This window comes from Mycobacterium sp. SA01 (genome assembly GCF_041287105.1).
Classification (GTDB): domain Bacteria; phylum Actinomycetota; class Actinomycetes; order Mycobacteriales; family Mycobacteriaceae; genus Mycobacterium.
This window is the reverse complement of sequence record NZ_JBGGNO010000014.1, coordinates 343537-399972: the sequence shown is the minus strand read 5'-3', so window position 1 is coordinate 399972 and position 56436 is coordinate 343537. Positions and strand designations below refer to the sequence as shown.

The window sequence follows — 56436 nt, the reverse complement described above, 5'->3', positions numbered from 1 at the left end:
CCCGCAGGGCACAGATCGGTCTTGGCGAAGTTGATCGCCGCATCCGCCTGGGCGTGGCTGATTTGACCTGAGTTCTTGAAGTAGGTCTGCGACAGCTCGTTCGGGTCTGCACCCTGCGCGAGCGCCGAGCAGATGGTGTGACCATCGGCGATCAGCGCCGCCTGGTCGCCGGCGATACCGGCGCTGGTCAGATCCTTGATGTAGTCGGCCTCGGCGTTGGTGATCGCCCAGGCAGACGGCGCGCCGGCCAGCGCGATAGCCCCGGCGGCAGCAGCCGCCGTCAACAAACCTTTGATCATTGTCATGTCCCTTGTGTGCATCGGAGTTACTGCTGCGGCAGAAGTTACTACGTTGCCAGCACATATGCAGGAAAAGGACAAGAATTTCCGGCATGGCAATAAAAGCCGAAAACTCGGCTATTCAAACAATGAATTCAAGTTGTGGGCCGTACGCCCCCCATTTAACCAATTCTCACCAGATTCTTGGCGCAACCTTGGCTGATTCGGGAACCGTGTCGTCTGCGCGGTCCGTTGGACAGTCATGAACACCGTGATCGGCGCCGAGGTCATCGAGGGCTACGTGAACAGCCGCCAATTGCGGCATTTCTGCGGTCACCACGACGATGAGGTTTTCTTTTTCGTGAACGCCTACCATGGCCGCCTTCATGTGCACTTGCAGCCGAGCGGTTCCGCGGTTCAGATCACCATCACCGCCGAACGCTATTACCCGGCCGATCACCGGGCCGGGGTCGCGGCGTTGGTGCAGCAATGGAACGGAGCCGGCACTTGCGCCACCGCCACGGTGTTCCCGTCCTCCGACCCCCGATTGGTCGGTGTGGTCGCCGAGCGACGATATCGCGCGACAGATGGCGAATTCGGCCCCTTCGCCGATCAGACGGTTCAGTCAGCGATCGATTTGTTCGGCCGACTCGGCGCCGTGGTGCCGTTGTCGTCCGACGGCACGCGTCTACTCGATGCCGGCTGACCTACGATAGTCGACGTACGAAATCCGTTGTCGCCGAGTCGGTTCAATCCGGTTCCGTCGCCTCGCGCCGACTTCCGAAGGTCATCCGGCTCAGCATCCGGTCGCGCAGCGTGAGCGTGTGCAACAGCACCGCCGAGACGTGCGCGGCAATCGCGGCCACCAGCAGGTAGGCGAGGACGGAGTGGGTCTGGCGCAGCAGGAAGAACAAGTCGGCGTCGAACGGCGCGATCCGCGGCAGCGGCACGAAACCGAACAGCACCACCGGTCGTCCGCTTGCCGACACCATCGCCCACCCCACCAGCGGCTGAGCCAGAAGCAGGATGTACAGCCCGATTTCGGAGCCGACGACCAGCAGCTGCTCGACGGACCCCACGGTGGCCGGCAGCGGCGGGGTGCGGTGGGTGAAACGGTTGGCCGCCCGGAACGCCACGACGATCAGGATGAGCGCCCCGAGCGTCACGTGCACACCCACCAGAGCGCCGTAGCCGCCCAGCGAATTGACCATCACGAACCCGATGAGCAGTGCGGCGAACACCAGGGCGGCGGTGAGCCAGTGCAGGATTCGGGTGCGGACCGGGTACCGCTCGACCGCCGTCATGCGCCGACCTCGTTCACCTGAACCGCCGACGGCGACGTCGGTTCGCCGGTGCGCTGGCGGTAGGACGCCGCATAGACATCGCTGCGGGCGGACAGCAGGGGATCCTCGGACGGTTCGATACCGTCCGGCAAGACCAGCGGATCGAAGTTGATGTCGCGGGCGTTGCCCGGCGCCTCGGTCGCCGCCGAGGTGAGGGTGAGCGTGCCCACCTCGATGCTGCGCCGGTCGTCGGGCCACGGCAGGGTGGGGTCGGTCAGCGGGTCGCCCGGCTCGGCGACGGTGACGAGTAGACGCCATCGCAGCGGCCCGTCGCGCAGCTGGCGCACCACCGCGTCGAACAATCCGTTGGCGTCGCCGGATCGTGGTGCGGGTGCGCCCTGCTGCGGTATGAGCGACCACCGCACCGCCGATCGGACGCCTGCATCGTTGACGAAATAGAAAGTGTTCAGGCCGCGAAAGGTGCTGTCACCGAAGCCGGCCGACGGCGGGTGGGCCTTGATGATCGCCATGGCGGCCGCGGTCTCCGGGTGAGCTGTCAGGAACGCTTTCATCGCGGCGGGGTCGGGCTGCTTGGTACCGGGGACGACCTTGGATGCGAGCAACCGGTCATAAAACCCGCGCGCGGAATTGTCCGGGAACACCGGCACGTTCAGCATCGCCGTGCGCCACTGCCCGCTATCGGGAAACCCGAATGCCAGCCCCAGGCCGCGGGCAGCGCCTGGGGTGTCGGCGACGTGGGGGTCACCGCCGGCGAGGGAGAACCGGCCGACGACGGGCACCTGTCCCTGTCGGAAAACGGTGGCGCGGCTGAGCTGTGTGCCGTTGCCGTTGCTCTCGAAATACCCGGTGACGACGACGCCTTTGGCGTGGTTCTTGCGGAACCCGAGGTGGCGTCCGTAGACGCTGAGGAACCCGTCGAGGAACGTTTTACGGGGGGACTCGGACCCGATCCACTTGTTGGCGTAGGCGACCGCGCCGAGGTCGACGGCCAAGAACGCGCCGACGGCCCCGAGCCCGACGAGAACCGATCGGCGGTTGACGGCGGTGTTCACTCCCCAGCGTGGACGGTTGGTCACTTAACCTGGGACGCGCCGTAGCAGGGATCGGTTCACTGTCGTGACGCAGCTCACGACCTGAAGTCTAGATCGCCATCGCCGCGCGGACGTCGGACTCCGACGCCGACCCGCCGGTGCCGTTGGACGTCACCCGCCCGGCCTCCAGGATGTAGTACCGCTGAGCCGATTCCAGCGCGAAACCGATGTGCTGTTCGACCAGCAGCACGCCGAGGTCGCCGCGGCGGGTGAGCGCGGTGATCGCCGCCTCGATCTCGGCGACCACCGACGGCTGAATGCCCTCGGTGGGTTCGTCGAGGATGAGGATCTTCGGGCTGGTGATCAACGCCCGTGCGATCGCCAGCTGCTGGCGCTGGCCGCCGGAGAGCAGACCGGCGCGGCGGGTCAGCAATTCCTTGAGCGCGGGGAACAGGTCGAGCTGTTCGTCGATCAGCTGCTTCCCTCCTTTGCGGCCGTCGGCGACGACCTGAAGGTTTTCGGCGGTGGTCAGCTGACCGAAGGACTGCTGGCCTTGCGGCACATAGGCCAGTCCGCGGGCCACTCGGGCGTTGGGACGCAGTTTGGTCACGTCCTCGCCGTTCAGCAGCACCTGGCCCGCGCTGCATTTCAGGAGGCCGACCGCCGCGCGAAGCAACGTCGTCTTGCCTGCCCCGTTGTGGCCCATCACGGCGGCCACGCCGTCGGACGGCACCTCGATGCTGACGGAGTGGATGACCTGAGAGCGTCCGTATCCGGTCCGGACATCGATGAGCTGCAACACTATTCGCTAGCCTCCAAGTCTCCGGCCGCGGCGGTGCCCAGGTAGACCTCTTGCACCTTCGGGTTGGCCTGCACCTCGGTGACCGACCCTTCGGCAATCACCTGGCCGCGGGCCAGCACCGTCACCGATGTCGCGAATGCCCGCATGAAGTCCATGTCGTGCTCGACGACCACGACGGTGCGCGAGGACCCGATGCGCCGCAACAGGTTTCCGGTTTCCTCGCGTTCCTCACCGCTCATTCCGGCGACGGGTTCGTCGAGCAGCAGCACGTCGGCGTTCTGCACCAGGAGCATGCCGATCTCCAGCCACTGCTTCTGTCCGTGGGCTAGCACGCCGGCGGGCCGGTCGGCCAGATCCGACAGACCGATGGTCTCCAGCGCCTCCTCGATGGCGGGCAGTACTCCGTGCCGCCTGCGCAGCAGTGTCCACCACGACCGGTCGGCACCCGCGGCGATGTCGAGGTTCTGCAGCACGGTCAGCTGCTCGAACACGCTGGCAGTTTGGAAGGTTCGTCCGACCCCGCGTCGGGCGATCTGATGGACCTTCTTGCCCAGCAGATCCACGCCCGACTTGTTGATCGACCCGGTGGCCGGCACCAGGCCGGTGATCGCGTCTATGACGGTGGTCTTGCCTGCCCCGTTGGGGCCGATCAAGAATCTCAGGTCGCCTTGGAACAGGGTGAGATCGACGTCGTTGACCGCCTTGAACCCGTCGAAGTCGACAGTGAGACCGCGCACTTCGAGGTATTCGGTCCCCATGCCGACATTGCCGCCGGCCACCGGTTCGGCGAGTTCGGTCATGTTGCCGCTCCTACGGTCTCGGCTTCCGCGTGTTGGGCGTCGCCCGCGGACGGGGCGCCCGGGGTGCGGCGGCGCCGGCGCAGCAGCGCTCCGACTCCGGCCAGGCCGGCGGGGAAGAAGCCGACGACGACGATGAACAGCAGTCCCTGTGCGTAGGTCCATCCGGACGGGAACCGTTCGGAGAAGGCGGTTTGCGCCCAGGCCACACCGATGGCGCCGAGGATCGGTCCGAGCAGCGTGGTGCGCCCGCCGATCGCGACGCCGATCAGGAATGCGATGGACGGCACGACGCCGACCTGAGCGGGCGTGATGAATCCGATGATCGGCGCGAACAGGGCACCGGCGACGCTGGTGAACAGCGCGGCCGCGGTGTAGGCGACGACTTTGATGGTGGCCGGGTCGTAGCCGAGGAAGCGGACCCGTTCCTCGCCGTCACGTACCGCGACCAGGAGTTCGCCGTAGCGGCTCTGCATCAGCTGGCGCACCACCGCCACCACCACCAGCAGCGTGCCGGCGGCGATGAAGTACAGCATCTGCCGGTTCACCGGGTCGGAGAGCCGGAACCCGAAGAACGTCCGGAAGCCGTTGAGCCCGTTGCTGCCACCCAGGGTGGCCTGTCCGACGAGCAGGATCGCCAATGCCGCGGCCAGCGCCTGGGACAGGATCGCGAAGTAGGCGCCCTTGACCCGGCGCTTGAAGACGCCGAGTCCGAGCAGCGCGGCGATGCCGGTCGGGATCACCACGATCGCCGCCATGGTGAAGGCGGCAGACGAGAACGGTTCCCAATACGACGGCAGCGCAGGGATTCCTGCGATCTGCATGAAGTCCGGCACCGGCTGTTTACGGATCTCGGCGTCGGCGATCTTGAGATGCATACCCATCATGTAGGCACCGAGGCCGAAGAACACACCCTGCCCCAGCGTGAGCATTCCGCCGCGGCCCCAGGCCAACCCGATGCCGGCGGCCACGATCGCGTAGCACAGGTACTGGCCCAGCAGGCCCAGCCGGAAGCTGGTGAGCATCGCCGGTGCGACGCCGAACAGAATGACGGCCGCGACCGCGAAGCCCGCCCAGGTCTGCCACCTGCCGACAAGGGTCCTCATACCAAACTCCTTGTCCGCACGGTGAACAGGCCTTGCGGGCGCGCCTGCAGGAAGATCACGATGACCACGAACACGATGACCTTGGCCAGCGACGCGGTGGTGCTGTACTCGATGAACGAGTTCATCAGGCCGAGTGCGAACGCGGCGATCACCGTGCCCTTGATCTGGCCGAGTCCGCCGACGACAACCACCAGGAAGGCGTCGATCAGATAGCTCTGGCCGATGGTCGAACTCGTCGACCCGATGAGCGTCAGCGCGACGCCGGCCACGCTGGCCAAGCCCGACCCGATGAAGAACGTGGTGATATCGGTTCGGCGGCTGGAAATGCCGCTTGTCTCAGCCAGATCGCGGTTCTGTACGACAGCCCGGATGCGGCGGCCCATCGGGCTGAGCTTGAGCACCGCGGCCAGCACGGCGACACAGACCACCGCAAGAACCAGGATGAAGATGCGGGTCTTGGGCACCACCGCGCCGAGGACCTCCACGCCGCCGGACAGCCATGCCGGTGCGGTGACGTTCACCGCGGGCGCGCCGAAGATGCTGCGCGCCGCCTGCTGCAAAATCAGCCCGACGCCGAATGTCACCAGCAAGGTGTCCAGCGGACGGTCGTACATCCGCTGGATCAGCGTGACTTCCAGGAGCACCCCGAGCAGGCCGCCGACCACGAATCCGACGATCAGCGAAAACAGCAGTGATGCCCCGGCATTCGAGATCACCTTCTGCACCACAAAAGCTGTGTAACAGCCGACCATGATGAATTCGCCGTGCGCCATGTTGATGACGCCCATCTGGCCGAACGTCAGCGACAGCCCCAGTGCGGCCAGCAACAGGATCGAGCCGAGGCTCAATCCCGTCGCCAGCTGTCCGACAAGGACTTCCATACTGTCTTAGCTTCCCGTCGCTCCGCTCGCCTCGGCTAACCCGACAGGCCCTTGGCCCAGGGGTAGGACTTCAGGTACGGATCGGGAGTGATCGGGCCGGGGGATTCCCAGATCGTGTAGATCAGCCCGTCGGGATGGATCTCGCCGATCCGTGCGGTCTTGGTGATGTGATGGTTCTCGCCATCGATGGTGACCAGACCCTCCGGGGCGTCGAACGTCACGCCGGCGCAGTTGTCCTGAATCGCCTTGACGTCGAACGACTTCCCCTTCTCAACGGTGTTCTTCCACAAGTAGACCGAAACGTAGGCGGCCTCCATCGGATCCGAGGTCACCCGGTTCTGGCCGTACTTGTCCTTGAACGCCTTGACGAACGCCTTGTTCACCGGGTTGTCCAGGGTCTCGTAATAGTTCCACGCGGTCAGCTGCCCGGCGATGTTCTGCGCGCCGATGCCCTGGACTTCCTCCTCGGCGATCGACACCGAGACCACCGGCATCTTCTGCGGCGTGAGTCCGGCGTTGGTGTACTCCTTGAAGAACGCCACATTGGAGTCGCCGTTGAGGGTGTTGAACACCGCACCGGCATTCGACGAGCGAACCTTGTTCACGATCGTGGAGAAATCCGTCGAGCCGAGCGGGGTGTAGTCCTCGCCCTTGATCTCGATGCCGTTGGCCGCGGCGTACGCCTTGATGATGCGGTTCGCGGTCTGCGGGAACACGTAGTCGCTACCCACCAGGTAGAGCGAGGTGATGCCCTTTTCCTTGAGGAAGTCGAGCGCAGGGACGATCTGCTGGTTGGTGGTGGCGCCGGTGTAGAAGATGTTCTTCGACGACTCCAGGCCCTCGTACTGCACGGGGTAGTAGAGCAGCGCGTTGTTGCTCTCGAAGACCGGCAACATGGCCTTGCGGCTCGAGGAGGTCCAGCCGCCGAACACCGCGGCTACGCAGTCGTTCTTGATCAGCTTCTCGGCCTTCTGCGCGAACACCGCGGGGTCGGACGCCCCGTCTTCACCGACGATCTGGACCTGCTTGCCCAGCACTCCGCCCTTGGCGTTGATCTCGTCGACCGCGAGCTTGATCGAGTCACGCACCGTGACCTCGGAGATGGCCATCGTGCCCGACAGCGAGTTCAGCGAACCCACCTTGATAGTGGGCCCGGACGTGTCAACGCATGAATCCGACTTTGCTGTGTCGGTGTCGGTGGCCTTGCTGCCGCAGCCGGACAGGATCAGGCCTGCCGTCACCGCCACGCCTGTCGCCGCCAAGAACGATCGATTCAATGCGGAGCGCCGGAGATGCATAAATGCCCTTTCATGTTGGGAAAGACAAGCATTGGGGCGCCGACAGACCTGCTGGCCCCCGAACCCACGGTTGGTGTCGACCCGGACGTTAGGACCATTAAGTTTCTGTGACATATCTGTGTGTGACGAACTTGTTAACCTGCTAGTCATTCGCTGGATGCCGCGGCAGGCCGACACGGGTAACGATGTCGGTAGCGTGGTCGATATGGCCGATATGCGAAATGTGACAGCAAGAGTCGGGGCGGCGCTGGTCCTGGCGGCCGCCGGTGTTGCAGCCACGCACGCCACGTCGAGCGCTGAGCCGGCGCCCGGACATCAGGTGACCTACACGCTTGCGACCGGCGGTACGTACGACTTCACGATCAGCTATCTGACGGCGCAGCCGCCCAGCAAGGACGCTTTCAACACGGACTCGACCGCGTTCATGAAGCGCGAGACCATCACGGTGTCGCCGGACGCGCCGTGGGTCTTCCAGACCACCCTCGATGACCCGCAGTGGGCATTCCTGCAGGTGTCGAGCACTACGCACGGCGGGCAGGGCGCCCCGAACGCGCACTGCGAGGTGTCCATCGACGGCCAGATCGCCGTCGCCCAGGACGCGCCCTACAGCCCGCAGTGCTACCTGGCCAAGTGGACGTCCTAGCTCACAGGCGCTTGCTGAAGAAGACCCGCCGAAAGCCGTCCTGGCCGGCGCGGTGGGTTTCCACGTAACCGAAACGCGGATACATCGCGATGTTCTCCGTCATCGCGGCATTGGTGTAGAGCCTGACCTCGGTCAGGCCGGCCGCGCGGGCGTCATCCTCGGCGCGGCGCAGTAGCACCGCCCCGTATCCACGGCCCTGGGCCTGTGGCGCCACAGCGATGGATTCCAGCAGCAGGTGGTCGTCCAGCACACAGGTGACCAGGCTGCCGGCCAGCTGGTCGGCGTCGGTCAGCACCCACACGGTGGCGTCGCTGATGAGTGCGGCGTAGTCGGCGTCCATTGGCGCCGGCCGACGGCCGATGCGCTCGACGTACTTCTCATATGCCCGTTCGGCGAGCTCAGCGATGGACGCGGCATCGGACGGTATCGCCCGGCGTAACGACGGTTCGGCCACTCAGCCACCGTAAGTATGTTGGGAGCGGTGGGCACCTCGATAGCACTCGTCGGTCCCGGCGCGATCGGTTCTACCGTCGCCGCGGTGTTGCATGCAGCCGGGCATGCGGTCACGGTGTGCGGGCATACCCGGCGCGATCAGATCGAGGTCCGGCCGGATGACAAGCAACCGATCGTGGTGCCCGGCCCGGTGCTGACCGACCCGGACGGCATCGACGCTCCGGTGGACCTGGTGTTCCTGGCGGTCAAGGATTCCCAGAACGAGCAGGCGGCCGGCTGGTTGCGGCGCCTGTGCGACGACCACACGATTGTCTGCGTACTGCAGAACGGTGTCGAACAGATCGAGCGCGTCGGCCGGTTCTGCCCGTCGGCGCATATCGTGCCCGCCGTCGTATGGTTTTCCGCGGAGCGGCAGCCGGACGAGTGGGTGCGGCTGCGCACCGAGGCGCGTCTGGTGTTGCCCGACAGTGCTGATGCGAAAAGCATTGCGGCGGTGTTCCGGTCGTCGGAAATGGTCGTCGAGATCGACCCCGACTTCACCACTGCGGCGTGGCGCAAGCTGTTGTTCAACGCACTCGCCGGCTTCATGGTGTTGGCCCGCCGGCGCTCAGGGATGTTCCGCCGCCCCGACATCGCGGCACTTGCGCGGCGCTACCTCGCCGAGTGCCTGGCCGTGGCCCGTGCGGAGGGTGCCCGACTGCCAGACACGGTCATCGACGAGGTGACCGACATGTTCGCCGCCGCACCCGAGGATCTGACCACGTCGATGCTCACCGACGCCGAAGCGCGCCGCCGGCTGGAATGGGACATCCGCAACAACGTCATCGTGCGCAAGGCCGCCGCGCACGGGTTGAGCACGCCGGTCGGCGACGTGTTGGTTCCGCTGCTGGCGGCCGCCAGCGACGGGCCCGGCTGACAAAGTGGCATCCTGGCCAGGTGGGGCTGATTTTCCGGTTGGTCGAGTTGCTGCTCGTGATCGTGCCGCTGGCCGGTGCGATTTACGCCGCGGTCAAGGGCGTTTCCGCGATCCGGCGGCAGAACGAGCCGGCGACCGAACCACCTACCGCGGCGCGGGACAACGCGAAAAGTCAAGCGGTGCAATGGCGCACGATCACCCGGGTGATCGACGAGCACAACCGGACCGACGCTCGCTGGCTGGAGTACGAACTCGATGCGGCCAAGCTGCTCGACTTCCCGGCGATGACCGACATGCGAGATCCGCTGACGGTGGCCTTCCACCGGGCCAAGTTACGTGCCGACCTGGTGCGCCCCGGCAAGGCCGAAGACCTGCTCGACGACGGCGATGCGGCGCGGCAGTATCTCGACGCCGTCGAGGCTTATGTGACCGCGTTCGAGGCCGCCGAGAACGAGGCACGACGGCGCCGCCGCGGTGACTTCTCCCGCCAGGATCAGCAGCGGCTGACCCGGGCGCAAAGCCTGCTGCGGGTGGCAGCCGATCGCGGCGCCACCCCGCAGGAGCGTGAACGTGCCTACGACCTGGCCTGCGGTGAGCTCGACGGCCTTCTCGTGCTGCCGGACCGGACCACCGCGGCCCTGGAACGGGGGATCGCCGGGGAGCTCGACGACTAGTCGAATTCGCTTACGCGGATTGGGCTTATCCCCAGTTCCGCATTCATCCATAGGTCGGTTTGGCGTCGGTCTTTTTGTCGGTGGGCGGGCGTAGTGTTTCGAACATGAGTTCGATAGCCGAGGCGTTGGATGCGCTGGACGCTGCGGTCGAACTCCTCGGTGCCGCCGATATCGAGGAACTGCCTGCGCCGCAACGCTTCGCGGCCATCGAGCGGCTGGAAAGTGCGGTGCGTCGCCAGGTCGCGGTCTCGCATGATCAGATCACCCATCTGGAGCGCTACGAGGGGTGCCCGCCGATCCCGATCGTGGTGGCCGATGTGTTGCGGATCAGCCGCGGCGCCGCCAAACGCCGACTGCGTGATGCCGAGCAGTTGATGCCGCGGACCACGTTGACCGGGCAGCCGTTGGCGCCACTGTTGCCGGAGACCGGGAAGGCCTGGGACGCCGGGCTTCTCGACGGTGAGCATGTGCGGGTGATTCAGAAGTTCTTCCGCGATCTGCCCGATCATGTCGGGCCGGTGGAGATCGAGAAGGCCGAACGCACCCTGGCCGAACACGCCCACACCATGCGGCCCGATCAGCTCGAGAAGATCGCCGACCGCCTCGCCACCCACCTCAACCCCGACGGCAGATTCTCCGAAGAAGACCGGGCCCGCAAGCGCGGCTTCCAATGGTGTGGCGGTCAACGCCCCGACGGCATGAGCGTCGCGAAGTTGGTAGCCGATCCAGAACTGCGGGCGATGCTGGATGCCTGGCTGGCGAAATTCGCCGCACCCGAACCCGACGACCCGCGCAACCACGCCCAGCGCCAACACGATGCGCTGGCCGAGTTGGTGCGCGGCCGCCTCGGTGCCCCCAAACTCGGCCAGCACAATGGTCTTCCCGTCACCGTGATCGTGTCGACGACCCTGCAGGAGTTGCAGGCCGGTGCCGGGCACGCCGTCACCGCGGGCGGCACCCTGCTCCCGATCACCGACCTGATCCGGATGGCCACCCCCGCCAACCACTACCTCGCCGTCTTCGACAGCGTCACCGGCCAATCACTGTGGCTGGGCCGCAGCAAGCGACTAGCGTCGGCTGACCAGCGCATCATGTTGCTGGCCAAATATCGCGGCTGCACTGCACCCGGCTGCACCGTCAACGGCTACAACACCCAGGTCCACCACGCCACCACAGACTGGAAACACGGCGGCAGCACCGACATCGACGACCTCACCCTGGCCTGCAAATGCGACAACCTCCTCGTCGAAAACGACGGCTGGACCACCCGCCAACTCGCCAACGGTCACACCGAATGGACCCCACCACCCGACGTACCCATGCGCGGCGGCACCAACGACTACCACCACCCCGAACGCCTCCTCGGGGAGTGGGAAGATCCGTGAACAGGTCCGCCGCGCCATTGACAGATCATCGAACGTGCGTTCGAATAGAGCGATGCGGTGGAGCGGCCAGGGGATAGCGGTCGACGACGGCGCGCTGCCCGGTCTTCAGCGCATCGGGTTCGTGCGCAGCGTCCGGACGCCGCAATTCGAGGGCATCACCTTCCATGAGGTGCTGTGCAAGTCGGCGTTGAACAAGATTCCGGCCGCCTCGATGTTGCCGTTCACGTACACGGTCAACGGCTACCGCGGCTGCGCGCACGCCTGCCGGTACTGCTTCGCCCGGCCCACGCACGAGTACCTCGAGTTCGGTCCCGGCGACGACTTCGACAGCGAGATCGTGGTGAAGACCAACCTCGTCGAGGTGCTGCGGCGGGAAGTGGGCCGGCGGTCCTGGCGCCGGGAGACCGTGGCGTTGGGCACCAACACCGATCCGTATCAGCGGGCCGAGGGGCGCTACGCGCTGATGCCGGGCGTCATCGGCGCGCTCGCGGACTCGGGCACGCCGATGTCGATCTTGACCAAGGGGACCCTGCTGCGCCGCGATCTGGACCTGATAGCGGATGTGGCGCAACGGGTTCCGGTGTCGGTGGCGATCTCACTGGCCGTCGGCGACCCCGATCTGCATCGCGACGTCGAACCGGGAACACCGTCCCCGCAGGCGCGGCTCGGACTGATAGCCGCTGTGCGTGATGCTGGGCTGGACTGCCACGTGATGGTCGCGCCCGTGCTGCCGTATCTGACGGACTCGGCCGAGCACCTCGACAGCCTGCTGGCCCAGATCGCTGCCGCCGGTGCCACCGGCGTGACGGTGTTCGGTCTGCACCTGCGCAGCTCGACGCGCGGCGTGTTCATGAGTTGGCTCGCGCGCTCGCATCCCGAACTCGTCGCGCCGTACCGTCAGCTGTACCGGCGCGGGGCTTATCTGCCTGCCGACTACCGAGACATGTTGCGGCAGCGGGCTGCACCGCTGGTCGCCAAGTACAAGCTCGGCGGTGATCGACGGTTGTTCACTCCGGTCACCCCGCCCGAACCGATCGCCCCGCCCGAACCGCAGCCGACGCTGTTCTAGGTCCGGCCGCGCTTGACCTGATTGAACGGCACACCCTTGTCAGCGGCCAGTTCTCGGGGGAACCCGAGGATGCGTTCGGCGATCACGTTGCGAGCCATCTCGCTGCTTCCGCCGCCCAGTGAGCCGGTCTGCCGCGACAGATACCGCACCCCGATATCGGCCAGGTCGGAGGACTCCCCGCCTTCGTCGATGACACCGGCGGTACCGGCGAGCGCCAGCGCGGTGTCGACCTCGAGTTCGGTGGTCTCAGCGTGGAACAGCCGAATCAGTGTGCCGGCGTTGGGCGGTAGCGTTCCGTTACCGATGCCTTGCCCGACATGGTCGATCAGCTGCTCCTTGACCATCCGGCGGACCAGCGCTCGCCCGGCACGCTCTTGAGCGGCCGGGTTGTCAGCCTGCCCGGTGCGCTCGATCAGGCCGACGTGGTCTGGCGGCATTTCGCTGGCGTTCTCCGCGCCGATGCCGCTGGCGAACTCTGATCCGCCGCCTACCGCCCGGCGTTCATGAAACAGCTGGCGGGAGGCCACTTCCCAGCCCTTGTTGACCTCGCCGACCACGGCGTCGTCGCTCAACACCAAGCCGTCGAAGAACTCTTCGCAGAATTCCTCGTTACCGTTGACCTCTTTGATCCGGCGCATCGTGATGCCGGGGGAGTTCAGCGGGACCAGGAACATGGTCAGGCCCTCGTGTTTGGGCACCGTCCAGTCGGTCCGGGCCAGCATCAGGCCGTAGTCGGCGGCGAATGCGCTGGTGCTCCAGGTCTTGGCGCCGTTGACCACCCAGGTGTCGCCATGGCGATCGGCACGCGTGATCACGCCGGCCAGATCGGAGCCGCCGCTGGGTTCGCTCAGCAGCTGGCACAGGATCTCGTCACCGCGGATCGCCGCCGAAATACGTTCCCGTTTCTGGGCTTCGGTCCCCATGTCCAGGATGGTGGCCGCGCAGATCGTGAACGTCGGCACATTGAGGATCAGCGGCATCTCGTAGCCGCGGCACTCGGCGTCGAACGCCTTCTGGTACGCGTGATCCAGCCCCAGGCCGCCGTATTCGCGGGGAAAGCAGATGCCGGCGAAACCGCCCGCATACAACCGCTTCTGGAGGTCCTTGGCGTGATCCCAGGATGCTTGCTCGGCGCGTACCGAGAAGGGCGGATGGTCGGGATCGATGGTGGGCATGTTCTCGGCCAGCCAGGCGCGCGCTCGGGCAGCGAAATCGGCGACCGATTCGGTGGCTGTGGAGATCGCGGTTTCGGTCATGCCGAAGCTTCCTTCCGGTCGGCGCTCAACGCGTACACCGCGCGGTGGTGCTCCTCCGGCGAGCCGTACAGCGCGCGGTACAACGCGGTGCGGCGCAGAAACAGGTGCAGGTCATGTTCCCAGGTGACGCCGATGCCGCCGTGCAACTGCACGCAATCCTGCAGCATCACCGGGGCTCGTTCGGCCACATAGGCTTTGGCCACGCTGACCAGTAGGGCGGCGTCATCCGAGCGCTGCGACACCGCGGCCACCGCCCCCGCCGTCGTCGCCCGGCACGCTTCGTACCACATCTTCATGTCGGCGAGCCGATGCTTGAGCGCCTGATAGGACGCCAGCGGCCTGCCGAAACTGTGGCGATCGAACATCCACTGCGTCGTCATCGCCAGCACGGTGTCCAGAATGCCGACGATCTCGGCGCACTGCAGCATCAACGCGACCTGCCGCTGTCGCTCGATGATCGCCGGCGTCTGTGCGGCGTCGCCGACCACGGCGGAGTCGTCGACCTCGACACCGTCGAATTGCACACGGGCATAACGTTTCACCATGTCCACGGACCGTTGCTCGGTGATCTCCGTGCGGTCGGCGGGGACCAGGAACTGCCGGGGGCTGCCGTCGAGATCGGCGACCACCAGGAATACGCCGGCGTCGGTGCCTGCCTCGACACGGTCCTTCACTCCGTCGATGCGGTAGCCGGATTCGGTGCGTGTCGCGGTGACACCGGGCTGCAGCGGGAGCAGCGGCAGGCCTGGTTCGTATACCGCCCACGACGCCACCAGATCACCGGAGACCAGCCCGTCGATGGTGTCGCCGTGTCCCTCCGGCGCCTCGACCAGACCCGCCAGTACGACGCTGACCGGATGCAGTGGGCCGGGCGCCACGCTGTGGCCGATCTGCTCGGCCACCAAGGCCAGGTCGGCCACGCCGTCGCCCGAAACACTGCCGCCGCCAAGATCTTCGGGGACCAGCAGGCTGGCCCAGCCGAGTTCGGCCGCCCGCTGCCACCATTGCCCGTCGAACGAGGTGTCCGCGGCGTGCAGTTCCCGCACCCGGGTCAGCGACGCCTCTTTTTCCAGGAAGGCCTGCGTCGTCGACGCAAACAACATCTGTTCGGGATTGGCGACGTCTGTCATGCGATGACGAGCGCAGGTACGTCGGGCTTGTGGACCGACATGTTGGGCACCTTGAACAGGTCGACCAGGTTGCCGCCCATCACCTTTCGCTGCTCCTCCTCATCAAGGCCCTGAGCTTGCAGGTCGTCGACGAGGTTGATCGGGTCGGCAAGTCCTTCGGGATGTGGCCAGTCCGAACCGAAGATGATGCGGTCGACACCGCACAGCTCCGACATCTTCTTGAAATCGTCCTCCCAGAACGGAGCCACGTACACCCCGCGCCGGAATGCCTGGATCGGATCTTCGGGGAATTCCTGCGGCATCTTCGAATACACGTCTTTGAATTGGTAGAACAGGTAGGGCACCCAGGACGCGCCGTTCTCGATCGACAGGATGCGCAGGTCCGGGTTGCGGGTCAGCGCGCCGTGGCACACCAGCGCGGCCATGGTGTCCTCGATGGGGCGCTTGCCCATCGCGACCATCCGGAACGACGTCGGCTTGAACGGTAGGAACTCGTCGGCGGGCTCCCAGTCGTTGAGGTACTCGGCATAGCCGCTGTCGGAGGCGTGCATGCACACCGGGATGCCGGCCTTGACGCAGGCGTCCCAGAACGGATCGAACTCGGGCAGGCCCATCGAGCGGGACCCGCGGAAACCCGCGACGGGGGCCGGGCGGACCAGCACGGTCTTGGCGCCGCGCTCGATGCACCATTCGAGTTCCTCGAGCGCTCGGTCGACGATGCTCAAGTTGATGACCGGGGTGGAGAAGATCCGGCCCTCGTAGTTGAACTGCCAGGTCTCATACATCCACTGATTCAGCGCGTGAACGATGTCGAGGATCAGCTCGGGATCGTCTTTGAGCCGCTCCTCGACCAGGCTGGCCAGCGTCGGGAACATGATCGTGTAGTCCAGGCCCAGACCGTCGAGCACCTCGAGGCGTGCCTCGGGGTTGCGGAAGGCGGGGATGGCCTTCATCGGCTTGCCCATGACCTCGCGGTAGCTCTTGCCTCCGCTGCCGTGCCGGAAGTACTCCTCCTGCGCGCCGGGGCGGGCGACGACCTCGAAGGTCGGGTTGGGGATGTAGTCACTGATCGTGTTGCGCACCACGATCTTGGTGCGCCCGTGAACGTCGATGTAGTCGATGACGCCCTTGCGGCTGTCCGGCAGGAATTGCGTCAGCGCTTCCTTCGGCTCGTAAAAGTGATTGTCGGCGTCGAATACGGGATAGGGAAGCTCGCGCGAGGGCATGTCCGCCTCCAGAGAGTCTGATTGGTCGATAACGGTAATGACGTTACCACGACGGTACGCGGGCCGACAGACTGGTTGAAAAACAGTGTTCTAGCAGCGAAGACGAGTCAGGGCAGCAGGCCGCGGACACAGAATTCGTAGATGTGCTCGCCATCGATGGGCACCCCGTTGAGTTCGGCGCCCAGGCTTCGCAGCCGCATGGCTCCGAGCACCGCCTGCATGATCAACGCCGCGGTGGTCTCGACTTCGAGGCCGGGCCGGAAGCTGCCCTCATCGATGCCGCGGTTCAGGATTTCGCCGATCAGCTCGTGCAGCGGCGACAGCACTCGGGCGTACTCCCGCGGCAGCGACTCGGCGAGGTGATCGTTGTAGTAGGTCAGCCCGCGGTTGATGCTGTCCTGCTTGGTGGATTCGGCAGGGGTGCAGATGCGGTCGATCAGCACGCGCATCGCCTCGGCGGCCGGCAGTGCGTCGGTCTCGGTGCGCCAGTGCTTGGTCGACTCGGCCATGATCGTGTCGATCAACGCCAGCAGCAGCTCGTCCTTGGTGGAAAAGTGCTGGTAGAACGACCGCAATGACGTCTTTGAGCGCTCCACGACCTCGAGGACGGTGAAGTCGGTGCGGCCCGTTTCGGCCAGGATCGACAGCGCTGAGCGCATGAACCGGCCCTCCCGGGAGTCCGGATCGGCGCGCACCGCCTCGGGCGTTCGTTCGTTGGCCTTGGCCATCGGGTCAGCTTATCGGTCGGGTTACAGTGACGAGAATGACGTTACCGTCTTGGAATGCGACAAGGTGAGGAACACATGACTGCGAATTCCGGGGAAGCCGCTGCGAACCCGTGGACAGTGGCGCGGCTGCTCGAATTGTTCGACGTCGAGGCTGACGGTCAGGATCGCTACATCGCCCCGACCGGTATCGCAGACGCCGACGAACGGCAGGTCGTCGAGGGCACCCAGGTGCTCGCGCAGGTGATCGTTGCCGCCGCAAAACGCTTCGGCGGCAAGTCGATACGCTCCGTGCACAGTGTCTTCGCCCGGGCGGTCCTGGTCGGGCCGCCGGTCATCCTCGACATCGACGTCGTCTCCGAGGGTCGCTCGACGGCCTCGGCGATCGTCACCGCGTCGCAGAACGACAAGCGGTGCATGACGTTCACTGTGCTGGCCGATGTGCCCACCCCCGACGTGATCCGCCACCACCTGCCGCGCCCCAAGGTCGCCGGGCCGGCTGAGGCCAACGTGTGCGAAATGCCCATGGGCGGAAGGCAAGTCAAGCTCGTCGACGTCATCGACATCAACAGCCCTGACGAGGTCGGACCGCCGGAGGTCTACGCCTGGCTGCATTATGACCCGATTCCGTCGCGCGACGATCTGGCCAAGGCGCTGATCGCCTACTTCACCGGGCACCTCGGTATCTCGACGACCATGCGCGCCCACGAGGGCATCGGCACCGCCCAGTCGCATTTCACGGTGTCGACCGCACCGATGACGGTCACGGTCAGCTTCCACGAGCCGGTCAGCTGGACCGGCTGGCTGCTCTACACCCACGAGAGCACCCAGGTCGGTGCCGGCATGTCCTACATCCGCGGCGCGGTGCACACCGAGGACGGTGAGCTGATCGCGTCCTTCACCCAGGACGCGTTGATCCGGCCGCTGCGGACCACCGACAACGCGATCGCCGCTGAAGCCCGGATCTAACACTCCGATGAGTCTGGTCGCCGGACGCGGCCCGCTCGGTCCGGACCGGGCCGGCTGGTTCTCCGCGCCGGTGGCCACTCCGATCGTGTACGTCGAACCGCACCCACGGCGGGTGCAGGCGGTGCGCGACGGGCAGAGCGTCATCGACACCGAGAACGCGCTGCTGGTCCACCGCGCCGGAGCGCCGCTGAGCTACGCCTTCCCCATGGGTGAAACAGCCGATCTGCCAACCGAACCCGAGCCCGAGGCGCCCGGCTATGTGCGGGTGCCGTGGGACGCCGTCGACACCTGGGTGGAGGAGGGTCGACCGCTGGTGCACTATCCGCCCAACCCGTACCACCGGGTGGACTGTCGGCCCACGCGGCGGCGGCTACGGGTGCTGGTCGCCGGAGAGGTGCTGGTAGACACCGACGACACTGTGATCGTGTTCGAAACCGCACTGGCACCACGGCTTTACGTTGCCCCGGAGCATGTGCGCACCGGTCTGCTGCGGCGAACGGACACCTCGAGTTACTGCAACTACAAGGGTTATGCGACCTACTGGGCCGCCGGTGACATCGACGACGTCGCGTGGAGCTACGACGAGCCGCTGCCCGAAACCCGACCGATTGCAGGCTACTTCAGCTTCGACGGCGAGCGGGCCGAGGTCAGCGCCGAACTGCCTAGCCCAGATCGCCGGCCTTGAACGTGTCGCACTGTTTAGGGTCACCGGTCTGATAGCCGGTGGTGAACCACTTCTGTCGTTCGGCCGACGAACCGTGGGTCCACTGTTCGGGATTCACCCGGCCGGTGGCCTGCTTCTGGATGCGGTCGTCGCCGACCGAGGCCGCAGCCGACAGTGCATCGGCGATGTCCTTGTCGGTCAACGGTTCCAGATAGGTGACATCGGTGCCGGGCTGCTTGGTGATGGCCGCGTAGTGCGCCCACACGCCGGCGTAGCAGTCCGCCTGTAACTCGGTGCGCACACTGCCGCCGGTGGCGCCCTGAGCTCCCTGCTGGGCGCGGCCGAGCACGCCGAGCAGGTCCTGTACGTGGTGGCCGTACTCATGGGCCACCACGTACTCCTGCGCCAATGGTCCACCGCTGGAACCGAATCGGGTCTTGAGAACGTCGAAGAAGTCGGTGTCGAAGTACGCGGTCTTGTCCACCGGGCAGTAGAACGGCCCGACATCGCTGGTCGCGGGGCCGCACCCGGTCTGCACCTGGTTCTTGAACAGCATCATCCTCGGCCGGGTGTAGCCCTTGAGCAGGTCGCTCCACACGCCGTCGACGGAGTTGCCGGTGGCGACCACGCGGCATTCGACGTACTGGTTGGCATCGGCGCCCGTCTTGCACTTGCTCAGGTCGTAACCCGACTGCTCGGCACCGGGCGGCAGGCTCTGCTGCGGAGTGGTGACCTGGCTGGGATCGATACCGAGGAACACCGCGAGCAGCACCACCACCAGGCCGCCGAGACCACCGCCGATCGCGATGCCCCGACCGCCGCCGCCACCGGTCGAGGTGGTGCTGGTGTCGATCTGCATTCCCTCGTTAAAGGTCATCAGCACTCCCCGGTACTTGAGGTGCGGCTACCCACCGCGTTCACCTTGCCACACTACGATTTCGTCGTGACCGTCGTCGCGGATCCGTCGACCGTCGCTCACACCACCCTGGGTGCGTTGCGCGGAACCACCGAAAGCGGTGTGCGCGTCTGGCGCGGCATTCCCTATGCCCAACAACCCATCGGGGAGCGCCGTTTTCGTGCGCCCGCCCCCGTGCAACCGTGGGCCGGGGTGCGTGACGCCGTCGAGCACGGGCCTGTGCCGCCACAGGGTCGCTCGTTCGTCGGCGGGGGCCGCGACGACCCGAAGATCCGCGACGAGGCCTGCCTGACCCTGACGGTCTGGGCCCCCGAAACAACGACCCCGTTGCCAGTCATGGTGTGGATCCCCGGCGGCGCCTTCGTCTACGGCGCGGGGCAGCTGCAGCTCTACAACGGGTCCCGGCTGGCCGCCAACGGCGACGTCGTGGTGGTCAACGTGACCTATCGGCTCGGGGTGTTCGGCGGCTTCGAACTCGGCGACCTCGGCGCCGGATTCGCCGACAACCTCTGCCTGCGTGACCAGATCGCGGCGCTGCGCTGGGTGCAAGACAACATCGCTGCCTTCGGCGGAGACCCGCGCCGGGTGACGATCTTCGGCGAGTCGGCCGGTGCGACGTCGGTGCTGGCACTGTTGGCCTCCCCGGCCGGCGAGGGGTTGTTCGCCCGTGCGATCGCGCAGAGTCCGGCGCTGCCGCTCATCGCCGACCGGGCTACCCGGGCCGAGCGCGCCCACGAATTCGTCGACCTCGTCGGCGCCGATCCCGCCGCGTTCCCGGTGCTGCCGCAGCGGGTGCTGCGTCGCGCAGCGGGGGAGATGCAGCGCCGCAGCGCCGAGGCCACCCCGACGCTGGCCTACGGGCTCACCTACGGCGTGGAGCTGTTGCCCCGGCATCCGATCGACGCGGCGCGCGCCGGTGAGGTCAATCCGGTGCCGCTCATCGTCGGGACCAACAGCCATGAGGCGTCGATGTTCGCGTGGTCCAAGCCGCCGATGCTGCCGACCACCGCCGACGGGATCGACGCCTACTTCGACCGGGTCGCGCCGGACGCCCGGACCCGGGTGCTGGCCGGTTATCCGGACTATCCGCGCCGAAGGGCGCAGATCGCCGTCGGATCCGACGTCATGTTCGGCGCGCCCACGTGGGCCTTCGCCGACGCCTACAGCTCGCACGCCACCACCCACGTGTACCGGTTCGACCACACCACGTGGACCCTGCGGATGCTCGGGCTCGGCGCCACCCACGGCAGCGAGATCGTGCACATCCAGCACAGCTACGGCTCATATCTGGGCCGCAAAATCCATCCGCTCGGCCGTCGCGTGCAACCCGCGGTGGGGCGCCGGATGCAGCGCACCTGGCTGAACTTCGCCACCCACGGCGAATTGGAAGACTGGCCCCGTTACGACTCCGCGCGACGGGCCACCCGCGTCATCCGGTCGGCCCGCGACGTCTCCGTCGACGACCCCGACGCGCTGCGCAGACAGGCCTGGGCCGGGCTGTACTAGTGGAATCGCTTGTCGGTGTAGCGGCGCAGATTGGCCAGGAACCACCGGAACGACAGGTTCATCAGCGGTCCGCCCAGGATCAGCCCGAACCGGGCCGGGCCGTTTGCTTTCTGCGCCACCGTCCAGGTCAGCCGACAGCCGCCCGGGGTTTCCTGCACGCGGTACTCCTCGGCGAAGGCGGCCACCACCTTGTTCGAGCAGGTGTTGAACCGAAACGCCAGATAGGTGTTGGGCTCCCAGGCCAGGAACTCCTCGTCGCCGACCAGCCCGCCGAGCATGTTCACCGTGCGGGTGGTGCCGATGCCGTACGGCTTGGGGCTGGTCCAGGTGACCCCGGTGATGACCTTGGCCCACTGCGGCCACGAGTCGGCGTCGGAGAGGACCTCGAACAGCTGCTCGGGTGTGATGCCGAGGTCGACGCTGTTGGAGAAGCGGAACTTCGCGTCGCGAATGAACGTCAGATCGACGCGCTCGCAGGGATACATCGTGGTCATCGGGGCTACCTCCGTGGGAGACCATACATCGAGGTGACGTATGTCCGGTCGGGCGCACCTCATAGACTGAACCCTCGATTTCTTTCCATCAGTCTCTCGATTTTCAGGAGTTTCAGTGCTGCGCAGTCACGCCGCCGGTTCGTTGCGGGCCTCCGACGCCGGACAGACGGTCACGCTGGCCGGCTGGGTGTCCACCCGGCGCGACCACGGCGGCGTCATCTTCATCGATCTGCGTGACGCGTCGGGTGTCTCGCAGGTGGTGTTCCACGACGCCGACGTGCTCGCGCAGGCGCACCGGCTACGCGCCGAGTTCTGCGTCGCCGTCGAGGGCGTGGTGGGCATCCGCCCCGAGGGCAACGCCAACGCCGAAATCCCCACCGGCGAGATCGAAGTCAATGCGACCGCGCTGACGGTGCTGGGGGAGAGCGCCCCGCTGCCCTTCCAGCTCGACGAGCAGCCGGGCGAGGAAGCCCGGCTCAAATACCGCTACCTCGACATGCGCAGGCACGGCGGTCCCGGCGACGCAATCCGGTTGCGCTCCAAGGTGAATGCGGCCGCGCGCTCGGTGCTGTCCGCCCACGACTTCGTCGAGATCGAAACCCCGACGCTGACCCGGTCGACACCGGAGGGGGCGCGCGACTTCCTGGTGCCGGCCCGGTTGCAGCCCGGTTCGTTCTACGCGCTGCCGCAGAGCCCGCAGTTGTTCAAGCAGCTGCTGATGGTCGCGGGCATGGAGCGCTACTACCAGATCGCGCGGTGCTATCGCGATGAGGATTTCCGCGCCGACCGCCAGCCGGAGTTCACCCAGCTCGACATGGAGATGAGCTTCGTCGACGCCGACGACGTCATCGCGGTCTCCGAAGAAGTGCTGCGCGCCGTGTGGTCCACGATCGGCTACGACCTCCCGACGCCGATCCCGCGGATGTGTTACGACGAGGCGATGGGCCGCTTCGGTACCGACAAGCCGGATCTGCGGTTCGCCGTCGAACTCGTCGAGTGCACCGAGTACTTCAAGGACACGCCCTTCCGGGTGTTCCAGGCGCCCTACGTCGGTGCCGTGGTCATGGCCGGCGGTGCGTCGCAGCCGCGCCGCACGCTGGACGGCTGGCAGGAGTTCGCCAAACAGCGCGGGCACAAGGGCTTGGCGTACGTCCTGGTCGGTGCGGACGGCGAGCTGAGCGGCCCGGTCGCCAAGAACCTGTCCGAGACCGAGCGCGCGGGGTTGGCCGCTCACGTCGGGGCCGCACCGGGTGACTGTGTGTTCTTCGCGGCGGGGACCCCCAAGGGTGCGCGTGCCCTGCTCGGGGCGACGCGCATCGAGATCGCCAAGCGCCTCGACCTCATCGATCCGAACGCGTGGGCGTTCACCTGGATCGTGAAGTGGCCGCTGTTCGAACCGGCCGACGACGCGACGGCAGCCGGCGACGTCGCGGTGGGGTCGGGCAACTGGACCGCGGTGCACCACGCTTTCACCTCACCGATGCCGGAGTCGGAGGCGACCTTCGACACCGATCCGGGCTCGGCGCTGGCCAACGCTTACGACATCGTCTGCAACGGCAACGAGATCGGCGGCGGGTCGATCCGTATCCACCGCCGCGACGTGCAGGAGCGGGTGTTCGCGATGATGGGCATCGACCACGACGAAGCCCGGGAGAAGTTCGGATTCCTGTTGGACGCGTTCACCTTTGGCGCCCCGCCGCACGGCGGCATCGCGTTCGGCTGGGACCGTATCGTGGCGCTGCTGGCCGGCGTCGATTCGATCCGCGAGGTGATCGCGTTCCCGAAGTCCGGCGGTGGCGTCGACCCGCTGACCGATGCGCCTGCACCGATCACCGCCCAACAGCGCAAGGAATCCGGAATAGATTTCAAGCCGGAGAAGCTGGACAAGCCATGACCGAAACCCCTGACTTTGCGTCGCTGAACGACTTCAACAAGAACATCGTCGAGGAATTCCGGGCCAACGCCGGAGTCGTCGGCGGACCGTTCGAAGGCCGCCCGCTGCTGCTGCTGCACACTACCGGTGCGAAGTCCGGCGAGCCGCGGCTGGCTCCGCTGGCCTACTTCCATGTCGACGGGAAGCTGATCATCATCGGCTCGAAGGCGGGCGCCGACACCAACCCGGACTGGGTGCACAACCTGCGCGCCAACCCGCGGGCGCACATCGAGATCGGCACCGATGCCTATGACGTGGTCGCGCGTGAATTCTCGCGCGAGGAGCGCGACGAGGCCTACCCGAAAGTCGTGGCCGAGGCGCCCGGGTTCGGCGAATATCAGTCCAAGACCAGCCGGGTCATCCCGCTGTTCGAGCTCACCCGCGCCTGATCGCGTGAGTACATCGGCGATTGCGCGACTGATGTATGGGCGGCGGTCGTCGGGGTAATCCACTGTCGGTGGTCGGTCGTGCCCGGTGTCGGCCCAGCAGACCCAGGGTCGCGATCAGACGCGGCACAGACGGAGGAGGGCGAAGTGGGACCGGATCCGCAGGAACGGCAGCAGCGGCAGGCCGAATCAGAAGCAGCCGAGGAAGCAGCCGCTCACAGCAATTGGGCGTATCCATGGCCTCCGGCCGGCGATGATTCGTCGCCGCCGGTGCAGGGTGGCGATGGCCTCCGCGGTGCGCCCCTCGATGGCGGCGGGCAGCCGATCGCTTCGTCTAGCCAGGAGTCCCGTGCCGCTCGACCGGGTCGACCGGAAGGCGAGGTTTCAGCGCATGTGTCGACCCGCAGCGGCAAACAGACACCGTGGCAGGGTGTCGCGGCTTCGGCGGCGGTTGTCGTAGTCCTGGCGCTGCTGTGGAAACGGCGTCGTCGATCCACGGCGAACCGACCGGCATAGCCGGCGGGCCCGCCATCCGCATCGAACCGGGATTCAGCGGTCAGTAGGGCTTGCGCACGTAACCTTCGCGGCCAAGTCCGCCAACTTGTTGTCGAGCGCCTCGGCGGCGCTGAGCAGCTCCGGATTCGGCTCGACGACCATCAATGACGACGGCTTGATGTAGGTCAGGCTGCTGCCGGCGTCCTCGTCGAGGATCAGCAACTCGACCGGGGCGAACAAGCCCGCCGTCACGTCATGGCGAAGCATGGTGATCGCGATCAACGGGTTGCCGAGGATGACCCGCAACACCCTGCGTGCGATGCCGGCTTTGGTGATCCAGGCACCATGGTCGAGCAGTGCGAACAGCATGAATCCGCTTGGCCCGACGTACTTTTCGACCCGCTCCCGATACGACGGCCAATCACCGCCGGCGGCTCCGATGTCGCCGATCGGCACCGGCTGCTCGCCGATGTCGGCGAGCAGCGCGGCAACCAGGTCGTCGTAACTCTTGGCGCTGTCGTAGCGCACCCGGACCCCGTTGAACTGGGTCTCGGTCGCCATGTCAGAGCCGCTCGATGATCGTGGCGTTGGCCATGCCGCCGCCCTCACACATGGTCTGCAGGCCGTAGCGCCCGCCGCGCTGTTCGAGCGCGTTGACCAGCGTGGTCATGATCCGCGCGCCGCTGGCACCCAGCGGGTGGCCGATCGCTATCGCGCCGCCGTTGACGTTGGTCTTCCCCAAGTCGGCTCCGGTGTCGCGGGCCCAGCTCAACACCACCGGGGCGAACGCCTCGTTCACCTCGAAGAGGTCGATGTCGGCCAATGTCAGACCCGCCTTGGTCAGCACCTTCTCCGTCGCGGGGATGACGCCGGTCAACATGTACAGCGGATCCGAGCCCACCACGGTGGTGGTGTGGATGCGCGCCAACGGCGTCCAGCCGTGCTTGCGCGCCACCTCCGATGAGGTGATCAACACCGCGGCACTGCCGTCGGACAGCGGTGAGGAGTTGCCCGGCGTGATCTCCCAGTTGATCTGCGGAAAGCGCGCAGCGTACGCCTCGCTGTAGAACGCCGGCTTCAGTCCGGCCAGCGTCTCGACCGTCGTTCCCGGGCGGATGATCTCGTCGGTCTGCAGGCCCGCGATCGGCGCCAGCTCGGAGTCGAAAAGCCCGTCCTTGGTGGCTTGGGCTGCCTTCTCGTGGCTGGCGGCGGAGAACTCGTCGAGTTCGGCGCGTGAGAGCCTCCAGCGCGCGGCGATCAGCTCGGCGCTGATGCCCTGCGGCACCAGGCCGTCCGAATAGCGCGCGGCGAACCTGGTGCCGAACGGGTCGCTGCCCGGCAGCACCGACGACCCCATCGGTACCCGGCTCATCGACTCCACGCCGCCGGCGATCACCACGTCGTAGGCGCCCGCGATGACGCCCTGCGCGGCGAACGAGATCGCCTGCTGGCTCGAACCGCACTGCCGGTCGATGGTGGTCCCCGGCACCGACTCCGGGAAGCCGGCCCCCAGCAGCGCGTTTCGGGCGATGTTGACCGCCTGGTCACCGGCCTGAGTCACCGCGCCCGCGATGACGTCGTCGATCTCGGCCGGGTCGACACCGGTGCGTGCGACCAGCTCGGCGAGGCTGTGCGCCAGCAGATCCGCGGGAAGCACGCCGTGCAGCGCGCCGCCGGGCTTGCCCTTGCCGATCGGCGTGCGGACCGCTCCCACGATCACGGCGTCGCGCCCTGAGTAACCGGCCATGTTGTCCTCCTGAACTCCTCGCTGAGTACTGCTCTCTATACCCAGCTATAACACCTAGGTATAGTGAAAACAACTCAGAAATGGAGTGACTTACGTGACACTGCTGCAGGGCCCCCTGGTCGACCGCGACACCTGGTCGGCGGTCGGGAAATGCCCGATCGAGAAGACCATGGCGGTCATCGGAACCAAGTCGGCGATGCTGATCCTCCGGGAGGCCTATTACGGCACCACCCGATTCGACGATTTCGCCCGGCGGGTGGGTATCACCAAAGCCGCCACGTCGGCACGGCTGACCGAACTCGTCGACGCCGGCCTGCTGACCAGGCGGCCCTACCGCGAGCCGGGGCAGCGGGTGCGCGACGAGTATGTGCTCACCGACGCCGGCACCGAACTGATGCCGGTGGTGTTTGCGATGTTCGAATGGGGGCGGCGCCATCTTGCCCAGGACACCCGGCTTCGGCTGACCCACCTGGACTGTGGCGCCGACGCGACCGTCGAAATCCGGTGCACACAAGGGCATCTCGTGCCGCCCGACGAACTGGGTGTGGAGCTCAAAAGCAAAGGCGCCGCGCCTAAGCCGCGGTGACACCGCCCCCGCCTACGATGGCCGGTGTGGATTCCACGCTGGCGTACATCGATCAAGGATCATTCCTCGGACTGCGGGCGCTCGGTCGCGGACCGCTGGCCCAGTACGCCTGGATCTACGAGCGCCCGGTCGACCTCGACGGGCTGCGGCGCTTCCACCACAACCTCGGCCGCGGCCTGTTGGGGCGCCGCATCGAGCGCTCGCCGCTGCCGTTCGGCCGCGACCACTGGGTGGCCTGGACCGGCCCGGCTGACATCGACGTCGCGGCCGTCGCCCGCCCACGCGCCGAGGCGCTGGAGTGGCTCGACGAGCAGATTCGCGTCCCGATCGATCCCGAGGGCGGACCGTCCTGGCGGCTGGCCGTTCAGCCGTTCACCGAGGGCGGGGCAGTGGTCACCCTGATCGCCTCGCATTCGATCTGCGACGGGCTCGCCATCACCCTGGCCATCAACCAGGCGTCCCGCGGTGAGACCTGGGACCTCGGCTATCCCCAACCCCACGCCCGTACCCGGGGGCAGGCCCTGCGCGAAGACGCCGCGGCCCTGGTGCGTGCGGTGCCCGACTTCGCCAAGGCGATCGGCGCGGCGGTGACACTGGCCCGCAACAGCCGGGATGAACTCACCTCATCGGCCGGACGTTCAGCGCCGGCGCCTGCCAAGATCGACGAAACCCGGCTTGTCACCGTGCCTGCGCTGGTCGCGTACATCGACGAGACGCACTGGCAGCAGCGCATGGAAAGCCTTGGCGGAACCAGCAATTCGTTGTTCGCCGGAATCGCAGCGAAGCTCGGTCAGGAGCAGGGGCGGGTCGACGACAACGGACGGGTCCGGCTGCAGTTCCCGGTCAGCGAACGTACCGAGGGTGACACCCGAGCCAACGCCCTGACCGGGATGACGGTGAGCATCGACCCCGCCAACGTCACGCAGACGCTGCGCGATGTGCGTGCCGAGCTGAAGAAGAACCTGGCCGCGCTGTCGGAGAGCCGCTTCGAGCTGCTGGGCCCGGTGGCGCTGGCGCCGCTGATCCCGCCCGGGCTGGCCCGTCGGCTGGAGGGGATGGCGCTCGGCGCGGGCGCGCCGATCGGCTGTTCCAATCTCGGGAAGCTGGACCCGGCGGTGAACCGGCCGGACGGCACCGACGCCGACCACATCGTCGTGCGTCAGCTCGAGTCGCGGATCACCGCGGACATCCTCGACCGGCTGGGAGGCACCCTGTTCCTGGCGGCGGGTCAGGTCAACGGTCAGGTGTCCCTCTCGGTCTCGGCGTGGCGTCCCGGTGGACCGAACAGCAAAGACCTGCTGAAGGCCTCGGTGGGTAAGGTCCTTGACGAATTCGGGCTCACCGCCACGATCGAGTAACCGGATCGTGTGACACCCGTCAGAAATTCGGGTGGCCCATGAGGCTGATCACACGGGTTATGCTGACAAGATCCGTTAGTCCTACTATGTAGCGGTGCTAAATGAGGCCGCGGTGAATCGACAGGCTGATCTGCGAGGCCAGAAGGGGGTCCGGTCGTGACGCTGGAAAGCCAGACCTACACCGCCTCGGGCGCGCCAACCGACGACGCTCCGGCCGGCCAGGAGAAGCAACACGCTCAACCCGCAGGTCACGGCACCAAGCGTCGTGGACCGCTGCAGCTCCTGCGCAAGATATGGCTGCCGATCGTGATCGTTCTGGTGATCGCGATCGCCGCGTTCGGCGTCTTCCGCCTGCACGGGGTGTTCGGAAAGACCGAGACGACCCGGCCCGGTAGCGGCCTGGCCAATGACACCAAGCCGTTCAACCCGAAGACCGTGGTGTACGAGATCTACGGCCCGCCCGGTGCCGTCGCCACCATCAACTACCTCGACCTGGACGCCCAGCCGCAGATCGTGCGGGACGTCACCCTGCCGTGGTCGCTGACCTTGACGACCACCGCGCCCGCCGCCTCGGCCAACATCGTCGCCCAGGGCGACAGCGACACCATCGGGTGCCGGATCACCGTCAACGGTGAGCTCAAGGACGAGAAGACCAACACCGGGGTGAACGCGCAGACCTTCTGCCTGGTCAAGTCCGCATGATCCTGCTCAACAAAGACGAAAAGCCCGAGGCGGCGCCCGGTAAGCGGCCCCACATCGCGCAGTGGGTCCGCTGGTTGTCGGTTCCGATCATCCTGGGCTGGCTGGCGCTGACCATCGTCACCAACATCGTGGTGCCGCAGATCGAGGTCGTCGGTCAGATGCAGTCGGTGCCGATGACCGCGATGGATGCGCCGTCGTCGGTAGCGATGAGCACGATCGGCACGACGTTCCAAGAGTTCAAGTCGAACACCTCGGTGATGATCGTGCTGGAAGGCGATCAGCCGCTCGGCGACTCCGCACACCAGTACTACAACGAGATCGTCAAGAAACTCGAAGCGGACAAGGCGCACGTCGAGCACATCCAGGACTTCTGGAGTGACCCGCTGACTGCCGCCGGCTCGCAGAGCGCTGACGGAAAATCTGCCTACGTGCAGGCCTACCTGGTCGGCAACATGGGCGAGGGTATCGCCAACGAGTCGGTCGAGGCCGTCAAGAAAATCGTCGAAAGCGTGCCCGCGCCGCCGGGGATCAAGGCCTACGTGGCCGGGTCGTCGGCGCTGATCAACGACACCCACATCGCCGGTGACCGCAGCCTCAAGATCATCACCGGGCTGACGTTCGGCGTCATCACCGTGATGCTGCTGGTCGTCTACCGCTCGATCGTCACGGTGCTGATCGCCCTGGTGATGGTGTTCCTCGAACTGGGGGCGGCCCGCGGCGTGGTGGCCTTCCTGGGCTATCACCACCTGATCGGGCTGTCGACGTTCGCGGTCAACCTGCTGGTGATGGTCGCGATCGCGGCCGGCACCGACTACGTGATCTTCCTGTTCGGCCGATATCAGGAAGCCCGCAGCAAAGGCGCCGACAAAGAGTCGGCCTATTACGAGATGTATCACGGCACCGGGCACGTGATCGTCGGCTCCGGCATGACGATTGCCGGCGCGTTGTTCTGTCTGCATTTCACCCGCAGCCCGATGTTCCAGTCGATGGGTGTTCCGCTCTTCGTCGGCATGGTGGTGGTGGTTGCCGCCGCGATGACGCTCGGCCCCGCCGTGGTGACCGCGGCCAGCCGTTTCGGCCTGCTGGAGCCCAAAGCGGCGTCCCGTGAACGTTTCTGGCGACGCATCGGCACCGCCGTGGTCCGCTGGCCGGGTCCCATCCTGGTCGCGACGACTTTCGTCTGCCTGATCGGGCTGCTTGCGCTGCCCGGCTACCGAACCGACTACAACGACCGGCACTACCTGCCCGCCGACATCCCGGCCAGCGAGGGGTTCGCGGCCGCCGAGCGACACTTCCCAGAGTCTCGTCTGAGCCCCGAGCTGTTGATGCTGCAGAGCGACCATGACCTGCGCAACTCCGCCGACTTCCTGGTGATCGATCGGGTGGCGAAGGCCATCTTCCACACGCCGGGCATCGGACGGGTGCAGACCATCACCAGGCCGCTGGGTACCCCGATCGAACACAGCTCCATTCCGTTCCTGCTGGGTATGCAGGGCACCACGCAGACTCTGAACCAGTCCTACATGCAGGACCGGATGAAGGACATGCTGAAGATGGGCGACGACATGAACGTCTCCATCAACCAGATGACCAAGATGTACGACCTGCTCGGGCAGCTCAACGCCGTCACCCACAGCATGGTCGGCAAGATGGACCTGACGCTGGCCGACATCCAGACGCTGCGCAACCACATCGCCGACTTCGACGACTTCTTCCGGCCGCTCCGCAATTACTTCTACTGGGAACCGCACTGCTTCGACATCCCGGTGTGCAACTCGATCCGGTCGGTGTTCGACACCCTCGACGGCATCGACACCATGACCGACGACTTCCAGGTCCTGGTACCGGATCTGCACAAGCTGGACCTGTTGACGGCCCAGATGCGCACGCTGATGCCGCCGATGATCGACACGATGCGCTCGATGCGGACCATGCAGCTGACCCTGCAGAGCACACAGTCCGGTCAGCAGGACCAGATCGCGGCCATGCAGGACAACCAGAGCGCGATGGGCAAGGCGTTCGACGAGGCCAAGAACGACGACTCGTTCTACCTCCCGCCGGAGGCGTTCGACAATCCGGACTTCAAGCGCGGCATGAAGATGTTCTTGTCGCCGGATGGAAAAGCGGTGCGGTTCATCATCTCTCACGAGGGTGATCCGATGTCGCCGGAGGGTCTCAGCCATATCGACCCGATCAAGAACGCGGCGTTCGAGGCGATCAAGGGCACGCCGCTGGAGGGCTCCAAGATCTATCTCGCCGGCACGGCGGCCAGCTTCAAGGACATGCAGGACAGCGCCGACTACGACTTGATGATCGCCGGGTTGGCAGCCCTGTGTCTGATCTTCATCATCATGCTGATCATCACCCGGGCCGTGGTGGCCGCCGCGGTGATCGTGGGCACGGTGGCGTTGTCGCTGGGCACGTCATTCGGTCTGTCGGTGTTGATCTGGCAGGACCTGATCGGCCGTCCGCTGCACTGGATGGTGATGGTGATGGCGATCGTCATCCTGCTCGCGGTCGGCTCCGACTACAACCTGCTGCTGGTGGCGCGCCTCAAGGAGGAGATCCCGGCCGGACTCAAGACGGGCATCATCCGCGCGATGGGCGGCAGCGGTTCGGTGGTCACCTCCGCCGGCCTGGTGTTCGCGGTGACGATGGCGGCCATGGCCTTCAGCGAGCTGACGGTCATCGCGCAGGTCGGCACAACCATCGGCATGGGTCTGCTGGTCGACACGCTGGTGATTCGGTCGTTCATGACGCCGTCGATCGCGGCCCTGTTGGGCCGGTGGTTCTGGTGGCCGCAGCGGGTGCGGCCACGTCCGGTGCCGAGCCCGTGGCCCAACCCGGCGACCAGGGCGGCGAACACCGAGCCGATCCCGGCCCAATCCCAGCAGTAGCCAACCGCTTTCGGAGCGGCCCGAGTCAGTGCATGGCCCGGGTCAGTCCATGGCGTTGTGGGCGCCGTCCACGCAGCCGCGCTGGTAGTTGGCGGCGTGGTGGGCGGCTTGGCCCGCGCAGTACGCCGCGATCGACTCCTCGTGCGCCTGGTACCCGCCGGCGTCGACCCATCGCTGCCCGTCGGCGTAGCCGGCCCAGTAGGCGGTGTCCTTGCGGTCCGAGGTCAACATGAAGACCACGCCCAGGATCGCGAACAGCGCGATCACGAGCACGGCCTGCACCCAGCGGTTGCTGAGCCAAGGCCACAGACGGGCGGGTATCCAGCGCGGCTTGGGCCGATCCACACCGAAGATTCTTGCACCCCTGGGGAAGTAGTCTCGCGGTTGTGCTGCATCTGCGGGTGATCGCGCCGGTCGAGCTCCGTGACGACGTATTGGCTGTCCTGCAGCGGCAGGTCGGGGTGACGCACCTGGTGGTGCATCAGGGGGCGGCGCTGGACCCGGTGGGTGATGAGATCTCCGCCGACATCGCACGGGAATGCGCCAACGACGTCATCGACGACCTCAAGGCGCTGGACTTGCACCACCGCGGCGCCATCACCCTCGATCTGGTGGACACGGTGGTGTCCACCGCGGCCTACCGGGCCGAGAAGCAGGCCGACGGCGACCCGGGTGACGCGATCGTCTGGGAGGAGCTGTCGGCCCGCACCCGCGAGGAGTCGACCCTCAACATCACCTTCCTGTTGTTCCTGTGCCTGGCGTGCATGATCGCCGCGGTCGGCGTGGTCACCGACTCTCCCGTGACGGTGGTCGGCGCCATGGTGGTCGGCCCGGAGTTCGGCCCGCTGGCCGCCCTGGCGGTGGCGCTGGTGCGCCGCAGGCTGGACCTGGCGCGCCGGGCGTCACTCGCGCTGCTGATCGGATTCCCCGTCGCCATGGCCGCCACGGCGGCGTTCGTGCTCGGCGGCGAGGCGCTGGGCTGGATCAAGCTGGGCAGCACCCGCCAACTCACCGACGTCGACTTCATCTTTCAGGTCGGCCCGCTGTCGTTCGTCGTCGCGCTGCTGGCCGGTGCGGCAGGGATGCTGTCGCTGGTGTCGGCCAAGTCCGCGGCCTTGGTGGGGGTGTTCATCTCCGTGACCACCGTGCCGGCCGCGGGTTTTGCGGTCGTGGCCGCGTCGGTCGGAGAATGGGACGTCGCCGTCGAATCCGCTGCGCAACTTGCGATCAACCTGGTGGGCATCACCCTGGCCGGAGTGCTGGTGCTGGCCACGCGCCGCCGGCACGAGACGCGCCGCCACGGCACGGGCTGACCGTGGTGGGACCGAAGACCGGCTAGTGTCTAGCGCCTGTGGGGTGGATCATCAACATCGCAAGTCTGAAGGACCACGTATCGGCTCGCGGAATCGCGATGACGGTCTTTGCCGCCGTGGTCGCAGGTCTCGCGATCGCAACGCTGCTCCACGTGCCGACTCCGCCCGACGTGGGCCCCGGCTCGCGCGAGCCGAGTCGTACGAACGGCCCCTGGATCGAGCCTGGGACGGCGCCCGGACCTGCCGTCCAGACGCCGAGTTCTGCTGCGGACGCGCCGCCGCCGGTTCCACCACCGGCTCCGCCGCCGATCCCGGAACCCGTTCCGACGATCACGCCGACGCCGACGTACACACCGACGCCCACGTACACACCCACGTACACGCCGACTCAGACAGCGGCTCCGGCGCAGACCGAGACGGGGGCGGAGACCAGCCCGACGGCGACATCCACCACTCCCAGCGAGCAGCCCGCCTTCCCCATCCGGCCCAGCCGGGCGCCCTCGACCCTGCTTCCCAACGGCGGACGGCGTAGCTGAGAAGGTCGGGCCGCCGCACCGCGCCATGCGTTCTCGAGGGTCTTGTGATGGGATTAGCGGCCTATGGGCATCAAAGTGGCGCTCGAGCACCGCACCACCTACACCTTCGACCGATTGGTGGAGGTGCACCCCCATGTCGTCAGGCTGCGGCCCGCACCGCACTCGCGCACGCCCATCGAGGCCTACTCGCTGGAGGTCGAGCCCGCCGACCATTTCATCAACTGGCAGCAGGACGCCTTCGGTAACTTCCTGGCCCGGCTCGTGTTTCCCACGCGGACACGGAAACTCACCATCAAGGTCGGGCTGATCGCCGACCTCAAGGTCATCAACCCGTTCGACTTCTTCATCGAGGACTACGCGGAAACCTTCCCGTTCGTCTACCCGAAAGCACTCAAAGACGACCTGGAGCCCTACCTGCGCCCGGTCGACGAGGGCGACGAGGGATCGGGGCCCGGTGACCTGGTGGGGTCGTGGGTGCGGGATTTCGTCGTCGCGCCCGGCACCCGGACCATCGACTTCCTGGTGGCGCTCAACCGCGCGGTCAACGGCGACGTCGGATATAGCGTGCGGATGGAGGCCGGGGTGCAGACCCCGGATCACACCCTGCGCACCGGGATCGGATCCTGCCGCGACTCCGCGTGGCTTTTGGTGTCGATCCTTCGGGGATTGGGCTTGGCGGCCCGATTCGTGTCCGGCTATCTGGTGCAGCTGACCTCCGACGTCGAAGCGCTCGACGGTCCGTCCGGGCCGGCCGCCGATTTCACCGACCTGCACGCCTGGACCGAGGTGTACGTTCCCGGCGCAGGCTGGATCGGGCTGGACCCCACCTCCGGTCTGTTCGCCGGGGAAGGCCACATTCCGCTGGCCGCCACACCGCATCCGTCGTCGGCGGCGCCGATCACCGGTACCACCGGCATCGCGGAGGCCACCCTGGAGTTCGCGAACATCGTCACCCGCGTGCATGAGGATCCGCGTGTCACGCTGCCCTACACCGAAGCCGCCTGGGCCGCGATCAACCAACTCGGTGCCCGCATCGACGAGCGACTGGCCAATGCCGATGTCCGGCTGACCGTCGGCGGCGAGCCGACCTTCGTCTCGGTGGACAACCAGGTCGACGAGGAGTGGATCACCGCCGCCGACGGCCCGCACAAACGGGAGCGGGCCTCGGTGCTGGCCGCGCGGCTCAAGGCGGTATGGGCGCCCGGTGGCCTGGTGCAGCGCAGCCAGGGCAAGTGGTATCCGGGAGAACCGTTGCCGCGCTGGCAGATCGGCATCCACTGGCGCCGCGACGGCGAGCCGCTGTGGGCTGACGCCGCACTGCTGGCCGACCCGTGGGGCGCCCACGAAGACGTCGATCCCGAAGCGGCGCAACAGATCCTGTCGGCGATCGCCGGCGACCTGGGACTACCTGCCACCCAGGTGCGCGCGGCGTTCGAGGATCCGCTGACCCGCTTGGCGCACGCAGCTCGGCTGCCCGCCGGCGACCCCGTCGAACCCGGCGACGATCTCGAGACCGACACCGCAGCCGCGCGGGCGGCGCTGCTGGCCCGCCTGGAAGATCCGGTCACCGAACCGGCCGCCTACGTGCTGCCGTTGCACCGTCGCGAGGACGACGCAGGCTGGGCCAGTGCCGACTGGCGGCTGCGGCGGGGCCGGGTGGTGCTGCTCGAGGGGGACTCGCCGGCCGGCCTACGCCTACCGCTGGACTCGATCAGCTGGGCGCCAGCCCGGCCGTCGGCGCCGGCCGACCCGATCGCCAGCGGCGTGCGCGCGTTGCCGGTCGATCCCGGAACCGCCGACGCCGCCGTGGAGGATTCGACCACCGCGCCCACCACCGCGATGGTCGCCGAGATTCGCGACGGCTTGCTCTACATCTTCATCCCGCCCACCGAGGAGCTGGAACACTTCGTCGACCTGATATCCAGGGTGGAGGCGGCCGCCGCGAAGATCGCCTGCGCCGTGGTCGTCGAGGGCTACGGGCCGCCGCCCGACGGGCGACTGCAATCCATGTCGATCACGCCGGATCCCGGTGTCATCGAGGTCAATGTCACGCCCGCCGCCAGCTTCGCCGAGCAGCGTGAACAGTTGCGCACCTTGTACGACGAGGCCCGGCTGGCCCGGCTGTCGACCGAGTCGTTCGACGTCGACGGAACACACGGCGGAACCGGTGGCGGCAACCACATCACGCTGGGCGGCATCACACCCGCCGACTCGCCGCTGCTGCGCAGACCCGACCTGCTGGTGTCGCTGTTGACCTACTGGCAGCGTCACCCGGCGCTGTCGTATCTGTTCGCCGGCCGGTTCATCGGGACCACGTCGCAGGCCCCCCGGGTCGACGAGGGCCGCTCCGAAGCGCTCTACGAACTCGAGATCGCCTTCGCCGAGATCGCCCGGCTGACCGCCGAGGACGCCGCTCCCGATCATGGTCGCTCCGCAAGCGTCGCTCCCGATCATGGTCGCTCCGCAAGCGTCGCTCCGTGGATCGCCGACCGCGCGCTGCGCCACCTGCTCACCGACATCACCGGCAACACCCACCGCGCCGAGTTCTGCATCGACAAGCTCTACAACCCCGACAGTCCCCGCGGCCGGCTGGGCCTGCTGGAGCTGCGCGGTTTCGAGATGCCCCCGCACTTCCAGATGGCGATGGTGCAGTCGCTGCTGGTGCGCGCGCTTGTCGCACGATTCTGGGACCAGCCGCTGCGGGCGCCACTGATCCGGCACGGCCTGAACTTGCACGGTCGATACCTGTTGCCGCACTTCATCATCCACGATATCGCCGATGTCTGCGCCGACCTGCGTGCACACGGCGTCAACTTCGACACCAGCTGGCTTGACCCGTTCACCGAGTTCCGCTTCCCGCGGGTGGGCACCGCGGTGTTCGACCATGTCGAGATCGAGCTGCGCGGCGCCATCGAACCGTGGAACACCCTCGGCGAGGAATCCACCGGCACCGGCACCGCGCGCTACGTCGACTCATCGGTGGAGCGCATCCAGGTCCGCACCATCGGCGCCGACCGGCAGCGTCACATCCTCACCTGCAACGGCTACCCGATCCCGATGCTGGCCACCGACAACCCCGACGTCCTGGTCGGCGGCGTCCGCTACCGGGCCTGGCAGCCGCCGAGCGCGCTGCACCCGACCATCACCGTCGACGGCCCGCTGCGGTTCGAACTGGTCGACACGGCCACCGGGACGTCCCGCGGGGGCTGCACCTATCACGTCTCGCACCCCGGCGGCCGGGCATACGACACCCCGCCGGTCAACGCCGTGGAGGCCGAATCGCGCCGCGGACGGCGCTTCGAGGCTACCGGGTTCACCCCGGGCAAGGTCGACGTCGGCGATATCCGGGAGAAACTGGCCCGGCAATCCACGGATGTCGGCGCGCCGGGAATCCTCGACCTGCGACGGGCCCGCACAGTGCTGCAGAACTGATGGGGACCACCGACCCGAATATGCTCGGGGCGGGCCACGCGTGCGCAGGTGTCTGGAATCAGGAGGTGGGCCGTTGTCGCTGTCCGCTGCCGGTTCTGGATTGAGCCGCTCGAGCCATGATCCGGACCGTCTGCTCGCCGGATACCGCGCCGCACGCGCCCAGGACGCCCTGTTCGACGTGCACGACGGTGGGGCGGGTGCCTTCGGCGACACCGGGTACGACGAGTTCGTCGACGCCACCGGGACCATCCGCCCGTCGTGGCAGGAACTCGGTGATCTCATCGGCGAGCGCGGCCGGGCCGGGCTGGAGCGGCTGCGCGGTGTGGTGCGCGGGCTGGTCGACAACGACGGCATCACCTACATCGAGGTCGACGACTCGGGAGCCGCCCCGGGCGAGGGCATCGCGACGCCGGGCACCTGGCATCTCGACGCGATACCACTGGTGGTGTCCGCCGCCGATTGGGAAACGCTGGAAGCCGGTGTGCTGCAACGGTCCAGGCTGCTCGACGCCGTCCTGACCGATCTCTACGGCGAGCGGCGGGCGATCACCACCGGGATCCTGCCGCCGCAGTTGCTGTTCGGGCATCCCGGCTACATCCGGGCGGCCCGCGGCATCGAGAATCCCGGGCGCCATCAACTGTTCATGCTCGGCTGCGACGTCAGCCGGGCCGCCGACGGCCGGTTCGTGGTCAACGCCGACTGGGCGCAGGCACCGTCGGGGGCCGGCTACGCACTGGCCGATCGCCGGGTGGTCGCCCACGCCGTTCCCGACGTCTACGAGCGCATCGGTCCGCGCCCGGCCTCGCCGTTCGCCCAGGCGCTGCGGCTGGCGCTCATCGAGGCCGCACCCGAGGCCGCCGAGGATCCGGTGGTGGTGGTCCTCAGTCCCGGCATCCACTCCGAGACCGCCTTCGACCAGGCCTACCTGGCGTCGGTGCTCGGCTTTCCGCTCGTGGAGAGTGCGGACCTGGTGGTCCGCGACGGCAAGCTGTTGATGCGGTCGCTGGGCACCCTCAAGCGGGTGGACGTGGTGCTGCGCCGGGTCGACGCCGACTACGCCGACCCGCTGGATCTGCGACCCGATTCCCGGCTCGGCGTGGTCGGCCTGGTCGAGGTGCAGCGGCGGGGTGCCGTCACGGTGGTGAACACTCTTGGCGCCGGCATTCTGGAAAGCCCTGGGCTACAGCGTTTTCTGCCGCAGCTGGCGGAGCGGTTGCTGGGGGAGAAGCCGTTGCTCGACACCCCGCAGCTGTACTGGGGCGGATTCGACCGGGAGCGTTCACATCTGGTGGCGCGGCTGAATACTCTGCTGATCAAGTCGACGGTCGGCGGCGAGACGATCGTGGGGCCGGCACTGTCGGCGGATCAGCGTTGCGAACTGACCGCCCGCATCGAGGCACAGCCCTGGCAGTGGGTGGGCCAGGAGCTGCCGCAGTTCTCTTCCGCGCCCACCGACCGCTACCCGGGTGGGTTGTCGGCGGCCAGCGTCGGCATGCGTTTGTTCACGGTGTCCCAGCGCGGCGGATATGCGCCGATGATCGGCGGCCTCGGCTACGTGCTGGCACCCGGCAACTCCGCCTATGCACTGAAAACCATTGCTGCCAAGGATGTCTGGATCCGGCCACCGACGCGCGCCAAGGCCGACACGCTGACCGTGCCGCCGGTGGAACTGCCCAGCGGCACCCGCTCGATCAGCTCGCCGCGCGTGCTGTCGGACCTGTTCTGGATGGGCCGTTACGGCGAGCGCGCCGAGAACCTGGCCCGGCTGCTCATCGTCACCCGCGAGCGGTATCACGAGTATCGCTACCGCCAGGACATGGACGGCAGCGAATGTGTGCCGGTCCTGTTGCACGCCCTCGGCGTGATCACCGGTACAGAGACCGACGCCGCAGGTACCTACGCCGAGGCGGTGTCCGCTGCTCAGCGCACGCTGTGGTCGTTGACCGTCGACCGGCAGCGCCCCGGATCGCTGGCCCACTCCGTGGAACGGCTCGGGCTGGCGGCCCGATCGGTGCGCGACCAGATGTCCAACGACACCTGGATGGTGCTCGGCGCGGTCGAGCGGGCGCTGGCCGAGCAGGCCGGCTCGCCGCGCGGGGCGCGGATCGACGACACGCAGCTCGCGCTCGCCCAACAGCAGACCCTCGCCGGAATGCTGGCACTGTCGGGAGTGGCGGCCGAGTCGATGGTGCGCGACGCGGGATGGACCTTGATGGATATCGGCAAGCGCATCGAACGCGGGCTCGCCCTGTCGGCGTTGCTGCGTGCGACGCTGACCACCGTGCGCAGCCCGGACGCCGAACAGACCATCACCGAATCGGCATTGGTGGTGTGTGAATCGTCGGTGATCTACCGCAGGCGCAACCTGGGCAGGGTCAGCGTGGCCGCCGTCGCGGACCTGGTGTTGTTCGATCCGGAGAATCCCAGATCCCTTGTCTACCAACTGGAACGGTTGCGGTCGAACCTGCGGTTGCTGCCCGGCTCGTCGGGGTCGTCGCGGCCCGAGCGGCTGGTCGACGAGATCAGCACGCGGCTGCGCAGGCTGGACCCCGCCGAACTCGAGCACGTCGACGACGACGGCCGCCGAAGTGAGCTCGACGGGCTGCTGGGTGGAATGCACACCGCGCTGCGCGATCTGTCCGACGTCATCACCCGGACCCAGTTGTCGCTGCCCGGTGGGATGCAGCCGCTATGGGGCCCCGATCAACTGCGAGTCATGCCATGACGACAGCCGAGAGCGCACCGCGCACCTACCGGATCACGCATCGCACCGCGTACGGCTATTCCGATGTGGTGACCAGTTCCTACGGCCGCGGCCATCTCACCCCCCGCGACACCACCGGACAGCGGTGTCTGGCCTACGAACTCGACATCGATCCGATACCCGCCGACCGATCCACCAGCCTCGACGTCTACGGCAACATCAGCTCCTACTTCCACGTCACCGAACATCACCGGGCGCTGACGGTGACCAGTCGCTCCGTCGTCGAGGTCGACCCGCCCCCGGCCGAGCGCTATCACACCGGCTGGGCGCAATCGCCGTGGGAAGCCGTCCGGCCGGTCGGCCACAACGGGGCGCTGGCGTCCGAGTTCAGCCTGGACCTGCGCCCGCCGGAGATCACCGACGAAGTACGGGAGTACGCCGCGCCGAGTTTCGAGCCGGGTCGTCCGTTGGTCGAGGTGCTGCGAGATCTCAACTCACGAATATTCTCTGATTTCACCTACAAGTCCGGATCCACGACGGTGTCCACCCAGGTGAGTCAGGTTTTGCTGGCGCGAGAAGGGGTATGCCAGGACTTCGCCCGGCTGGCCATCGCCTGCCTGCGCGCCAACGGATTGGCGGCGAGTTACGTGTCGGGCTACCTTGCCACCGACCCGCCGCCCGGAAAGGAACGGATGTACGGCGTGGACGCCACCCATGCCTGGGCCGCGGTGTGGACACCGCAGAACGATTGGCTCGGGCTCGATCCCACCAACGATCAGCTGGTCGATGAGCGCTACATCACCGTGGGCTGGGGGCGGGACTATGCCGACATCCCGCCGCTGCGCGGAATCATCTACACCGACTCCGAACACAGTGTGATCGACGTCTCGGTGGACGTCGCGCCCTGCCCACCGTTTCAGGGGGATCTCCTTCATGCGTGACTTCATCTGCCCCAACTGCGGGCAGCATCTGGCGTTCGAGAACTCGGTCTGCCTGTCCTGCGGGAGCTCGGTCGGATTCTCGTTGGACGACATGGCGTTTCTGGTGATCGCCTCCGGTGAGGAAAGCGAGCACGGTGGCGCGGTCGACGCTGCCGAATTCCAGTTGTGCGCGAATCTGCATCTGGCCGAATGCAATTGGCTGGTTCATGTGGAACCGGTCCGGCGGTTGTGCGCGTCCTGCCGGCTCACCAGGACCCGGCCCAACGACAACGACGCCCCAGCGCTGGCCGCCTTCGCACTCGCCGAACGGGCCAAGCGCCGCCTCATCGCCGAGCTGCACGAACTCAAGCTGCCGATCGTCGGCCGCGACGAGGACCCGGAGTTCGGGCTGGCCTTCGACCTGTTGTCCAGCGCCAACGAGAAAGTGTTCACCGGCCACGACAACGGCCTGATCACACTGGATCTCGCCGAGGGTGACGATGTGCACCGCGAGCAGCTGCGCACCTCGATGGACGAGCCGTACCGCACGCTGCTCGGACACTTCCGGCATGAGGTCGGCCACTACTACTTCTATCGACTGGTCGGCACCTCCCCGGCGTACCTGGAGCGCTTCAACGAACTGTTCGGCGACCCGGACGCCGACTACCAGGACGCGCTGGACCGGCACTACAGCGAAGGCGCGCCCCCCGGATGGGAGGAGAACTACGTCTCCTCCTACGCCACCATGCATGCGGCCGAGGACTGGGCCGAGACGTTCGCGCACTACCTGCACATCCGCGACACCCTCGACACCGCCGCCGCGTTCGGTATCGCCCCGGCGAATGCCACCTATGAGCGACGAGTGTTGGGGCCCAGCGGATTCGACAACATCCTCGAGATGTGGCTGCCGTTGGCGTGGTCGCTGAACATGGTGAACCGGTCGATGGGCAAAGACGACCTGTATCCGTTCGTCCTCCCGGTGCCCGTGCTGGAGAAGATGCGGTTCATCCACACCGTCATCGACGACGTGACGTCGTCGCCGACCAAACTGGACGCGGCCGTCAGCGGTCAGCAACAGCAACAGAACTGAGCGCCAGCAGGCCTTCCGCGGTCGCCGTTACGGTGTCGGCGGCCGAGCGTGGGTTCCAGCCCAGCTGCGTGATGGCCTTGGTGTTGTTCACCGACTTGGGTGTGCCGAGCAGACCGGCCAATTCGCGTAGCGGTGGGAGGAACCGCGCGCCGACCCGCGCGGCCCAGTCCGGGATCTGCCGGCGCGGCACGTGTACGGCGCCGGCTCCGAGGCGGTCACGCAGCACCGCCGCGATCTCGGGCAGCGTCACCGGTTGCCCCGCCGCGGCCAGGTAACGCTGACCTGCGGCCTGCGGACTGGTCATCGCGCGGACCAACAGGTCGGCGACATCACGCACGTCGACCACCGCGAACGATGCGCGGGGCAGCAGTGGTGGTTGCCCGCGCAGCAAGGCGTCGATGATCTGCACGGAGGTCGACAGGTTCTGGTCCAGTGGCGGCCCGAACACCCCGACCGGGTTGACCACGGCGAGTTCAGGGCTACCTGGGCGTTGCGCGAAGTCCCATGCTGCGCGCTCGGCGAGCGTCTTGGACTTCACGTACGGACTGACTGCGTCGTCGGGGTTGGTCCAGTCGGTTTCGTCGTACGGCGTCCCCGCCGGTTTGGGGCTGTAGCCGATCGCCGCGAACGATGAGGTGATCACCACGCGGCGCACTCCTTCGGCGGCGGCGGCGCGCAAGACCCGCAGGGTGCCTTCGCGCGCCGGGACGATGATCTCGTCCTCGTCGGCCGGCTGGCGGGGCGGGAACGGTGAGGCCACGTGCTGGACGAACCGGCAGCCGCGCACCGCCGCTGCCCAGCCGTCGTCGGAGTTCAGGTCGGCCACCACGACGTCCAGCCGGTCGAGGTCGGCGCCGGCGGCGGCCAGGGTGTCGCGAAGTTGCTTGTCGCGGTTGCGGTTTCGGACGGTTGCCCGAACCAGGTGGCCGTCGGCGAGCAGTCGCACGATCAGATGGCCCGCGATGAATCCGGAGCCACCGGTCACCAGTACCCGAGCGGGTTCAGACATGAGTCTTCTCCTCGGATATCAGTTGTGCTCCCAGCGCGATGATGTCGGGCACAACCGCTTCTTCAGCGGCGGTGTCACCCCGTTCCCGCGCCGCCCACAGCTGGGCTTTGGCGGCCGCGTACTTCTGGCGCACCTGCAGCCGAGCGATGTCGTCGGCCAGTCGTCTGGCGTGGTCGCTGAAAAGCTGCCGCTGGTCGGCAGCGGCCTCGGTGCCGCGGCGGATGTTGTCGACATAGGCGCGCATGTTTTGCACGCTCATGCCGGTGCTACGCAGGCAGCTCAGTGATTCGATCGCGTCCACCAGTGCGGGCGGATAGCGGCGGTGACCGCTGCTGTCGTCGCGCGGTACCGGGGCGATCAGCCCGATCCGCTCGTAGTACCGCAGCGCGGACTCGGTCAGACCGCTCTGACGGGACACCTCCTGGATGGTCAGGTCCCTGGTCAACGGTGTGGTTGGCATAGAGCCACTATGGCGAACTTGAAGCGCTTCAAGTCAAGTGTGCGGCTGCTCACGTCTGCTAGGACTGGGGGCGTACGCCGAGAACATCGCGGAACACCGCCTGCCGCAACGCCAGTTCGCGTGGATCGCTGGCCAGGTGGAAGCCCAGGCGATTCATGACGTAGCCGAAGCCGACGCCGGTGTCGGGATCGGCGAAACCGAACGATCCGCCGAAACCCGGTGTGCCGAACGCCTTGTCGGAGGACCCGAACTGCACCATCGGCACCGGCTTGCAGAACCCCAGCGAGTACAGGATTTTGACGTTCATCACCCGGTCGCGGATCCCGCCACTGGGCGTCGAGGCAGGCCCGGTGAGGTCGTCCAGAACTGCGCCGGTCAGGCCGAGGTCGGCACCGCCGGCGGCGGCCGCGCCGTACAGCCGGGCCACCGCGCGGGCCGTCCCGATCCCGTTGCTCGACGGCATCTCCACCGCGCGCACCTCGTCGCGGTTGTAGTCGCCGTCCCACGGTTTGACGTCGCTGGGCACGCCGGTGGCGCGGGCGGCGAGTCCCACCGGGTTCAGCGCTGCCAGCGCGAAACCGGCCGGCATCACATTGAGGTGCAGCAGCGACTCGGCCCGTTTCCACTGATGCAGGTGCGCGACCCGGCCGCGGTCGACGTCGGCAGGAAGGCCGATGTGCAGATCCAGCCCCAACGGCGCGGCGATCTCGTCGGCCAGGAAGCGGCCCACCGTGCGGCCCGCCGGGTCGGTCCGGCGAATCAACTCGGATTGATACCAGCCCAACGTGATCGCGTGATAGCCGTGCCGGGTGCCCGGCCGCCACGCCGGCGCCTGACGGGCCAGCATGGGCGCCAGCCGCTCCGGGTCGGCGATATCGGCCAGGCTGGGCGCCGGGGTGAGTGCGCACAACCCGGCCTGATGAGCCAGCAGCTGGCGCACCGTCACCTCGCCCTTGCCGGCCTGAGCGAACTCCGGCCAGTAGTCCGCGACCTTGGCGTCGTAGGACAGCAGCCCCTTCGAGACCGCCACAGCGACGGCCATCGCGGTGACACCTTTGGTCGTGGAGAACATGTTGACCATCGTGTCGCGCTGCCACGGCGCCTTGGCTGTTCCGTCGCGGTAGCCACCCCACAGATCGACGACCTTGACACCGTCGCGATACACCGCCACGGCGGCGCCGATCTCCTTGCCGGACGCCAGATTCGCGCGAAACGCGTCGGCGACCTTGCCGTACCCCTCGTCGACGTCGCCGCCCATCATGTCCGGGGACACGGCAACTTTGAGCACCATCGGCGACTCCTTTTTTGTTGCCGAGAGGATATGCCGACGCGCCGCGCGGCAGGGCCGCATTCGCCGCGGCGGCCCCTACGATCGCCGGGTGGCTGATCGCTATGGCGCCGATGTACTCGCCAACAACCCGCACACCTCGAACCGAACCCGCTCGACCGAGCAGGCCGTCGAGCTCGGAATGGTCGTCGAGGACCCGCAGTCAGGGTTCGTCGGCGCGGTGGTCGGCGTCGAGGGGCCGCGGGTGGAACTCGAGGACCGCAACGGCAAGCGGCGGGTGTTTCCGCTCGGACCGGGCTTCTTGTTCGAGGGCAGGCCGGTGATCCTGACCGGACTGCGTCGGCAGGCACCGGCGGCGGCGCAACGCACGAAATCCGGCTCGGTGAAGGTGGCCGACACCCGTGCCAAGGTCGCGCTGGCGAGCCGAATCTACGTCGAAGGCCGACACGACGCCGAGCTCGTCGAGCAGGTGTGGGGTGAGGACCTGCGGGTCGAGGGCGTCGTCGTCGAATATCTCGGCGGCGTCGACGATCTCGCCGGCATCGTGGCCGACTTCCGGCCAGGTCCGGGTCGCCGCCTCGGTGTCCTGGTGGATCACCTGGTGACCGGGTCCAAGGAGGCTCGCATCGCCGACGCCGTCCGGCGCGGTCCCGGCGGGGACCACACGCTGGTGGTCGGCCATCCGTATGTGGACATCTGGCAGGCCGTCAAGCCTGAACGCGTGGGGTTGAGGGCGTGGCCGTCGATCCCACGCGACGTCGAATGGAAGCACGGGATCTGCGCCGCGCTGCGCTGGCCGCACCAGGATCAGGCCGACATCGCCCGGGCGTGGCAGCGGATCCGGTCGTCGGTGCGGGATTGGACCGATCTGGAGCCCGAGCTGATCGGCCGGGTCGAGGAGCTCATCGACTTCGTGACCCAACCGGCCTGATCTCGCCCGAACATGTGACGAATGTCGCAGGTCCGATCGGTTCGCGCTCGGTGTACAGTCGTTCACTGTACGAGATTTACCGCCGACTGCAGTCTGGTCGTCGTCACTTGGTGCGGCCGACGCGGTACGACTTGATCCGGAGCCTGCACAGCCATGACTTTCTCCCTTGAACTGCCAGAAGAAGTCGTCACCGTCCGCGACTGGGTGCACCAGTTCGCCGCCGAGGTGGTACGACCCGCGGCCGCCGAGTGGGACGAGCGCGAAGAAACCCCCTGGCCGCTGATCCAGGAGGCCGCCAAGGTCGGCCTCTACACCCCGGAGCTTTTCGCCGAGATGTCCGTCGAACCGTCCGGCCTCGGAATGCTCACCGTGTTCGAGGAACTGTTCTGGGGCGACGCCGGCATCGCGCTGTCGATTCTCGGCACCGGACTGGCCGCTGCGGCGCTGGCCGCCAACGGCACCCCTGAGCAGCTGGGCCACTGGCTGCCCGAGATGTTCGGCACCCCCGGCGACCCGCACCTGGCGGCGTTCTGTTCCTCGGAGCCGGGCGCCGGTTCCGACGTCGGCGCCGTGCGGACCCGCGCCCGCTACGAGCAGGCCACCGACGAGTGGGTGCTGGACGGCACCAAGACCTGGGCCACCAACGGCGGTATCGCCAACGTCCACATCGTGGTCGCGTCGGTGCATCCCGAGCTCGGGACCCGCGGTCAGGCCACGTTCATCATCCCGCCGAACACCCCCGGCTTCTCACAGGGGCAGAAGTTCAAGAAGCACGGTATCCGCGCCTCGCACACCGCCGAGGTGGTGCTCGAGAACGTCCGCCTGCCAGGCAATCTGATCCTGGGCGGGATGGAGAAGTTCGAACAGCGGGTCGCCCGCGCGCGGGAAGGCAAGCGCACCTCCGGGCAGGCGGCGATGGCCACGTTCGAGCGCACCAGGCCCGCGGTCGGCGCGATGGCGCTGGGCGTGGCCCGGGCCGCCTACGAGTACGCGCTCGAATACGCCTGCCAGCGTGAGCAATTCGGCCGCCCGATCGGCGACTTCCAGGGCACCGGCTTCAAGCTGGCGGACATGAAGAGCCGCATCGACGCCTCCCGGCTGCTGATCTGGCGGGCCGGCTGGATGATGCGCAACAACAAGCCGTTCGCGTCGGCGGAGGGGTCGATGGCCAAGCTGTTCGCCAGCGAGACCGCGGTGTACGTCACCGACGAGGCGATCCAGATCCTCGGCGGAAACGGCTACACCCGCGACTACCCGGTGGAGCGGATGCACCGCGACGCCAAGATCTTCACGATCTTCGAGGGCACCAGCGAGATTCAGCGACTGGTGATCGCGCGGGCGCTGACCGGTCTGCCGCTGCGCTAGTCGCCCAGGTCCGGCGCCCAGGCCACACCGTTGATGTGGCTGCCGCCGTCGGCGAACAGGGTGTTCCCGGTCAGGTAGCGCGAGCCCTCGCTCGCCAGAAACACTGCGACCGGCGCGATGTCGTCGTACGGGTCGCCCATCCGGCCCATCGGGTTCGCGGCGTCGGCGATCGCCGCGATCTCGGGATGCTGGGCGGCCACCGCCAGGAATGCCTGGCTTTTGGCCGCCGGGCAGATGGCGTTGACCGTCACCCCGGTCGGCGCCCATTCCCGCGCGGCGGTGCGGGTGAGGGTGCGCAGCGCCTCTTTGGCGGCGTTGTATTCCAGTGAGCCGACGTGGGCGTTGACCCCGTTGAGGCTGCACATGTTGATCACCCGGCCCCAGCCGCGCTCTTTCATGTGGCCGAACGCTTTTCGCATCGCCCAGAACGGGCCGTAGTAGCCGACGGCCAGACCGTGGGCCAGCTCGTCGTCGGTCTTGTTCTCCACCCGGCCGATACCGCCGCCGCCCCAGGCGTTGTTCACCAGGACATCGATCGACCCGTATTCGGACACCGCCGCGGCGACGGCGTTCTCCACCTGGTCGCGCTGCGACACGTCCGTCGCGACGAAGAGTCCACCGATCTCGTCGGCGACCGACGTGCCTGCCGTGGAATCGAATTCGGCCACGACAACGCGGGCGCCCTCGTCGGCGAATCTGCGCGCGATGCCCGCACCGATTCCCGCGCCTGCGCCGGTGACGAGTGCGACCCTGCCCTCCAGTGCGCCGCTCATCGGGCGAGTCCTTCCGCGATCAGGGCCATGGCCTGACCGCTGCCGTCGAGCTGGCGGGCCGTGCGACTGACGATCTCCCAGCCGTGGTCGGCGCGCTGCAGGCGGATGAGGTGCACGCCGGCCCGGGCGACGGCGAAGCCGCGGGTTTCGCGGCGCACCAGCAACATCGACTGGCAGATCGCTACCGCCTCGTCGCCGTCGACGGTGACCGCGGGCGGGCCGAAGAAATGGCAGCAGCCGCGGGCGATCAAGCCGCGGTGCTCCTGCGAGCGCACCATGGCGGCGACGTCGTCGCGGCTGGACATCTGCCAGTCGCCGGTGTCGTAGTCGCCGTCGACCGCCCACAGTGCGGCGACCGCGTCGGGGTCACCCGAGTCGACGAGCGGTCCGTAGGAGGCGATCAGACGGGCGATATCGCGTTCGTCTTCAAGGGTTTTCACGCGTCGTGCGAGGCTCTCCACGGTGTCACTCACAGGCTTCCTCCTACAGTTCGTCGGCCAGATCCCGGAGCGCGGCGAGCTGGTCGCAATAGTGCTCGGGGGAGTCGGCCCTCACCGAACAGGTGATCGCGGTGGCGCCGACGTCGCGTAACGCGATGAGGCGCTTGACCGTTCGGCCGGCATCGGCGATCGGGTCAACGGCACGGCCGGTCGACAGCACCACCTCGAAGCTTGGCGGCACGTCCGCCTTGGCCAGCATCGCTTCGATCTCGGTGGTGTTGAGGCCGAACGGCATCCACCCGTCGGCGAGGCGGACCGCGCGGCGCAACGATCGCAGGGTGCGCCCGCCGACCAGAATCGGCACCCGCTCCTGCACGGCGCAGGGCTCGACGGCGAACCCGTCGAACTCGTAGTGGCTGCCCCGGTAGGACGGCCGGGTGGTCGACAGCGATGCGCGCAGAGCGCGGATGGCGTCGTCGGCGCGTTCACCGCGGCCGTCGAAGGGTGCTCCGAGCAGGTCGAATTCCTCGGCCAGCGACCCGACGCCAACACCGAGCACCAGCCGGCCGCCGCTGAGCCGGTCCAGCGTGCCGAACCGCTTGGCAATGTCCAGCGGGTGGTGATAGCCCAGCACCACCACCGATGTCGTCAGCGAGATCCGGGCGGTGTGGGCGGACAGGAAGCCGAACGTCGAGAGCGGATCCCAGTAGGTCACGCCGCGCTGCGCGCCGTCGCCGACCGGGACGGCGACGTGTTCGGCGCAAGTGAGGTGGTCGAAGCCGAGCTCGTCAGCGGTGCGGGCGATACGGGCCAGGTCGTCGACGCCTGCGGTGGTCTCCCACGCGGAGGACACCCCGGGCAGCTGCATCACCATCGGCGTCGACAGTCCGATCCGCACAGTGCTGTTCTAACCGGCGCCACACCGGTCGAATGCTTGCGTCCCGGTGATCGAGACCGCTACGGTGCGGTAGAACGAATTCTCCCCAACCGGACAGGAGTGCTGATGACCGCGGCTCTCACCGATACCGCGCCGGCCTCGATGCTCGACCGGTTCACGGCCATCATCGACGCGTTCGACGACACGTCAGCAGGTCTCACGCTGGACCAGATCGCCGCACGGGCGCATCTGCCGCGCTCGACCACGCACCGCATCCTCGACCAGCTGGTGCGGTTGCAGTGGCTGACGCATTCGGGTCGCGGGTACCGGCTCGGAGCGCGGACCTCGGCGTGGGGCGCCGGTGACAGTGCTGATGTCCGGCTGCGGTCGGTCGCGGCGCCGGTCCTGCACGAGCTTCAGGTGCGCACCGGTGCAGTGGTGCATCTCGGTCTGCTCGACCGCGGCGAGGTCGTTCACCTGGACAAGCTGGGCGGGCCGTCGGCGCGCCAGGTGCCGACGTCGGTCGGCGTGCGAATCCCGGCCCACCGGGTGGCGTTGGGCGTCGCCGCGCTGGCGGGGTTGTCGCCCGAAGACGTGGTGGCCGAGCTGAGTTATGTCCAGGGCTGGGAGCCCGACGCGATCTGGTGGGGCGAACTGCACAAGGTCCGCCGCCGCGTCGTCGTGCGCCACGGTGACTACGCCGGCCCGATGGTGTCGGTGGCCGCCACGGTCGGGGCGCGTGCCGCGATCGGACTGGTCACCTCCGACCGGGTGCTCGCTCAACGCTGTCAGCCGCTGGTCGCCGCGTCGGCGGCACGGATCGCCCGCGCGCTGGCGGGCGCCAACAACTAGGCGGCTCCGCCTTCCTCGAGCGTGCGGGTATCAGACGGCGGGTCGCCGTCGTTGCCGAGCAGCTGCTCGGGGTGGTGATAGTCGTTGGTGCCGCCATGCAGCATGGGCAGTGCGGGTGGGGGAATCCACTCGGTGTCGCCATTGGCGAGCTTTCGAGTTCGCCAGCCTTGGTCGAGTAGCCGGTGGTCGGGTCGGCAGGCAAAAGTGAGCTTGTCGATGTTGGTCAGGCCGCCTGCGGCCCATTCGTCGACGTGGTGCACCTCGGTCAGATAGCCCGGTGCGTCACATCCGGGGCGGGTGCAGCCACGTTCCTTGCTGTGCAGCATGATTCGCTGATCGGCCGAGGCGACGCGTTTGGTGCGGCCCAGCCACAACCCGCGTCCGTCAACTTTGTCGAACAGGGCCAGATAGTGATACGCGTGGGCGCCGAGCCGGATGACCTCCGAGATTGGCAGCAGCGTGCCAGCGGCGGTGACCCCATGTCCGGTCTTGGCCTGAATGTCCTGCAGGGTCGCCGACACGATCACCGTCACGGGTAACCCGTTGTGCTGGCCGAACTTCGGATCACCCAACGACACTCGTAGCAGGGCCTTGAGCGCATCGTGCTGACGTTGGCCAAAACTGCGCGCATCCCGCTCGGCGACTTCGTCGGTCGGGGTGGTGGTCGGGCTCTCGTCGGCCGGATTGCACATCCCCGGTGCGGCGAACTTTGCCATCCAGGCGTCGACCAGCGACCGCAGCTCGGGGTCGGCGATCAATCGGCCCACACTCATGCCGTCGACCTGCTGACCGCCGCACCAGACGAATCCGCGCTTGCGGGCCCGGTCTTCGTCGGAGAATGTCCCGTCAGGATTGAGATGCAAGGCCAACCGGTGGGCCACTTTTTCGAGCTGATCGGGCCGCAACGCCGTCGCCTTGTCGGCCAATGATTTCTCGGCCTTCTCGACCTCGACCGGGGGCACGTGATCGGGCAGGTCGCGGAAAAACTTCTGGATCACCCGGAGGTGTTCGCCGTCGAGCTGCCCCTCGTGCCATGCCTTCGAGGTTTCCGGCAGCAGTGGCGGTAGCGGCTCGCCGGTCAACGCTCGGCGGGGTGCTAATTGTTGGGCATCCCGAATCCGTCGCTTGGCTTCTCGCGGGCTGATCCGCAGCACATCGGCCAGGGTGATCGGCACCGGCGGGCACCCTTCAACCTGCTCTAGCCGAGAAATCACTGCGTGAGATAGCGCGACCTGGTGGCGTAGTGCGGACTCGCAGTCCTCGAGCACCACGAACCGGTCAGCGGGGGAGAGTTCATCAAGATCGACGGTGGACAAGCACTCCAGGTATCGATCGCGCGCCTCCCGCATGACGTCGATCCCACTCATACTTCGAACATTAGTGCGACCCACCGACAAAAGGTGGTCCCGAAGGTCACGCTGGGGATCAACGCGGATCTGGGGATAACTACGTCAGGCCCATGAGCTTCTGCATCATCCGGTGCGCTCCCGCGACCACCTTCGTGCGGTCTGGATCATTGCGTCGCGCAACGTCTTCGGCGTTCCCGCCCGCGACGAACACCGGGCCGTTCGGTAACTGCTCCAACCCTTCTCGAGCGACGTCGGCCGGATCGGCCACCCGCATGCCGGGCACGTCGAAATTCAGACCGACCCGCTCCATCGCCGGTGTGCGGGTGACACCCAGCACCAGCTCCAGCACGTCGACGCCGTACTCACGCAACTCCAGCCACAGCCCCTCGGCGAAGATGCGGCCGTAGGCCTTCACCCCGCCATACACCGTGTGACGTACCGAGCCCAGATATCCCGACATCGAGCCGACCAGCAGGATGCCGCCGCGGCGCCGCTCCCGCATCAGCCGGCCGTAGTGCTGCGTCAGTGCCATCATCGTGCCGATGTTCAGGTCGATGACTTTTTGGAAGTCCGCCAGGTCGGCATCCAGAAACTCGGCGCTGCAGGTGTTCGCGCCCGCGTTGTAGATGAACAAGCCGACCTCGAGTCCGTCGGTGGCCGCGGTCAACGCGGAGAGCGCCGCGGGGGAGACGAGATCGGTTGCCACAGTGCGTACTTCGACGCCGAGCTCACGGCACTTGTCGGCCGTCACCTGGAGCGGATCCGGTTTGCGTGCCACCAGAACGAGATTCACGCCCGACTCGGCCAACAAGCGGGCGAATTCGGCGCCCACGCCTTCAGAACCGCCGGCGATCACCGCCCACGGACCGTATTTCGCATAGGACATCTACCGATCGTGACGTGCCGTGTGTGAACCCGTGACGAGGGTCTCGCTGATCGGTACCAGTGCGCGAGCGCGTAGCGGATGCCCGATACTGAGTGGCGTGCCGCGGATCGGAGAGCCCCGGGCGCCGGCCCGCCCGGCGACCGATGACCAGGAGAATCGGCGCGGCGCCATCCTCGCCGCCGCCGCCCGATTGGGTGCGACCAAAGAGATCGACCGCATCGGCGCCCAGGAGATCGCCGCCGACGCCGGAGTGGCGCTGCGCACCCTCTACCGCTACTACCCGTCCAAGCATCACGTGTTCGCCGCGGTGCTGTTCGCCCAGGTGTCCAAGTTCCGGCCGCCGCCTCCCAGTGGCGACCCGGCCGGAGACATTGCCGCGCTGATGGTGGCCGCCTGCCGAAATCTGTTGCGTCACAAGCACCTTGCGCATGCGATGATCACCTCCACGCAGATCGTCCGCGCACAGGAGGACGCTCCCGACGATCCCACGCTGCGTGAGCTCATCCTCGATATCGCCGGCGTCGACAACCCCACCGCCGAACAGCTGCGCCGCTCCCGGCTGGTGCAGCAGGCCGCCTTCGGGATCCTCACCTGGACGGTCGGCGGTGCCCTGCTTCCCGAGGACGCGCTGGCCGACGTCGACGTGGCCTGCCGGCTACTCGTCGGCGACGTTTTCTGACGTCGTGCGGCTTGCCAGCACCGAGCCCGTCAGGATCAGCATCAGCCCGGCGATGTGGAACCACGTCAAAGGTTCACTCAGCAGCAGCACCCCGGCGATCAGCGCCACCGCCGGATTGACGTAGGTGAACAGCAGTGCGCGGGTGGCTCCCACTTCTTTGATCAGCGCGAAGAACACCACGAACGCCAGTGCCGTGCAGATACCGGCCAGCGCCGCGATGGCGGCGTACGCGTGCGGAGTCAACGTGTGGCGGGGCCAGGTCAGCGCCGCCGGCGTCAGATACACCACGGCGGCCAGGCCCAGGCAGGCCGACGTCAGAGCTGGGCCCGGCACGTCAGCCAGATACCGCGCGGCGATCAGCGGCGCGATCGCATAACACGTCGCGGTCAGCAGCACCTCGATCACCGGCCAGGCGCCACCTGACGACAGACCCGGCCCGGCCAGCACCGCCACACCCGCCAGCCCCAGGCCGAGCCCGGCCAGGCGCAGCGGCCCCAGCCGCTCACCGCCGGTCAGCCGGTCCAGCACTGCCGCGATGATCGGGGCGGCGGCGATCAGCAGGCCGGTCAGTGAACTCGTCAGGTGCCGCTCGGCGTCCGACAGCAGCAGCCAGGCCGCGATCATCTCGAAGAACGCGAACGCCGCCACCGCTTTCCAGTGCCTGCGCAACAGCGTGCGAGAGCCGGCGGACACCGCCAGCGGCAACAGCAGCACCGCTCCGACCGCGCACCGGGTGAACACCAGCACCGGCACCGATACCTCGTCGACGGCCACCTTGATCAACAGATAGGGGATGCCCCAGATGACGCTCATCGCGGCGAACAGGGCCCAGCCGCGCGCAGTCACGACGACCAGATTACGAACGTGGTAAGTCTGGGGGCGTGTCCGACAGCCTGTTCGATGTGCCCGGCGACGCCGACGCCCGGGTCGGCTCGGCGGCGCCGACGTCGGCACCGCTGGCGGTCCGGATGCGCCCGGCCAGCCTGGACGAGGTCGTCGGGCAGGAGAACCTGCTGCGCCAGGGCTCGCCGCTGCGCCGCCTGGTCGAAGGCTCCGGCGCCGCATCGGTGATCCTGTATGGGCCGCCCGGCACCGGTAAGACCACGCTCGCGTCGCTGGTGTCGCAGGCCACCGGGCGACGGTTCGAGGCGCTGTCCGCGCTGAGCGCCGGCGTCAAGGAAGTGCGCGCCGTCATCGACAATGCGCGCCGCGCCGCGGCCTACGGCGAGCAGACCGTGCTGTTCATCGACGAGGTACACCGCTTCTCCAAGACCCAGCAGGATGCTCTGCTCGCGGCGGTGGAGAACCGGATCGTGCTGCTGGTGGCGGCAACCACCGAGAACCCGTCGTTCTCGGTGGTCGCGCCGCTGCTGTCGCGCTCGCTGATCCTGCAACTGCAGCCGCTGACCGCAGACAATGTGCGCACCGTGGTGCTGCGCGCCATCGAAGACCCGCGGGGGCTGGGCGGCGCGGTCACCGTCGACGACGACGCCGTCGACCTGGTGGTGCAGCTGTCGGCCGGGGATGCCCGACGGGCGCTGACCGCGCTGGAGGTCGCCGCCGAATCCGGGGAGCACGTCACCGTCGAGGTGATCGAGCAGTCGCTGGACAAGGCGGCGGTGCGCTACGACCGCGACGGCGATCAGCACTACGACGTCATCAGCGCGTTCATCAAGTCGATCCGCGGCTCGGACGTCGACGCCGCGCTGCACTATCTGGCGCGGATGCTGGTGGCAGGGGAGGACCCCCGGTTCCTGGCGCGCCGGCTGATGATCCTGGCCAGCGAGGACATCGGGATGGCCGACCCGACGGCGCTGCTGACCGCGGTCGCCGCCGCACAGACTGTCCAGCTGATCGGCATGCCCGAGGCGCAGCTGACGCTCGCGCACGCGACCGTGCACCTGGCCACCGCGCCGAAATCCAATGCCGTGACCACCGCGCTCGGTGCCGCGATGAACGACATCCGCGGCGGCAAGGCCGGTCTGGTGCCTGCGCATCTGCGGGACGGGCATTACGCGGGGGCGGCCAAGCTCGGCAACGCGGTCGGGTACAGGTATCCGCACGACGACCCCGATGGCGTTGTGCCGCAACAGTATCCGCCGGATGAGGTGGTGGGGGTCGACTACTACAAGCCGACGAACCACGGCGCCGAGCGTGAGATCGGCAGCCGGTTGGACAAACTGCGCGCGATCATCCGGCGCAAGCGCTGAGACGGTGCCGAATCCGCCGCGGTAGGTCAGTGCGGAAGCGACGCCGGTCGCGCCGGCCGCTGCGCCCGCTCCCGGATGCCGCGCAGCATCCCGCGTTCCATCAGGAAATGCACGATGTCGAAAGCTGATTGACCGACCGGAGCACCGCTGCCGCGAACCAGCAGCCGGGTCCCCGCGTTGTGCGGCCGCAGACAGAACGCCCACGACCCGAAGGCCTTCTCACCGCGCTGCACCCGGTCGTAGTCGGCCGCCGACATCAGCACGAGATGCGAGTTGGGCTCGATCTCCGCGACCAGCTGTCGGGCCCGCTCGCCGGAGCGTTGAGCCAGCCACACCGTGTCACCGACGCGGAGCTGCTGCCATTCGGGGTGTACGACGTCCGCGTTGTGAATACGGGTTCCCACCAGACGCTCGAGAACGTCGTAACTGTAGAAACCGCCGCGGTTCTCGCCCATCTGCACCAGCCACGGCCAGACGTCCGCGACGGGCGCGTCGATGGTGATCGCCCGGGTGGTGCGGGCGCTTCCCGGCTCGACCAAGCTGTCCCCGGGCAGCTCGGCGGCGACCTCCGCATCGGTGGCGCCCCACGCGTACATCGCGGGTCGCAGCACCCAGCGGTAGGCCGCGGCGATCCCGGCGGCCGCCATCCACGTGGCGAGTATCGGCCTCTGCTTGCTCATAGCCGACAACGTTGCCCCGTCCGACGGGCCGGGAGCAGGGCCTTAAGTCCCGGGGTTGTCCTCGTGCTCTAGGCCAGCTCCGGGACCCGCAGCCGGGCGATCGCCAGCTCGAACTCGCCGACGTCGAGCTGGTCGGCGCCCAGATCGCGCAGCAGTGCGGTCCGCAGCGACCGAGCCGCGTCGCGGCTGCGTTCCATCGCGTCCTGGCTGTCATACGTGGTCGACACCACGGCGCGCCCGGTGGATCGGTCGCACATCATGCTCGTGCTGCAGAACCCGTCGAGCTGCTCGATCTCCGGGAGCACCGTCGTCTTGTAGAACTCGACGGCCTGGTCGAACTGGTCGGGCCTGGCCTGCAGCCAGGTGGCCCGCACACAGGCACCCGCACCGGAGCGGTGGTCGCGATGCACCGCGGCGATCTCCCATTCATCCACCGCTGGGGTGGCGCCGAGCACCTGGGCCGCCCGGTCGCGAAACAGCCGGACCTCGTCGGCGCTGGAGTGCATGGCCGCGTCGTCATCCCAGGCGGTGGTGACGATGCAGCGGCCAGACTCGCGGTCGGTCAGAAGCGACATGCCGACGCATCCGGTCATGCCTTGAAGAGCCGGCATCACCTCGTCGCGGAAGACCGCGATTCCCGCATCGATGGATTCCGGGCGCGCGGCAAACGTGGTAGAGCGTGCGTGCACTTCTCCACCCCCTTCGACTCGGGGCGGCGCCCCGGCGGCGCCACCGGCACTGTTCACCTTCCTCCCCTCGATATGGGCTGGCAACGGTTTCGACGAGGTCGCCTAGGCTGGAAACCGTGGACACCGACGTGCTTGACATCGACAGCTCGCGGCGCCGGATCGTCGACCTGACGGACGAGGTGCGGTCGTTCTGTCGCGGCCGCGGTGACGGACTGTGCAACGTGTTCGTGCCGCACGCCACCGCCGGCGTCGCCGTCATCGAGACCGGGGCCGGGTCCGATCATGATCTGCTCGACACGTTGGATCGCCTGCTGCCGCGTGACGAC

At 67.4% G+C, this 56436-nt stretch carries 56 protein-coding genes (2 of these 56 cut by a window edge); 27 read left to right on the top strand and 29 right to left on the bottom strand.

The features are described 5' to 3' along the window. On the bottom strand, positions 1-299 hold the 5' portion of the coding sequence (locus tag AB4879_RS06430) for a DUF732 domain-containing protein (RefSeq protein ID WP_163789227.1). Its footprint begins 4 nt before the window's first position; the window shows 299 of its 303 coding nt (coding positions 1-299); the start codon lies at positions 297-299; the stop codon falls past the left edge of the window. Between the two features lie 241 nt (positions 300-540). Here AB4879_RS06430 and AB4879_RS06425 point away from each other — a divergent pair, with 241 nt between their 5' ends. Next, positions 541-984, top strand: coding sequence for a hypothetical protein (locus tag AB4879_RS06425; protein ID WP_370506912.1), 444 nt, complete (start codon positions 541-543; stop codon positions 982-984). A gap of 43 nt (positions 985-1027) precedes the next feature. Here the strand turns inward: AB4879_RS06425 and AB4879_RS06420 are convergent, their stop codons facing one another. From AB4879_RS06420 to urtA, 7 genes are all read right to left on the bottom strand, one after another. Next, entirely contained in the window at positions 1028-1582 is a 555-nt protein-coding gene (locus AB4879_RS06420) for a cytochrome b (RefSeq protein ID WP_370506911.1), read from the bottom strand. After that, positions 1579-2658 (bottom strand): catalase family peroxidase, encoded by a 1080-nt coding sequence (locus tag AB4879_RS06415; RefSeq protein ID WP_370506910.1) that lies wholly within the window; start codon positions 2656-2658, stop codon positions 1579-1581. Before AB4879_RS06415 ends, AB4879_RS06420 begins: the two co-directional genes overlap by 4 nt. A 64-nt stretch (positions 2659-2722) precedes the next feature. Then, on the bottom strand, positions 2723-3415 hold the full coding sequence (gene urtE / locus AB4879_RS06410) for an urea ABC transporter ATP-binding subunit UrtE (RefSeq protein ID WP_370506909.1): 693 nt from the start codon (positions 3413-3415) through the stop codon (positions 2723-2725). Continuing rightward, positions 3415-4215: an urea ABC transporter ATP-binding protein UrtD gene (urtD, locus tag AB4879_RS06405; RefSeq protein ID WP_370506908.1), complete on the bottom strand. Its 801-nt coding sequence runs from the start codon at positions 4213-4215 to the stop codon at positions 3415-3417. The genes urtE and urtD overlap by 1 nt, the downstream gene beginning before the upstream one ends. Next, positions 4212-5318: an urea ABC transporter permease subunit UrtC gene (urtC, locus tag AB4879_RS06400; RefSeq protein WP_370506907.1), complete on the bottom strand. Its 1107-nt coding sequence runs from the start codon at positions 5316-5318 to the stop codon at positions 4212-4214. Before urtC ends, urtD begins: the two co-directional genes overlap by 4 nt. Further along, a complete protein-coding gene (gene urtB / locus AB4879_RS06395) occupies positions 5315-6199 on the bottom strand; it encodes an urea ABC transporter permease subunit UrtB (RefSeq protein WP_370506906.1) in 885 nt (294 codons plus the stop codon). The genes urtC and urtB overlap by 4 nt, the downstream gene beginning before the upstream one ends. Positions 6200-6234: 35 nt before the next feature. Continuing rightward, positions 6235-7497 (bottom strand): urea ABC transporter substrate-binding protein, encoded by a 1263-nt coding sequence (gene urtA, locus AB4879_RS06390; protein WP_370506905.1) that lies wholly within the window; start codon positions 7495-7497, stop codon positions 6235-6237. Between the two features lie 205 nt (positions 7498-7702). Between urtA and AB4879_RS06385 the strand changes: the two genes are divergently transcribed. Continuing rightward, positions 7703-8140 (top strand): hypothetical protein, encoded by a 438-nt coding sequence (locus tag AB4879_RS06385; protein WP_233209241.1) that lies wholly within the window; start codon positions 7703-7705, stop codon positions 8138-8140. A 1-nt stretch (position 8141) separates the two neighbouring features. On the opposite strand, the gene AB4879_RS06380 is transcribed toward AB4879_RS06385, so the two are convergent. Then, the gene (locus AB4879_RS06380; protein WP_370506904.1) at positions 8142-8594 is read right to left on the bottom strand and encodes a GNAT family N-acetyltransferase; all 453 of its coding nucleotides are present in this window, start codon (positions 8592-8594) and stop codon (positions 8142-8144) included. 27 nt (positions 8595-8621) lie between these two features. On the opposite strand from AB4879_RS06380, the gene AB4879_RS06375 reads away from it, so the two are divergent. From AB4879_RS06375 to AB4879_RS06360, 4 genes are all read left to right on the top strand, one after another. Next, positions 8622-9509: an oxidoreductase gene (locus tag AB4879_RS06375; protein WP_370506903.1), complete on the top strand. Its 888-nt coding sequence runs from the start codon at positions 8622-8624 to the stop codon at positions 9507-9509. A 20-nt stretch (positions 9510-9529) separates the two neighbouring features. Next, the gene (locus tag AB4879_RS06370; RefSeq protein WP_370506902.1) at positions 9530-10183 is read left to right on the top strand and encodes a hypothetical protein; all 654 of its coding nucleotides are present in this window, start codon (positions 9530-9532) and stop codon (positions 10181-10183) included. A 104-nt stretch (positions 10184-10287) separates the two neighbouring features. Beyond that, entirely contained in the window at positions 10288-11568 is a 1281-nt protein-coding gene (locus tag AB4879_RS06365; protein ID WP_370506901.1) for an HNH endonuclease signature motif containing protein, read from the top strand. Between the two features lie 52 nt (positions 11569-11620). Continuing rightward, positions 11621-12637, top strand: coding sequence for an Rv2578c family radical SAM protein (locus tag AB4879_RS06360; protein ID WP_370506900.1), 1017 nt, complete (start codon positions 11621-11623; stop codon positions 12635-12637). On the opposite strand, the gene AB4879_RS06355 is transcribed toward AB4879_RS06360, so the two are convergent. The 4 genes from AB4879_RS06355 to AB4879_RS06340 all read right to left on the bottom strand — a co-directional run bounded on the left by AB4879_RS06355 (position 12634) and on the right by AB4879_RS06340 (position 16977). Continuing rightward, the gene (locus AB4879_RS06355; protein WP_370506899.1) at positions 12634-13893 is read right to left on the bottom strand and encodes an acyl-CoA dehydrogenase family protein; all 1260 of its coding nucleotides are present in this window, start codon (positions 13891-13893) and stop codon (positions 12634-12636) included. The genes AB4879_RS06360 and AB4879_RS06355 overlap by 4 nt on opposite strands. Continuing rightward, on the bottom strand, positions 13890-15023 hold the full coding sequence (locus AB4879_RS06350) for an acyl-CoA dehydrogenase family protein (RefSeq protein WP_370506898.1): 1134 nt from the start codon (positions 15021-15023) through the stop codon (positions 13890-13892). The genes AB4879_RS06355 and AB4879_RS06350 overlap by 4 nt, the downstream gene beginning before the upstream one ends. Next, entirely contained in the window at positions 15020-16249 is a 1230-nt protein-coding gene (locus AB4879_RS06345; RefSeq protein WP_102809985.1) for an amidohydrolase family protein, read from the bottom strand. The genes AB4879_RS06350 and AB4879_RS06345 overlap by 4 nt, the downstream gene beginning before the upstream one ends. Before the next feature lie 107 nt (positions 16250-16356). Then, positions 16357-16977 carry a TetR/AcrR family transcriptional regulator gene (locus tag AB4879_RS06340; protein ID WP_102809984.1) on the bottom strand — a complete coding sequence of 207 codons (621 nt, stop codon included), beginning with the start codon at positions 16975-16977 and terminating at the stop codon, positions 16357-16359. 75 nt (positions 16978-17052) lie between these two features. Here AB4879_RS06340 and AB4879_RS06335 point away from each other — a divergent pair, with 75 nt between their 5' ends. Together AB4879_RS06335 and AB4879_RS06330 are read left to right on the top strand one after the other, a co-directional pair. After that, a complete protein-coding gene (locus tag AB4879_RS06335; RefSeq protein WP_370506897.1) occupies positions 17053-17943 on the top strand; it encodes an acyl-CoA thioesterase in 891 nt (296 codons plus the stop codon). Between the two features lie 7 nt (positions 17944-17950). Then, positions 17951-18628, top strand: coding sequence for a DUF427 domain-containing protein (locus AB4879_RS06330; protein WP_102809982.1), 678 nt, complete (start codon positions 17951-17953; stop codon positions 18626-18628). Here the strand turns inward: AB4879_RS06330 and AB4879_RS06325 are convergent. Next, positions 18606-19484, bottom strand: coding sequence for a neutral zinc metallopeptidase (locus AB4879_RS06325; RefSeq protein WP_370506896.1), 879 nt, complete (start codon positions 19482-19484; stop codon positions 18606-18608). The two genes, AB4879_RS06330 and AB4879_RS06325, sit on opposite strands and share 23 nt — an antisense overlap. Positions 19485-19550: 66 nt before the next feature. Here AB4879_RS06325 and AB4879_RS06320 point away from each other — a divergent pair, with 66 nt between their 5' ends. Beyond that, a complete protein-coding gene (locus AB4879_RS06320) occupies positions 19551-21029 on the top strand; it encodes a carboxylesterase/lipase family protein (RefSeq protein WP_370506895.1) in 1479 nt (492 codons plus the stop codon). Here AB4879_RS06320 and AB4879_RS06315 read toward each other — a convergent pair. Continuing rightward, positions 21026-21514: an SRPBCC family protein gene (locus tag AB4879_RS06315; protein WP_370506934.1), complete on the bottom strand. Its 489-nt coding sequence runs from the start codon at positions 21512-21514 to the stop codon at positions 21026-21028. The two genes, AB4879_RS06320 and AB4879_RS06315, sit on opposite strands and share 4 nt — an antisense overlap. Positions 21515-21638: 124 nt before the next feature. Between AB4879_RS06315 and aspS the strand changes: the two genes are divergently transcribed. Both aspS and AB4879_RS06305 read left to right on the top strand, forming a co-directional pair. Next, on the top strand, positions 21639-23417 hold the full coding sequence (gene aspS, locus AB4879_RS06310; RefSeq protein ID WP_370506894.1) for an aspartate--tRNA ligase: 1779 nt from the start codon (positions 21639-21641) through the stop codon (positions 23415-23417). Further along, a complete protein-coding gene (locus AB4879_RS06305) occupies positions 23414-23845 on the top strand; it encodes a nitroreductase family deazaflavin-dependent oxidoreductase (RefSeq protein WP_370506893.1) in 432 nt (143 codons plus the stop codon). The genes aspS and AB4879_RS06305 overlap by 4 nt, the downstream gene beginning before the upstream one ends. A 546-nt stretch (positions 23846-24391) precedes the next feature. Here the strand turns inward: AB4879_RS06305 and AB4879_RS06300 are convergent. After that, the gene (locus AB4879_RS06300; RefSeq protein WP_370506892.1) at positions 24392-24898 is read right to left on the bottom strand and encodes a DUF302 domain-containing protein; all 507 of its coding nucleotides are present in this window, start codon (positions 24896-24898) and stop codon (positions 24392-24394) included. Between the two features lies 1 nt (position 24899). Beyond that, positions 24900-26084, bottom strand: coding sequence for an acetyl-CoA C-acyltransferase (locus AB4879_RS06295; protein ID WP_370506891.1), 1185 nt, complete (start codon positions 26082-26084; stop codon positions 24900-24902). 94 nt (positions 26085-26178) lie between these two features. On the opposite strand from AB4879_RS06295, the gene AB4879_RS06290 reads away from it, so the two are divergent. The 4 genes from AB4879_RS06290 to AB4879_RS06275 all read left to right on the top strand — a co-directional run bounded on the left by AB4879_RS06290 (position 26179) and on the right by AB4879_RS06275 (position 31627). Continuing rightward, positions 26179-26670, top strand: a complete 492-nt coding sequence (locus tag AB4879_RS06290; protein ID WP_370506890.1) for a winged helix-turn-helix transcriptional regulator — start codon at positions 26179-26181, stop codon at positions 26668-26670. Positions 26671-26687: 17 nt separating this feature from the next. Continuing rightward, positions 26688-28028, top strand: a complete 1341-nt coding sequence (locus tag AB4879_RS06285) for a hypothetical protein (protein ID WP_370506889.1) — start codon at positions 26688-26690, stop codon at positions 28026-28028. Positions 28029-28301: 273 nt separating this feature from the next. Continuing rightward, positions 28302-28730, top strand: a complete 429-nt coding sequence (locus AB4879_RS06280) for an MmpS family transport accessory protein (protein ID WP_370506933.1) — start codon at positions 28302-28304, stop codon at positions 28728-28730. After that, the gene (locus AB4879_RS06275) at positions 28727-31627 is read left to right on the top strand and encodes an RND family transporter (protein WP_370506888.1); all 2901 of its coding nucleotides are present in this window, start codon (positions 28727-28729) and stop codon (positions 31625-31627) included. Before AB4879_RS06280 ends, AB4879_RS06275 begins: the two co-directional genes overlap by 4 nt. Positions 31628-31669: 42 nt before the next feature. On the opposite strand, the gene AB4879_RS06270 is transcribed toward AB4879_RS06275, so the two are convergent. Further along, a complete protein-coding gene (locus AB4879_RS06270) occupies positions 31670-31972 on the bottom strand; it encodes a hypothetical protein (RefSeq protein ID WP_370506887.1) in 303 nt (100 codons plus the stop codon). 41 nt (positions 31973-32013) lie between these two features. On the opposite strand from AB4879_RS06270, the gene AB4879_RS06265 reads away from it, so the two are divergent. From AB4879_RS06265 to AB4879_RS06240, 6 genes are all read left to right on the top strand, one after another. Beyond that, on the top strand, positions 32014-32940 hold the full coding sequence (locus tag AB4879_RS06265; RefSeq protein WP_370506886.1) for a DUF389 domain-containing protein: 927 nt from the start codon (positions 32014-32016) through the stop codon (positions 32938-32940). A gap of 98 nt (positions 32941-33038) precedes the next feature. Further along, entirely contained in the window at positions 33039-33476 is a 438-nt protein-coding gene (locus tag AB4879_RS06260) for a hypothetical protein (protein ID WP_370506885.1), read from the top strand. A gap of 63 nt (positions 33477-33539) precedes the next feature. Continuing rightward, entirely contained in the window at positions 33540-36908 is a 3369-nt protein-coding gene (locus AB4879_RS06255) for a DUF2126 domain-containing protein (RefSeq protein WP_370506884.1), read from the top strand. Between the two features lie 73 nt (positions 36909-36981). After that, positions 36982-39633: a circularly permuted type 2 ATP-grasp protein gene (locus AB4879_RS06250; protein ID WP_370506883.1), complete on the top strand. Its 2652-nt coding sequence runs from the start codon at positions 36982-36984 to the stop codon at positions 39631-39633. Beyond that, complete coding sequence (locus tag AB4879_RS06245) at positions 39630-40553, top strand: transglutaminase family protein (RefSeq protein ID WP_102807892.1); 924 nt, start codon at positions 39630-39632, stop codon at positions 40551-40553. The genes AB4879_RS06250 and AB4879_RS06245 overlap by 4 nt, the downstream gene beginning before the upstream one ends. Then, a complete protein-coding gene (locus AB4879_RS06240; protein ID WP_102807893.1) occupies positions 40546-41622 on the top strand; it encodes a putative zinc-binding metallopeptidase in 1077 nt (358 codons plus the stop codon). Before AB4879_RS06245 ends, AB4879_RS06240 begins: the two co-directional genes overlap by 8 nt. Here AB4879_RS06240 and AB4879_RS06235 read toward each other — a convergent pair. Genes AB4879_RS06235 through AB4879_RS06225 form a run of 3 tightly spaced genes read right to left on the bottom strand, consistent with a single transcriptional unit; the run spans position 41594 to position 44382 of the window. Continuing rightward, positions 41594-42631, bottom strand: a complete 1038-nt coding sequence (locus AB4879_RS06235; RefSeq protein WP_370506882.1) for an SDR family oxidoreductase — start codon at positions 42629-42631, stop codon at positions 41594-41596. The genes AB4879_RS06240 and AB4879_RS06235 overlap by 29 nt on opposite strands. Beyond that, positions 42624-43091 carry a MerR family transcriptional regulator gene (locus tag AB4879_RS06230; RefSeq protein WP_370506881.1) on the bottom strand — a complete coding sequence of 156 codons (468 nt, stop codon included), beginning with the start codon at positions 43089-43091 and terminating at the stop codon, positions 42624-42626. The genes AB4879_RS06235 and AB4879_RS06230 overlap by 8 nt, the downstream gene beginning before the upstream one ends. 58 nt (positions 43092-43149) lie before the next feature. Then, positions 43150-44382, bottom strand: coding sequence for a serine hydrolase domain-containing protein (locus AB4879_RS06225; RefSeq protein WP_370506880.1), 1233 nt, complete (start codon positions 44380-44382; stop codon positions 43150-43152). Positions 44383-44470: 88 nt separating this feature from the next. On the opposite strand from AB4879_RS06225, the gene AB4879_RS06220 reads away from it, so the two are divergent. Both AB4879_RS06220 and AB4879_RS06215 read left to right on the top strand, forming a co-directional pair. Then, positions 44471-45310, top strand: coding sequence for a DUF3097 domain-containing protein (locus AB4879_RS06220; RefSeq protein WP_370506879.1), 840 nt, complete (start codon positions 44471-44473; stop codon positions 45308-45310). A 153-nt stretch (positions 45311-45463) separates the two neighbouring features. Further along, positions 45464-46675 (top strand): acyl-CoA dehydrogenase family protein, encoded by a 1212-nt coding sequence (locus tag AB4879_RS06215; RefSeq protein ID WP_102807897.1) that lies wholly within the window; start codon positions 45464-45466, stop codon positions 46673-46675. Here AB4879_RS06215 and AB4879_RS06210 read toward each other — a convergent pair. Genes AB4879_RS06210 through AB4879_RS06200 form a run of 3 tightly spaced genes read right to left on the bottom strand, consistent with a single transcriptional unit; the run spans position 46672 to position 48786 of the window. Next, on the bottom strand, positions 46672-47448 hold the full coding sequence (locus tag AB4879_RS06210) for an SDR family NAD(P)-dependent oxidoreductase (RefSeq protein WP_370506878.1): 777 nt from the start codon (positions 47446-47448) through the stop codon (positions 46672-46674). The genes AB4879_RS06215 and AB4879_RS06210 overlap by 4 nt on opposite strands. Continuing rightward, positions 47445-47921 (bottom strand): nuclear transport factor 2 family protein, encoded by a 477-nt coding sequence (locus AB4879_RS06205; protein WP_370506877.1) that lies wholly within the window; start codon positions 47919-47921, stop codon positions 47445-47447. Before AB4879_RS06205 ends, AB4879_RS06210 begins: the two co-directional genes overlap by 4 nt. Before the next feature lie 10 nt (positions 47922-47931). After that, positions 47932-48786 (bottom strand): LLM class F420-dependent oxidoreductase, encoded by an 855-nt coding sequence (locus tag AB4879_RS06200; protein ID WP_370506876.1) that lies wholly within the window; start codon positions 48784-48786, stop codon positions 47932-47934. Between the two features lie 105 nt (positions 48787-48891). On the opposite strand from AB4879_RS06200, the gene AB4879_RS06195 reads away from it, so the two are divergent. Continuing rightward, the gene (locus AB4879_RS06195; RefSeq protein WP_102808016.1) at positions 48892-49617 is read left to right on the top strand and encodes an IclR family transcriptional regulator; all 726 of its coding nucleotides are present in this window, start codon (positions 48892-48894) and stop codon (positions 49615-49617) included. On the opposite strand, the gene AB4879_RS06190 is transcribed toward AB4879_RS06195, so the two are convergent. Further along, the gene (locus AB4879_RS06190; RefSeq protein ID WP_370506875.1) at positions 49614-50984 is read right to left on the bottom strand and encodes an HNH endonuclease signature motif containing protein; all 1371 of its coding nucleotides are present in this window, start codon (positions 50982-50984) and stop codon (positions 49614-49616) included. The two genes, AB4879_RS06195 and AB4879_RS06190, sit on opposite strands and share 4 nt — an antisense overlap. A 79-nt stretch (positions 50985-51063) precedes the next feature. Next, positions 51064-51852 (bottom strand): SDR family NAD(P)-dependent oxidoreductase, encoded by a 789-nt coding sequence (locus AB4879_RS06185; RefSeq protein ID WP_370506874.1) that lies wholly within the window; start codon positions 51850-51852, stop codon positions 51064-51066. Positions 51853-51949: 97 nt separating this feature from the next. On the opposite strand from AB4879_RS06185, the gene AB4879_RS06180 reads away from it, so the two are divergent. Continuing rightward, positions 51950-52531 carry a TetR family transcriptional regulator gene (locus AB4879_RS06180; RefSeq protein ID WP_370506873.1) on the top strand — a complete coding sequence of 194 codons (582 nt, stop codon included), beginning with the start codon at positions 51950-51952 and terminating at the stop codon, positions 52529-52531. Here AB4879_RS06180 and AB4879_RS06175 read toward each other — a convergent pair. After that, a complete protein-coding gene (locus tag AB4879_RS06175; RefSeq protein WP_370506872.1) occupies positions 52508-53377 on the bottom strand; it encodes a DMT family transporter in 870 nt (289 codons plus the stop codon). The two genes, AB4879_RS06180 and AB4879_RS06175, sit on opposite strands and share 24 nt — an antisense overlap. A 35-nt stretch (positions 53378-53412) precedes the next feature. On the opposite strand from AB4879_RS06175, the gene AB4879_RS06170 reads away from it, so the two are divergent. Beyond that, a complete protein-coding gene (locus AB4879_RS06170) occupies positions 53413-54741 on the top strand; it encodes a replication-associated recombination protein A (protein WP_370506871.1) in 1329 nt (442 codons plus the stop codon). 26 nt (positions 54742-54767) lie between these two features. Here the strand turns inward: AB4879_RS06170 and AB4879_RS06165 are convergent, their stop codons facing one another. Both AB4879_RS06165 and AB4879_RS06160 read right to left on the bottom strand, forming a co-directional pair. Further along, positions 54768-55421 (bottom strand): hypothetical protein, encoded by a 654-nt coding sequence (locus AB4879_RS06165; RefSeq protein ID WP_370506870.1) that lies wholly within the window; start codon positions 55419-55421, stop codon positions 54768-54770. 68 nt (positions 55422-55489) lie between these two features. Next, complete coding sequence (locus tag AB4879_RS06160) at positions 55490-56110, bottom strand: antibiotic biosynthesis monooxygenase (protein ID WP_102807907.1); 621 nt, start codon at positions 56108-56110, stop codon at positions 55490-55492. A gap of 128 nt (positions 56111-56238) precedes the next feature. Here AB4879_RS06160 and AB4879_RS06155 point away from each other — a divergent pair, with 128 nt between their 5' ends. After that, positions 56239-56436 carry the 5' portion of a secondary thiamine-phosphate synthase enzyme YjbQ gene (locus tag AB4879_RS06155; RefSeq protein WP_370506932.1) on the top strand. Its footprint extends 192 nt past the window's final position, so only the first 198 of its 390 coding nucleotides appear in the window; it begins with the start codon at positions 56239-56241; the stop codon falls past the right edge of the window.

What these genes read in the sequence shown, in the direction of transcription:
- AB4879_RS06425 (WP_370506912.1), top strand. Translation starts at nt 541, where the DNA reads ATGAACACCGTGATCGGCGCCGAGGTCATCGAGGGCTACGTGAACAGC.
- AB4879_RS06420 (WP_370506911.1), bottom strand. Translation starts at nt 1,582, where the DNA reads ATGACGGCGGTCGAGCGGTACCCGGTCCGCACCCGAATCCTGCACTGG.
- urtD (WP_370506908.1), bottom strand. Translation starts at nt 4,215, where the DNA reads ATGACCGAACTCGCCGAACCGGTGGCCGGCGGCAATGTCGGCATGGGG.
- urtC (WP_370506907.1), bottom strand. Translation starts at nt 5,318, where the DNA reads ATGAGGACCCTTGTCGGCAGGTGGCAGACCTGGGCGGGCTTCGCGGTC.
- urtB (WP_370506906.1), bottom strand. Translation starts at nt 6,199, where the DNA reads ATGGAAGTCCTTGTCGGACAGCTGGCGACGGGATTGAGCCTCGGCTCG.
- urtA (WP_370506905.1), bottom strand. Translation starts at nt 7,497, where the DNA reads ATGCATCTCCGGCGCTCCGCATTGAATCGATCGTTCTTGGCGGCGACA.
- AB4879_RS06385 (WP_233209241.1), top strand. Translation starts at nt 7,703, where the DNA reads ATGGCCGATATGCGAAATGTGACAGCAAGAGTCGGGGCGGCGCTGGTC.
- AB4879_RS06365 (WP_370506901.1), top strand. Translation starts at nt 10,288, where the DNA reads ATGAGTTCGATAGCCGAGGCGTTGGATGCGCTGGACGCTGCGGTCGAA.
- AB4879_RS06360 (WP_370506900.1), top strand. Translation starts at nt 11,621, where the DNA reads ATGCGGTGGAGCGGCCAGGGGATAGCGGTCGACGACGGCGCGCTGCCC.
- AB4879_RS06355 (WP_370506899.1), bottom strand. Translation starts at nt 13,893, where the DNA reads ATGACCGAAACCGCGATCTCCACAGCCACCGAATCGGTCGCCGATTTC.
- AB4879_RS06350 (WP_370506898.1), bottom strand. Translation starts at nt 15,023, where the DNA reads ATGACAGACGTCGCCAATCCCGAACAGATGTTGTTTGCGTCGACGACG.
- AB4879_RS06345 (WP_102809985.1), bottom strand. Translation starts at nt 16,249, where the DNA reads ATGCCCTCGCGCGAGCTTCCCTATCCCGTATTCGACGCCGACAATCAC.
- AB4879_RS06340 (WP_102809984.1), bottom strand. Translation starts at nt 16,977, where the DNA reads ATGGCCAAGGCCAACGAACGAACGCCCGAGGCGGTGCGCGCCGATCCG.
- AB4879_RS06335 (WP_370506897.1), top strand. Translation starts at nt 17,053, where the DNA reads ATGACTGCGAATTCCGGGGAAGCCGCTGCGAACCCGTGGACAGTGGCG.
- AB4879_RS06330 (WP_102809982.1), top strand. Translation starts at nt 17,951, where the DNA reads ATGAGTCTGGTCGCCGGACGCGGCCCGCTCGGTCCGGACCGGGCCGGC.
- AB4879_RS06325 (WP_370506896.1), bottom strand. Translation starts at nt 19,484, where the DNA reads ATGACCTTTAACGAGGGAATGCAGATCGACACCAGCACCACCTCGACC.
- AB4879_RS06315 (WP_370506934.1), bottom strand. Translation starts at nt 21,514, where the DNA reads ATGTATCCCTGCGAGCGCGTCGATCTGACGTTCATTCGCGACGCGAAG.
- AB4879_RS06305 (WP_370506893.1), top strand. Translation starts at nt 23,414, where the DNA reads ATGACCGAAACCCCTGACTTTGCGTCGCTGAACGACTTCAACAAGAAC.
- AB4879_RS06300 (WP_370506892.1), bottom strand. Translation starts at nt 24,898, where the DNA reads ATGGCGACCGAGACCCAGTTCAACGGGGTCCGGGTGCGCTACGACAGC.
- AB4879_RS06295 (WP_370506891.1), bottom strand. Translation starts at nt 26,084, where the DNA reads ATGGCCGGTTACTCAGGGCGCGACGCCGTGATCGTGGGAGCGGTCCGC.
- AB4879_RS06285 (WP_370506889.1), top strand. Translation starts at nt 26,688, where the DNA reads ATGGCCGGTGTGGATTCCACGCTGGCGTACATCGATCAAGGATCATTC.
- AB4879_RS06275 (WP_370506888.1), top strand. Translation starts at nt 28,727, where the DNA reads ATGATCCTGCTCAACAAAGACGAAAAGCCCGAGGCGGCGCCCGGTAAG.
- AB4879_RS06260 (WP_370506885.1), top strand. Translation starts at nt 33,039, where the DNA reads ATGACGGTCTTTGCCGCCGTGGTCGCAGGTCTCGCGATCGCAACGCTG.
- AB4879_RS06255 (WP_370506884.1), top strand. Translation starts at nt 33,540, where the DNA reads ATGGGCATCAAAGTGGCGCTCGAGCACCGCACCACCTACACCTTCGAC.
- AB4879_RS06245 (WP_102807892.1), top strand. Translation starts at nt 39,630, where the DNA reads ATGACGACAGCCGAGAGCGCACCGCGCACCTACCGGATCACGCATCGC.
- AB4879_RS06240 (WP_102807893.1), top strand. Translation starts at nt 40,546, where the DNA reads ATGCGTGACTTCATCTGCCCCAACTGCGGGCAGCATCTGGCGTTCGAG.
- AB4879_RS06235 (WP_370506882.1), bottom strand. Translation starts at nt 42,631, where the DNA reads ATGTCTGAACCCGCTCGGGTACTGGTGACCGGTGGCTCCGGATTCATC.
- AB4879_RS06230 (WP_370506881.1), bottom strand. Translation starts at nt 43,091, where the DNA reads ATGCCAACCACACCGTTGACCAGGGACCTGACCATCCAGGAGGTGTCC.
- AB4879_RS06225 (WP_370506880.1), bottom strand. Translation starts at nt 44,382, where the DNA reads ATGGTGCTCAAAGTTGCCGTGTCCCCGGACATGATGGGCGGCGACGTC.
- AB4879_RS06215 (WP_102807897.1), top strand. Translation starts at nt 45,464, where the DNA reads ATGACTTTCTCCCTTGAACTGCCAGAAGAAGTCGTCACCGTCCGCGAC.
- AB4879_RS06210 (WP_370506878.1), bottom strand. Translation starts at nt 47,448, where the DNA reads ATGAGCGGCGCACTGGAGGGCAGGGTCGCACTCGTCACCGGCGCAGGC.
- AB4879_RS06195 (WP_102808016.1), top strand. Translation starts at nt 48,892, where the DNA reads ATGACCGCGGCTCTCACCGATACCGCGCCGGCCTCGATGCTCGACCGG.
- AB4879_RS06190 (WP_370506875.1), bottom strand. Translation starts at nt 50,984, where the DNA reads ATGAGTGGGATCGACGTCATGCGGGAGGCGCGCGATCGATACCTGGAG.
- AB4879_RS06185 (WP_370506874.1), bottom strand. Translation starts at nt 51,852, where the DNA reads ATGTCCTATGCGAAATACGGTCCGTGGGCGGTGATCGCCGGCGGTTCT.
- AB4879_RS06165 (WP_370506870.1), bottom strand. Translation starts at nt 55,421, where the DNA reads ATGAGCAAGCAGAGGCCGATACTCGCCACGTGGATGGCGGCCGCCGGG.